Raw genomic sequence first — 49,129 nt, forward strand, 5'->3', positions numbered from 1 at the left:
TTCCAGCTGTTGCGCGGTCACCGTTACGACCATCACAGGCACAGAGCTGGCCAGCCAGCTTGGCATCAGTCTGCGCACCCTCTATCGGGATATAGCGACCCTGCAATCCCAAGGGGCGCATATCGAGGGTGAGCCCGGTATCGGCTATGTGCTGCGCCCCGGCTTCATGCTGCCACCGCTGATGTTCAGCGAAGAGGAGCTGGAAGCCCTGGTGCTGGGTTCACGCTGGGTCGTCGCGCACTGTGATGAAGCCTTGAGTGCATCTGCCAGCAGTGCACTGGCCAAGATAGAGGCCGTGCTGCCCGCCGAATACCGCCAACAGCTCCAGGCCAATGCCCTGCTGATCGGCACCTCCCGCAGCGACACCCCTGTCGATGAGGCTCCGCTGCGCAGCGCCATCCGCCAGCAGCGCAAGGTGACCCTGAGCTATCGCGATCTGAAAGAGGAGCTATCTGAGCGCACCGTCTGGCCATTTGCTCTCGGCTACTTCGAGCAGGTGCGGGTACTGGTCACCTGGTGCGAACTACGGCAGGGCTTTCGCCACTTTCGAGTAGATCGCATCGCCCGGATGCAGCAGGAAGATAACTGCTATCCCAAGAGCAGAGAGACCCTGCTGAAAGAGTGGCGTGCTACCCAGCAGATCCCGCAACCAAAATTCATTGCTGACAGAAACTGACAGCAGGTAGCGCCATGCTGACCGGGTCGGCGCAAATGCGCCCTCCACCGAATCAAGGAGCGTTACCATGTTGTTAGTCCCGCAGTTCACCATTCTCTATGTCGCCAATCCGGCTCGCAGCGCCCTCTTCTATCGCGAGCTGTTTGGCCACCCGCCAGTCGAAGAGTCTCCCACCTTTGTCATGTTCGTGTTCGAGTCAGGCGCCAGGCTGGCGCTCTGGTCCAGTGCCACAGTAGAACCCGCCGTTACCCAGAGTGCAGGCGCCATGGAGCTGGCCTTCCCTCTACCAGATAATGCCAGCGTCGATACCGAGTTTGCGAAATGGCAGGCTCGCGGCCTGACCATACTCCAGCAGCCAACCAAGATGGAGTTTGGCTATACCGGCATGGCGCTCGATCCGGATGGCCACCGCCTGCGCCTCTACTGCCCGGCACCCGAACTGGGCTGATGATAAACAGCCACAAATGTTTAGCTGGCAATGGTCAGCACTGTGTTTCACGTGGAACATCCATGACGAGCCGAAGTAATCCAAGGCTGGTCGTCATCCCACAATGGGGAACGGATAGCGCGATCCCGTTGACTACAGATGTAAAAAAGCCGCTCACAAGGAGCGGCTTTTTGCTGTCTGACTGCGTCGATTAGACGTCGAGGTTAGCCACCCGCAGGGCGTTGTTCTCGATGAATTCACGACGCGGCTCGACAGCATCCCCCATCAGGGTAGAGAAGAGCTGATCGGCACCGACCGCATCTTCGATGGTGACGCGCAACATGCGACGCGCTTCCGGATCCATGGTGGTTTCCCACAACTGCTCCGGGTTCATCTCACCCAGTCCTTTATAGCGCTGGATGTAGATGCCACGCTTGCCTTCGCCCATCAGCCAGTCGACGGCTTCCACGAAGTTGTCGACTGGCTTTATCTTCTCGCCCCGCTTGATGAAACCACCCTCCTCGATCAGATTGGCGATCTCCTTGCCCAGAGAGACCAACTGACGGTACTCATTGGACTGCAGGAAGTCATAGCTGATCGAGTATTCGCGGTCGACACCGTGCTGACGCACGACGGCATGCGGCACGAACAGGCGACGCTCTTCGTCACGACGCACCTGCATCTGGTACTGGATACCGTGGTTGCTCTCGTTGAGCACGAGTTCCATGGTTTGGCACCAAGCCAGCAGATCGCTCTCGCTGGCCAGCAGGGTTTCGTTCAACTCAGGCTGATAGATAAGCTGAGTCAGCACGGCATCCGGAGCGCGACGGGACATGCGAGTGATCAGGTGAGACACGGCGCGGTGCTGGTTGACCAGTCGCTCCAGCGCCTCGCCACCGATGGCCGGTGCAGACTCATTGACGTGCAGGGTAGCACCATCCAGCGCCATGGCAGTCTGGTACTGCAGCAGGGCATTTTCGTCTTTCAGATACTGCTCCTGCTTGCCCTTCTTGACCTTGTAGAGCGGCGGCTGGGCGATATAGACATAGCCACGCTCGATGATCTCCGGCATCTGACGATAGAAGAAGGTCAGCAGCAGGGTACGGATGTGCGCACCATCGACGTCCGCATCCGTCATGATGATGATGTTGTGATAGCGCAGCTTGTCCGGGTTGTACTCGTCGCGACCTATGCCACAGCCCAGGGCCGTGATCAGGGTACCTACCTCTTGGGAGGAGATCATGCGATCGAAACGGGCCCGCTCTACGTTCAGGATCTTGCCCTTGAGCGGCAAAATGGCCTGGTTCTTGCGGTTGCGACCCTGCTTGGCGGAGCCGCCAGCAGAGTCCCCTTCCACTATGTAGAGTTCGGACAGGGCCGGGTCTTTCTCCTGGCAGTCTGCCAGCTTGCCGGGCAGGCCGGCGATATCCAGCGCGCCCTTGCGGCGGGTCATCTCGCGCGCTTTACGGGCCGCTTCACGGGCACGGGCCGCATCGATGATCTTGTTGACCACGATCTTGGCATCGCCCGGGTTCTCCAGCAGGAACTCTCCCAGCTTCTCACCCATCGCCTGCTCAACGGCAGTCTTCACTTCGGAAGAGACCAGCTTGTCCTTGGTCTGGGAGGAGAACTTGGGATCCGGTACCTTGACCGAGATGACGGCAATCAGGCCTTCACGGACGTCATCACCGCTGGCGGCAGACATCTTGGCCTTCTTGCTGTAATCCTCACGATCCATATAGGTGTTGAGGGTACGGGTCAGCGCGGTACGGAAGCCCACCAGGTGGGTACCGCCATCGCGCTGGGGAATGTTGTTGGTGAAGCAGTAAACCCCTTCCTGATAGGCGTCGTTCCACTGCATGGCGACTTCCACGCCAATGCCGTCCTGCTCAGTGGAGAAGTGGAACACCTTCTGGTGGATCGGGGTCTTGTTCTGGTTCAGATATTCGACGAAGGCCTTGATGCCCCCCTCGTAGCAGAAGTGCACCTCACGGCCATCGCGCTCATCTTCGAGGCGAATAGAAACGCCAGAGTTGAGGAAGGAGAGTTCGCGCAGGCGCTTGGCCAGGATATCGTAGTGATACAGGGTATCGGTGAAGATGGTCGCGCTCGGCCAGAAGCGGACTTCAGTCCCAGTGCCGTTGCTGTCACCAATCTGTTTGAGCGGGGCCTGTGGCTCACCCATGTGATAGGTCTGCTCATAGACGTGGCCATTACGACGAATGGTCAGCAGCAGCTTCTCGGACAGGGCATTGACGACTGAGACGCCCACGCCATGCAGACCGCCGGACACCTTGTAGGAGTTGTCATCGAACTTACCGCCGGCGTGCAGCACAGTCATGATGACTTCGGCAGCGGAGCGGCCCTCTTCCTCGTGCATGTCGACCGGAATCCCCCGGCCATTATCACGCACTGAGACGGAACCGTCGGAATGGATCTTGACCTGGATATCGGAACAGTAGCCAGCCAGAGCTTCGTCAATGGAGTTATCGACGACCTCGAACACCATATGGTGCAGACCCGAGCCATCGTCCGTATCGCCGATATACATCCCCGGGCGCTTACGGACTGCATCCAGCCCTTTCAGCACCTTGATATTCGAGGAGTCGTAAGTATTTTCACTCATAGCTTACTCTCTGCCTTCTCTAGCGTTTCGGAGATCTTGCCTTGTTCCACGTGGAACAACTTGCAGTCATTCGCATCCATCATGTCTGCGAGCTGGCTGGTATCGATGGCGGTGATAAACACCTGAGTCGCACACTGCTTCAGCCTTGCGGCCAACAGACGGCGCTTGTCGATGTCCAGTTCAGAGGCAAAATCGTCAATTAAAAAAATACAGCCACGGCTGCTATGTTGATTCAAATAGAGCCCCTGGGCCAGTCGCATGGCACAAACCAGCAACTTCAACTGACCCCGGGACAAAATATCCTGAGCGGGCACCCCGTTCGCCTTGAGGCGCACATCGGCTTTCTGGGGGCCGACACCGGTATAACCCAAGTTTTGATCCCGCTCGAATCCCGCCTCCAGCAGTTCGCCGAGGGGGGTATCCTTCTCCCAGCCGCGATAAAAGCCGAGGCTGATATCGAACTCCGGCAGAAAATCCGCCGTCATCTCCTGGATGAGCGGCGTGATAGCCTGACAATAGCTGGCGCGAAAGCCTGCCAATTCATCACCGAGCCGTGCCAGTTCCTGATCCCAGAATGCCAGCTGGCGATACTGGGTCGCGCTGCGCAGCAGGGCATTGCGCTGCTTGAGCAGCCGCCGCACTCGCCCCCACAAGGAGAAGAATCCAGGTTGCTGGTGAAACACGCCCCAGTCGAGCCAGGCACGTCGTGGCTGGGGACCGCCGGTCAACAGATCGAAGCCATCGGGATGGATCAACTGCACCGGCAACAACTCAGCCAGGTCAGCCAACCGCTGGGCCTGGGCCCCGGCTATCTTGAGCTGGGTATCACCGTTCTTCTCCTTGGCGAGGCCGATGGGCACGGTGCGCCCCTCTAGCTCGCACTGGGCGAACAAGACAAACCCCTTCTCGCCCTGACGGACAACGCGCCCGGTTAGGTGAGTGCGAAAGGAGCGGCCAAGGCCAAGGTAGTGAATAGCCTCCAGCACGCTGGTCTTGCCGCTGCCATTGTTGCCGACCAGAATATTGAGTCCTGGGGACAGCTGGAGACTGGCTTGCTGGATATTGCGAAAGTCATTGAGCTGGAGCTTGACCAGGGACACGACTAGATCCGCATCGGCATGACCACGTATTGAGCGTCCTGACTGTCAAAATCCTCAATAATGGCACTGCTGATGGAGTCACTCAGGCTGACCCGGATCTGGTCACATTTTAACGTATTCAGCACGTCCAGCACATAGGAGACGTTGAAACCGATCTCCAGCTCGCTGGCGTCATATTGTACGTCAAGCAGCTCCTCGGCTTCTTCCTGTTCCGGGTTATTGGCGGTGATCCGCAGCAAATGCTGCTGCAAATTGAGACGCACGCCACGGAATTTTTCGTTGGAGAGGATGGCTGCCCGGGAAAATGCCTGGCGCAAATCCTCTCGCCCGGCGATCAGGGCCTTGTCGCTGCCACGGGGGATGACACGGCGCCAATCGGGGAAGCGGCCATCCACCAGTTTGGAGGTAAAGATGAAACCATCGAGGGCGGCGCGCAGGTTGCTGCGACCGATTTGCAGCCGGACCGGCTTGTCTTCCGCTTCCAGCAGACGCACCAGCTCCAGCACCCCCTTACGGGGCAGAATGACCTGATGATCGGGCAGCGAATCTTCAACCACCTCCCGGCGGCAAGTCGCCAGCCGGTGGCCATCGGTCGCGACGGTGCGCAAACCATGGCCCTCACTCTCGAACAGCATGCCGTTCAGGTAATAACGCACGTCCTGGCTCGCCATGGAGAACTGGGTCGCCTCAATCAGCCTCTTCAGCTCCAACTGGCTGATATCGAACTCGAGAACGGATTCCCAATCTTCGATGTTGGGGTACTCGGTCGCTGGCAGGGTCGACAGGTTGAAGCGGGAGCGACCGGAACGAATGATGAGTCGCTCACCCTCGGTATTGAAACGTATCTCAGCTCCTTCCGGCAGGCCACGGCAGATGTCCAGCAGCTTGCGGGCAGGCACAGTAGTACGACCATCCTGGCTTGCGCCCTCGAGATGGACCTGACCTATCATCTCGACTTCGAGATCGGTGCCGGTCAGCGACAGCAAGCCATGGCTCACATCGAGCAGGACGTTGCCGAGGATGGGCAGTGTCGGTCGGCCACCCAGGGCGCCGGACACCAGTTGCAGGGGACGTAACAGGGCCTCGCGGCTAATTTCGAGCTGCATCTGTGCTCTCCGTTATCAGGACGAAAGGGTACGGATCAGGTTGGAATAGTCTTCCTTGATGTCGTGACTCTCCTCCTTCAGCTGCTCTATCTTGCGACAGGCATGAAGGACGGTAGTGTGGTCACGGCCACCGAAGGCATCCCCTATTTCCGGCAAACTGTGGTTGGTCAGCTCCTTGGCCAGGGCCATGGCGAGCTGACGAGGGCGGGCCACCGAGCGGGAACGCCGCTTGGAGAGCAGGTCAGCCAGCTTGATCTTGTAGTACTCGGCCACCGTCTTCTGGATGTTGTCTATGGTCACCAGCTTCTCTTGCAGCGCCAGCAAGTCGCGCAGCGCTTCGCGCACGAAGTCGATGTTGATGGCCCGGCCGGTGAAGTTGGCGTTGGCGATGACCCGGTTGAGGGCCCCTTCCAGTTCACGGACGTTGGATCTCAACCGCTTGGCAATGAAGAAGGCGACTTCGTCCGGCAGATGAACCTGGTTCTCGTCCGCCTTGCGCATCAGAATGGCGACACGAGTCTCCAGCTCCGGCGGCTCGATAGCCACCGTCAATCCCCAGCCAAAGCGGGATTTGAGACGATCTTCAACGCCGTTGATCTCCTTAGGATAACGATCCGAGGTCAGGATGATCTGTTGATTACCTTCCAGCAACGCATTGAAGGTATGGAAGAACTCCTCCTGGGAGCGCTCCTTGTTGGCGAAGAACTGGATGTCATCGATGAGCAGGGCATCGACGCTACGGTAATAACGCTTGAACTCTTCAATGGCGTTATTCTGCAGCGCCTTCACCATGTCCTGGACGAAACGCTCGGAGTGCATGTAGATGACTTTGGCATCTTTCTTGCGCTCTTTGATGGCATTGCCGACCGCATGCAACAGGTGGGTCTTGCCCAAACCGGTACCGCCATAGAGGAACAGGGGGTTATAGGCCCCGCCCGGGTTATCGGCAACCTGACGGGCTGCCGCACGGGCCAACTGGTTCGACTTACCCTCGACGAAATTCTCGAAGGTGTAGTTTACGTTGGTGTTGCTCTTGTGGTTTGGCTCGGGCTTGGCGGCGTCCTTGCTTTCCCAGCTTTTCTGCAAGTTATTCACAGGCGCGGCGCCGCGCACCGGAGCTCTCGCAACGGCAACCGGGTGGGGACGATTTCCTATATCAAAACGCAGGGTGGGGCCATCAACACCACAGATCTCGGTGATGATGCCATTGACTCTAAGCAGGTACTTGTCACGTACCCAGTCCAGGACGAAGCGATTCGGTGCATACAGGGTCAGAGTATTGTCACTCAACTCCGCTTGAAGCGGCCGGATCCACATGCTGAATTCTGCCGAGGGCAATTCATCTTGCAGCCGGTGAAGGCACTGCTGCCATAGCGAAGCAGTCACTCTGGACTCCCGTTTATTGATTAACTAAAGACCGGCTATTCTACGTTTTTAGCCGCTGGATCTCTAGCCGCCAGCTCGCGGATCCAGCAAATAAGATCCTTGACTTTCAAGGATCCAACGGCTCAGGATCCCATTTCATCCCCAAACTTACCCACAGCATGGATGAGGCAGGATCCGGGGTGATTCAGGGTTATTTGATATAACCAAATATGATTTATTTTTCAGCATTTATTCCAATAACATTCACTCACTTTCAGTCATTACAACTAGAAACACAGAACAACAGAGAGAGGTATACCCATGTCTTCATCTATCAAGCTGGTGTCCGGCGCCGCCATACTGTTGGCCATGCTCTGTGGCCAGGCCGTCGCCCAGGAGACCATCAAGGTCGGCATGTCTGGCAAATATTTCCCCTTCACCTTCGTCAAGCAGGACAAGCTGCAGGGCTTTGAAGTCGACATGTGGAATCAGATCGGTGAGCGTACTGGCTACAAGGTAGAGTTCGTGACCGCCAGCTTCTCCGGCCTGTTTGGCATGCTGGAAACCGGTCGGGTCGATACCATCTCCAACCAGATAACCATCACTGACGAGCGCAAGGCCAAGTACGACTTCTCCCAGCCTTATGTCTATGACGGTGCCCAGATAGTGGTCCGCAAGGGCAACAATACCATCCAGGGTATCAAGGATCTGGAAGGCAAGAAGGTCGCCGTCAACCTGGGCTCCAACTTCGAAGAGCTGCTGCGCAAAAACGATCCGGACCACAAGATGGATATCCGCACCTACGACTCCGCCTTCGAGCAGGATGTCGCCCTGGGTCGGATCGATGCCTTCGTGATGGACCGCGTCTCCACCGCTCAGCTGATCAAAGAGTCCAAGCTGCCGCTGCAACAGGCTGGCAAGCCGTTCGAGACCATCGAAAACGCCCTGCCCTTCCTGAAGACTCCCAAGCAGCAAGCCCTGCTGGCCAAGGTCGATGAAGCGCTGACGGCCATGCGCAAAGAGGGTGCTCTCAAGCAGATCTCCGAGAAGTGGTTCGCGGCGGACATCACCAATAAATAAATGATGGAATTCGATCTCGATTACACGCTAGGGCTGTTTCCTATTCTGCTCAAATACTTGGGCACGACCATGGAAATGGCCCTGTGGGGATTCGTACTGGCACTCGTCCTGTCGCTGATGTTGGCGATAGTGCGGGTGTTTCGCGTTCCCGTCATTCACTGGTTGGCCATGCTCTATATCTCGTTCTTCCGAGGTACCCCGCTGCTGGTTCAACTGTTCCTGCTCTATTACGGCCTGCCGCAACTCTTCCCTGTCTTCGTGGGGATGGATGCCTTTACCGCCGCCATCGTCGGCCTGACCCTGCACTTTGCAGCTTACATGGCAGAGTCGATCCGCGCCGCCATCCTGGGTATCCACAAGAGCCAGATGGAAGCCGCGCTCAGCATCGGCATGAGCAAGTTGCAGGCCATGCAGCGCATCATATTGCCGCAAGCGGCCCGCATCGCCACTCCCTCGCTGATGAACTACTTCATCGACATGATCAAGAGTACCTCCCTGGCCTTCACCCTGGGTGTTGCTGAGATAATGGGCAAGGCACAAATGGAAGCCGCTTCGTCGTTCAAGTTCTTCGAGAGCTTCATGGCGGTGGCCCTGGTCTACTGGGTAGTGGTCATCTTCTTCACTCGCATACAGCATCTGCTGGAAGTGCGCCTCAACCGCGCCTATTAAGGGAGGGACAACTCATGATCACACTGAGCGGCCTCACCAAGGCATTCGATGGCAATGTTGTGCTCAACAACATCGATTTGGAGATAAAGAAGGGCGAGATAGTGGTTGTCATCGGGCCGTCAGGCACAGGCAAGTCGACCCTGCTACGCTGTCTCAATCTGCTGGAAACTCCGGATGCTGGCACCCTGGCCATTGACGACATCCAACTCGATCTGGCCAAGGCAAGCGAGAAGGAAGCGATAGAACTGCGCAAGCGCGCCTCCTTTGTATTCCAGAACTATGCCCTGTTTGCCAACAAGACGGCGCTGGACAACATCGCCGAGGGGCTGGTGACCGTCTGGAAACAGCCCAGGGCGGAGGCTCGTGCCACGGCGCTGGCCATTCTCAAGGAGATAGGCCTCACCGATAAGCAGGATGCCTACCCGGCGTCGCTGTCCGGCGGCCAGCAACAGCGAGTCGGCATCGCACGGGCCATGGCAGCCCACTCCAAGGTCATCCTGTTTGACGAGCCCACCTCGGCCCTCGATCCCGAATGGGTTGATGAGGTGCTGGGTCTGATGAAGCAACTCGCCCGCCGACACCAGACCATGGTGGTGGTGACCCATGAGATAGAGTTTGCCCGGGACGTAGCGGATCGAGTGATCTTCATGGAGGGAGGGCGGATCGTCGAGCAAGGTCCACCGGATCAGATACTGGTCGATCCCAAGGATCCCCGCACCCGGGAATTCTTGCGCAAGGTGCTGAAATAGCGCTTCACTGGCGGCCTGGCCGCCTTTTTTAATGAAGGATCCTTGTTTAACCCCGGGTTGCCAGTATAATTCGGGCCCTTGATCCTTCGGATCCTGTCAACTTTCGCTGCCTCTTCACGAGTTAGAGCAAGATGAGGGGGTACGGCGGATTGACTGGAAGCCGAACTCTGTTTAGAATTCGGCCTCTTTTGCTAGTCGTCACACGCTATAGCTGGCGCGTCGGCTCAGTGTGACAATCAAAACTGTACAGAAATACGGAATCTAATCATGAGTAAACGTACTTTTCAGCCGTCCAACCTGAAGCGCAAGCGCTCTCACGGTTTCCGCGCCCGCATGGCTACTGCCAACGGTCGTAAAGTTTTGGCCGCTCGTCGTGCCAAGGGTCGTGCCCGTCTGGCAGCTTAATGCCTACGCCGCACACCTTCGCTCGGGAGTTACGTCTGTTAACTCCCGAACACTTCAAACGCGTTTTCGCAGAGCCTGTCCGGGCCGCTTCCCCGCAAATAACGCTTCTCGCCTGTCCTAATACTCTCGAACATCCCCGTCTTGGTCTCGCTGTGCCCAAAAAAGCACTCAAGCGCGCCGTGTGGCGTAATCGTGTCAAACGAGTGGTACGGGAAAGCTTTCGTCTCAATCAAACCAACCTGCCCGCTATCGACATCGTCGTGATCGCCAAGGCCGGTGTGAAAGAGATGGATAACGAGGAACTCTTCAAGTTACTGGAAAAGCTATGGCGCACCCTGTCACGCCGTTGCAATGGGTAGCTATCAAACTGATACGCCTGTATCAGCTAATCATTAGTCCCCTGCTGGGGCCGCGCTGCCGTTTTACTCCAACTTGTTCCCAATTTGCGATAGAAGCTCTCCGACTTCACGGTTTCATAAAAGGCGTTTGGTTAGCCAGCAAACGTCTATTAAAATGCCATCCCTTATCCGAGGGTGGTTATGACCCGGTTCCGCAACCAAAGCGAAGAAACTGAAGACTATGCAATCACAACGCAATCTAATTCTGATCGGTTTGCTGTTCGTGAGCTTTCTGCTCTGGCAACAGTGGGAGTCCGACAAGGCTCCGAAGCCGGCCCCTGTGGCCCAAACTGAACATTTCGTGCCTGAAGCCGGTCAGACCGGTGATATTCCTCAGGTTTCCGAGCAAGCCCCCGATGCCAGCGCTGCCCGCAAGCTGATCACCGTCTCCTCTGACGTGCTCAAATTGACCCTGGATACCCAGGGTGGCGATATCGTCTCTGCCCAACTGCTGGCCCACAAGCTGCAAGAAGGCATGGATGAGCCGTTCACACTGCTGACCAGCCAACCCCAGTTCATCTATGTCGCCCAGAGTGGTCTGGTCGGTCGTGATGGTCCGGATAGCCGTACCGAAGGCCGCCCCACCTATGAAGCCGCCCAGACCAGCTTCCAGCTGGCCGAGGGTCAGGATCAGATAGTGGTGCCGATGACCTGGACCGACAGCAAAGGTGTGGTCTTCACCAAGCGCTTCGTGCTCAAGCGTGGTGACTATGCCGTTGGCGTCGATTACCAGATCGACAACAAATCCGCCGAACCGGTGCAGGTGCAGTTCTACGGTCAGCTCAAGCAGACCGTGACCACGCCCAAGGATCAGGAAGGTCATGCTCTGGTGGCAAGTGCCTACCGTGGTGGTGCCTTCTCCAGCGAAGAGAGCCGCTACAAGAAGTACACCTTCGACGAGATGAAGGATGCCGACCTGAACAAGACCACCAAGGGTGGTTGGGTCGCCATGCTGCAGCACTACTTCGTCTCCGCCTGGGCACCGAATGCCAGCGATACCAACAGCTTCTATAGCCGCACCATCCCAGGCAAAGACCAGGCGATCATCGGCTACAAGGCGCCTATGGTTGACGTGGCTGCCGGCCAGCAGACCGAATTGACCAGCAAACTGTGGGTCGGTCCGAAACTGCAGGACAAGATGGCCACGGTCGCCGAGCACCTGGACCTGTCCGTCGATTACGGCTGGCTCTGGTTCATCGCTCAGCCGCTGCACTGGTTGCTGACCGTGTTCCACGGTTTCGTGGGTAACTGGGGTGTTGCGATCATCATGCTGACCCTGCTGGTTCGCGGTATCATGTTCCCGCTGACCAAGGCCCAGTACACCTCCATGGCCAAGATGCGCATGCTGCAGCCCAAGCTGGCCGCGCTCAAGGAACGCTTCGGCGACGATCGCCAGAAGATGTCCCAGGGCATGATGGAGCTGTACAAGAAGGAGAAGGTCAACCCGCTCGGCGGCTGTCTGCCCATCCTGGTCCAGATGCCGATCTTCATCTCCCTTTACTGGGCACTGATGGAATCGGTCGAGCTGCGCCACGCGCCGTTTGCCCTCTGGATCACTGACTTGTCGGTCAAGGATCCCTTCTTCGTACTGCCAATCCTCATGGGCGCCTCCATGTGGTATCTGCAGAAGATGAGCCCGACCACCATCACGGACCCCATGCAGCAGAAGGTGATGCAGTTCATGCCGATCATCTTTACCTTCATGTTCCTCTGGTTCCCGGCTGGCCTGACCCTGTACTGGTTGGTGAGTAACGTCATCTCCATTACCCAGCAGACCATCATCTACCGTCAACTGGAGAAGAAAGGGCTGCACACTCGCAGCTGATCTTCACAGCAATGACAAAAGAGGCGGCCTTCGGGCCGCCTTTTTTATTACAATGTCCGCAATGACAGAACCCATTCCCGGATGAGTGAGCCAAGCAAGATGACAACAGATACGATCGTGGCCCAGGCCACCGCCCCCGGCCGTGGTGGCGTCGGCATAGTACGGGTTTCGGGCCCAGCTGCCGAACAGGTCGCCGAGATAGTGCTCGGCAAGCTACCCCGGGTGCGCTATGCCGAATACCTGCCGTTCAAGGATGAGCAGGATCAGCCGCTCGATCAGGGCATCGCACTGCTGTTCAAGGCACCGAACAGCTTCACCGGTGAAGATGTGCTGGAGCTGCAGGGTCATGGTGGCCCCGTCATCATGGACATGCTGGTGCGCCGCATTCTGCAGATAAAAGGACTGCGCCCCGCTCGTCCCGGCGAGTTCAGCGAGCGCGCCTTCATGAACGACAAGCTGGATCTGGCCCAGGCCGAGGCCATCGCCGATCTGATTGAAGCCTCCAGCGAGCAGGCCGCCCGCAGCGCCATGCACTCCCTGCAGGGTCAGTTCTCCAGCAAGATACAGCATCTGGTCGAAAGCCTGATCCACCTGCGCATCTATGTGGAAGCCGCCATCGACTTCCCGGACGAGGAGATAGACTTCCTCTCCGATGGCAAGGTATCGGGGGACTTGCACGCCATCATGGCCGAGCTGGACGGGGTCCGCGCAGAAGCCAAACAGGGCGCCCTGCTGCGAGAAGGGATGAAGGTAGTGATCGCCGGTCGTCCCAACGCCGGTAAATCCAGCCTGCTCAACGCCCTGGCCGGGCGTGAATCTGCCATCGTCACCGAGATCGCCGGCACCACGCGCGACGTGCTGCGCGAGCACATCCACCTGGATGGTATGCCACTGCACATCATCGACACAGCGGGCCTGCGCGACACCCAAGATCAGGTAGAAAAGATAGGTATAGAGCGAGCCTGGGCCGAGATAGCGCAGGCCGACCGGGTGCTCTTCATGGTGGATGGCACAACGACCGATGCGATAGACCCGCGGGAGATCTGGCCGGACTTCGTCGATCGCCTGCCAAAAAATATCGGTCTTACCGTGGTGCGCAACAAGGCAGACCTGGACCGGCGAAGACTTGGCCCCGAGCCAGGAACTGGGTCACGCCGTCTATCGTATCTCTGCCAAGACAGAGCTGGGGCTGCCCGCCCTGCGGGATCACCTCAAGGCCTGCATGGGCTTTCAAGGTAATACCGAGGGAGGCTTCATGGCTCGCCGTCGCCACCTGGATGCCCTGGAACGCGCCGCCGAGCGGCTGGTGGTGGCCAAGGAGCAACTCGAGATCTATGTCGCCGGCGAGCTGGTGGCCGAAGAGCTGCGCCTGGCACAGGAGTCTCTGTCCGAGATCACCGGCGAGTTCAGCTCCGACGATCTGCTGGGCCGCATCTTCTCCAGCTTCTGCATCGGCAAATAGTTCCATAGGGCAGACAATGAAAAGCCCGGGGTCACCCGGGCTTTTTTTTGTGCATTTTTTTAGCGACCCTAGAGGCGACGCAGGCACCACATGAAGTAAGCACCCCCTAACAAGGTGGATACCAGACCGGCGGGGATCTCCATGGGGAAGAGCAGCTGCTGACCCGCCCAGTCAGCCAGCACCATCAACAGCGCGCCGCACAGGCTGGCACCGAGCAGATGGGCACGCGCGCGTACCAAGCCCATCAGCTTGGCCATGTGGGGGGCGAGCAAGCCGACGAAAGAGAGCGGTCCTATCACCAGGGTGGCACTGGCGGTGAGCAGGGCCACCAGCAGCAGGATCAGCAGCTGGACACGGCGGGTATTCAATCCGAGCGCCCCGGCCGCCGCGCTGCCCAGGGGCAGGATATCGAGCCAGCGCCCCAGAGCCAGGATGCCACTCAACATGATGCCCGCCAACAAGGCGAGTCCCAGTGCCATGGGGCCAGTCACGTAATAGGTGGAGCCCGAGATCCAGGCCAGCAACAGCTGAACCCTGGGATCGCCATTGGCCAGGGCGATGCTCTGCACGGGGTCCAGCATGGCGGTGATGGCGATGCCACACAGCAAGATTCGTTCGGGCTGAAAGCCGCTGCGCCTGTTCAACGCCAGCAGCAGCAAGAGCACCAGCACTGCCCCCGCTACCCCCGCCAACAGCATCAACGGCAGTGGCAAGGCGGGTAGCAGAAAGGCCGCCAGCAGCAGACCCATGACGGTGCCACCACTCACCCCCAGCAGTTCGGGGCTCGCCATGGGATTGCGGCTGACCCGTTGCAGCAGCGTTCCCGCCAGCGCCAACAAGATACCGGCTGCGGCGGCCGCCAGGGTACGGGGTAATCGCCACTCCCATTGCGCCTGCCAGCGCGCCAGCGATGGCCAGCTCCAACCATTGACGCCCTGCCCCAGAGCCAGTGAGCCTATCAGGGCGAGCAGCAACGCCAATCCCAGTCCCCACAACAGTCTGGACGGGTGGCTATGCCGTTGTATGGTCAAGGTGGCAGCCATCTTGGGTTGCTGTTTGTGCAGGGCGAGACGGGGGATGAGCCAGAGCAACAGCGGGGCGCCCAGCAGTGCCGTCATGGCCCCTGTCGGTATCATCAGTGGCCAGAAGCGGCTCGCGCCCTGCAGTAACAGATCGGTGAGACTGAGCAGCAGGGCCCCAAGCAACGGGGCCCACAGCAGACGCTGGCCGAGGGATCTAGCCCCTAGCAATCTGACCATGATGGGAGCAGCCAGACCGATAAAGCCGATGATGCCGACCACGCTCACCACACAGGCGGTGACAAATACCGCGACGCCCAGCCCGGCAAACCGCAGCTTCTTGAGGGCGATCCCCAGACTGCGGGCACTGGCATCGTCCAGCTCCAGCACCGCCAGGGGACGAAGCAAGACGGCGACCAATCCCAGCCCCAGCAGCAGACGGGGCAACAGATAACTCACCCCCTCCCAGCTATCCTGAGCCAGGGCACCACTGCCCCACACCAGCATGCCCTTGAGCTCTTCTTGATGGAACAACAGCAGCGCCAGACTGATGGCTCCCAGATAGAGGTTGATCACCAGGCCCGCAAAAACGATGACCAGGGGATTGAGATCCCGGCGCCAGGTGAGCATGAATACCAGGGCCATGGCTCCCGTGCCACCCGCCATGGCGATCCACTCCCGCGCCACCAGCAGACCCGGTGCCAGCAAGGTCGCCAGCAACAACGCAAGCTGGGCCCCGGAGGCGACTCCCAGGGTGGTGGGCGACGCGAGCGGATTACGCAGCACCTGTTGCATCAAGACGCCGGCCAGCGCCAGTCCGGCCCCCGCCAGCAGTGTGACAACGAGTCGCGGCAGCAGGCTAAAGTGCATCACCGCCTGACGGGCATCCCCGTAATCCGGGGCCAGTATGGCCTGTGCCCAGAGGGAAAGAGGTAACCAATGGCTCAATACCAGCACCGCCACCGCGCAGGTCAACAGCAGCAATATCAGACAGAGCAAGGCCGCTGGTCCTGGCAGGACGCCCCGGTTCGAGGCGCGTTGTGACAGGCTATTCATGGGGAACTCCGGCATCGGCTTGCAAGGCCTGGCTCAGTTGCTGGGCGAAACGGCGAGCCGACAGCACGCCGCCGAAACTCCACACGGGAGGAAGATGCAGCGGCTTGGCGTTTTGCACCAGGGGCAGATGTTGCCACAGACCAGGGGCAGCCAGTTTGGCAGCCACGCCGCTTGGCAAGGGGTCGACGATGACAAGCCGGGCTTCATCCATGGTCGCGAAGCTCTCTATGCTGACCGAGGCGAATCCCCAGTAGTTGGTCGGCGCCTGCCAGGCATTGCGCAGCCCTAGCTTGCCCATCACTGAGTCATACATGCTGTGTTGCCCAAACACCCTCACGTGGCGATCATCGATAAACTGCACCAGCAATAAGGGGGGCAGCCCTTTGGGCAGTCCAGCCTTGAGCTTGCCAAGCTCAGCATCCAGCCCGCTCAGCAGCGTGTCTGCCTCCGCTGACTTGTCGACCAGAGCGGCAATGCCCCGGGTCGCACTGGCGAGCTGAGTCCAGTAGTCCCCGTCGGGAGAGTAGAGGGTGATGGATTTGACCGGCGCTATCTTGCTCAACGCGGGGGCCAGGGGGGCAGCCAGAGGAGAAATGAGGATAAGATCTGGGTTGAGTTCGGCCAGCAGCTCGCGATTCGGCTGAGCCCGCAGACCAAGATCGACTACGGACGGTGGCATCGCTGGCGCCTTTACCCAGGCCCGGTAAGAGCTCATGTCGCCCATGCCAGCCGGGGTCACGCCCAGGGCGAGCAGGGTTTCGGCTATGGTCCAATCCACGGTGGCGATACGCGGCTCGGCCTGAACGGCAACCAACAAGGTCGGCAGACAGATCAGACCTAGCAAGACGGTGCGCAACGATTTTAATCTGTTCACTATGCCCTCACAGTATGGCGATGGAGTGAGTCTGCGCCGGATGACGCATCACGGCCATGGGGATGCCGTAGACAGACTCCAGGGTCTCGCTGGTCATGATGGTGTCAGGCTCCCCCTGCACCAGCACGGACCCCGAGTGCAACGCCACCAGATGATCGCAAAAACGGGCCGCCATGTTGATGTCGTGGATGACGATGATGACCCCCAGACCCAGCTGCTGGCAGAGGGTGCGGATCAGGGTTAACACCTCCACCTGATGGGCCACATCCAGCGCGGCCAAGGGCTCATCCAACAGAATGAAGCGGCTCTCCTGGGCCAGCAGCATGGCGAGCCAGACCCGCCCCCGCTCGCCACCGGAGAGGGTATCCACCAACCGATCGGCAAAGCCCTGGGTATGGGTCAGGGCGATGGCCTGCTCGACCTTGTCCTTGTCCTGCTGGCGATGACGGCCAAAGAGTCCGCGCCAGGGATAACGGCCAAACTCGACCAACTCGCGGCCCAGCAGGTTATCGGTACTCGGCAGGTGCTGGGGCAGATAGGCGACCTGACGGGCAAACGCCTGATGGCCCCAGTCGCCCAGGGGGCGCCCATCAAAGCAGATCTCGCCGCCATGGCAATCCTGCTGGCGAGCCAGCAGCTTGATCAGGGTCGATTTGCCAGAACCGTTATGGCCGATAAGGCCATAAACCTTGCCCTGCTTGAAGCTCAGGCTGGTGGGTTGCAGCAGCGTCTTGCCCTGAATGGCAAAACCTGCGGATTTCATCTCAAACATCAGCAGTCCCGTGGGTGATGGCGCCCCATGGCAGAGGCGCCCTTGGCATGTCGTGGGACAAGCCCGGCTCGGCACGTCCGGCATCCCCGGACACAGCGCGAGCCAGGCGCCCTTCCCTTTAGCTCTCTTGCGGCTCGGCCAGGCGGCCCACTACATCAAGGCTGACACGATCGCGCTCGGCACCGGTCAGTTCGCTGAGCTGGCCATGGCGCATCTCCAACAGACGATCGGCCAGCGGGAAGTAATGATCGTCATGGCTGATGGCGATCACCGTCTTGCCCATGGCGTTGAGACGCGGCAGCAGCTCGCGGTAGAAAATGCGTCTGAATTCCGGATCCTGATCCGCCGCCCACTCATCGAACAGCATGATGTCGCGCTGTTCGGCGACCGCCAGCAGCAGGGCAACCCGTTTGCGCTGGCCCTGGGATAGCTGGATATTGGTAATCCGGGCTCCATCGAGCACCAGCTTGCTCTCCATCTGCAGCAGGTGCAGCCATTGCTGGACCCGCTCGGGATCCGGCGCTTGGCCATCAGGCCCCAGCAGGCGATCGAACAGGTGATAATCGGTAAAGATGGCGGAGAAGAGTCCGAGATAGGCTTCCCTGTCGGTGACAGGCTCGCCATCAAGCAAGATCTCGCCGCTGACCGGCCGATAGAGCCCGGTCAGCAGCATGGCCAGGGTCGACTTGCCCGAACCATTGCCGCCGATGACAAACAGCTGCTCGCCACGGCGGACCTCGAGGTCGATGGGGCCGACGCTGAAACCGGCCCGATCGCCCTGACCATCATGATGGAACACCACCTGCCTCAGGCTGAGGATCTGCCACTGCACCAGCCCATCCGTCGGCGAGGCTGAACGGGCCGCGAACTCGGGTTCATGGTCGGCCAGCGCCAGGGCCCTGAGTTTGTTGAAGGCAACCTGAGCCGCCAGCAGGGTTGGCAGGGCGCCGATCGCCTGCAACAGAGGGGTACGCAGGAACAGCAGGGTCAGGGCATAGGTGGCGGCCACATTGGTATTGGCCCAGCCCAGCCCGTTGGCGAGGAAGAAGGCGAGGCCGATGGCACCCAGCATCATGATATTCGACCAGTTCACCGCACTGAGGTGGAAGGTGTCGGCCCTGATGATGTGATGGCGATAGTCGAGGGCATTGGGTTGGTATTGCTGCTGATAGAGGTCACGGGCTCGGTCCCGGTTCAGGGCCAGCTCCTTGTTGCCCTCTATCATGGCCTGGTAATCCTGATAGAGGCGATCCTCTGCGGCGCGCATCAAGCCCAGATGGCTATAAACCCGCTTGACCAGCAACCAGCCGATCACCATGGTGGCACCGACCCAGAGCGCGGTCCACAGCAGCATGCCGGGAGAGAGCCAGCCGAGATAAATGGCCGATCCCAGAGTCAGAATGGTGCCCTGGATAAGCTCGGGCAGGCGCACGAAGGCGATGGTGATACTGCCGATGTCACTGGAAAGGGAGGCGAGCAGCGGCCCCTGGCCGATGCGTTTGACCTGGGCGACATCGGTGTCGAGCAGTTGCTTGAGCAGCTTGCCACGCAGGTGGTAAACAAAATGGTGCCCTAGGGTGGTCAGCGCCAGTTGTGAACTGAGCGTGACGACCATGAGCGCCAGAATAAGCCCGATCAGCTGGAAGATGACGGAAACAGGATCGCCAACTGATTCGATCAGATAGCTGTTGATGAAGGCGATAACCCCGATGCCGAGCAGGGCGGAACCCATACTGAGCAGGGTGATGGCGATGAATGGCCAGCGATAGTGGCGATAGACGAGGTACAACAGCTCCATGGAAATCTCTGTCGGGGTATGAAAGGAAAACGGGTTGCCCAGCGGGCAACCCGTGTCTGATTACCAGCGGTAGTTGACGCTACCTACCACACTGCGGGGTTCACCGTAGTAGCAGTAGTAGTCACAGCTGGCGACATAGGTGTCATCCAGCAGGTTGTTGACGTTGAGCTGGGCACGCCAGTTCTTGGCAAAGTCATACCCGATCATCGCATCCCACACCGTCTGGGCTGGCACCTTGGCCGAACCATAGACGGGGTTGTAATTGGCATCCACGGCACCTATGCCGACGCTGGAGCCGATATAGCGCACACCAGTACCGACTTCCAGTCCGGAGACAGGGCCTTGCTGCACCTGGTAGTTACCCCAGAAGGAGGCCTGGTGGCGCGGGATCAGGCTGGCGCGACGATCGCCATCACCGGTGTCATTGGTCTTGGCATCGGTATAGGTATAAGCCCCGGTCAGGCGCAGAGCCGCTGTCGCTTGCACGCTGCCTTCCAGCTCTATGCCCTGGGAGGTCACCTCACCGGCCTGGGTCTGCTGGCCGGAACCGGTGGAGACCAGCGAGTTGGTCTGTTCCAGGTTGAACAGCGCCAGGTTGATGTAACCATCGAGGAAGCCGGGGGCATACTTGATACCGGTCTCGTACAACTTGCCTTCCAGCGGCTTATAGGCGTTTTTGGTATTGGGGTCGATGCCCGGCAGCACTTCAAACGACTCGGCATAAGTGAAGTAGGGTGAGAGCCCGTTATCGGCCAGGTACATCAGGCTGCCGGAGAGCGAGAGGTTGTCATCGTACTGTCTCTCGTTCTTGCTGGTCGCTTCGCTGATATTGTGGGTCTCCACATAGTCGAAGCGGCCACCTGCGGTCAGCAACCAGCGATCATCCCAGCGGATCTGATGCTGGGCATAGAGGCCGCTCTGGCCCTTGGTGCTCTTCTGGTAGGTGGCCGTTGACTCATCAAAGCCCGGGAAGTTGCCGTGATCCGGGTGCATGGTATCGATGGATCCCATGCCGTAGTTGTCAGCCTCATTCCCTTCATTGACGTGGCGCTGCAGATCGACCCCCAGCAGCAGGGTCTGCTCGGTGCGCTCACTACTCCAGTAACCCACCATCTGGTTGTCCATGTTGACACTCTTGGTGTCGCCATCACGGTAGATCAGACCACGGTAAGCGGTCGTGCTGTCGTAGGTTGGGAAAATATAGGTCTGACGCAGCAGCAGATCGTTGTAGTTGAAGCGGACGTTCTGCTTGAACTCCCAGGTCTGGTTGATCTGGTGGGAGAGCTCATAACCGGCGGAAATCTGGGTGTTGCGGTTGCGATCGTAATCCGGCTGGCTCAGGTTGGTGCTGGGATCTATCTGGCCCGGCGCAGTGTTGAGGGTGCCATAGACCGGGAAGAAACCGTTGGTAGGCACCCCTTCGTCATGCTGAAAACTGGCCAGCAGAGTGAGACTGGTGCTATCGGAGATATCCAGAGTCACGCTTGGCGCCACATAGGCTCGCTCATTGTAGGTACCATCCAGCACGCCATCACGCTCGTTGTAGAGCGCGACGAAACGATAGCGGCTGTCATCGCTCAGCTGATCGGAGACATCCACCCCGACCTGACGATGATCCCGGTCACCCAGTTGCAGATTCACCAGCCCCTGAGGCGTAGCGGTAGGACGCTTGCTGAGCGCATTGACCACGCCGCCAGGAGGCGCCTCACCATAAAGAATGGAAGCGGGTCCTTTCAATAACTCCACGTTTTCCAGACCGAAGGGCTCCGGCGTCCACACATAGTAGCCGGTGCTGAACAAGCGGTTGCCATCCAGATAAGAGGCGGCATCGAAGCCGCGTACCTTGAACCAGTTGGTGTTGTTATCTGAACCATAGAGGCCGGAGAGGACGCCAGATCGATAACGCAGGGATTCGTCGAGCTGCAGCACGGCATGCTGATCCAGCTCCTCGCGATTGACCACGGAAACGGCGCGAGGCGTCTCGGCCATCGGCACCTCAATCTTCATGGCGGTACCGGTCACGACCATGGTCTCACTCGCCTTGGGCAGAGCATCTTCAGCAACGGCTGGCACTGCCCCGAACAAGCAGGCAAGGGGGATCAAGCGACCGAAAATGGATCGTTGAGGAGTAAAAGGAACGGCTGGTAGTGTCATGTTTAAGTCTCAAATTTAATATGAGTCAGGCTTTGTTTTTATGGGTCGAGTCTGGGCTCGCTCTGCCGCCAAAGCGGCGAATAATGCGGCGTCATGCTACTACATGAAGATTGTTGAATCGATTTAATAATTGCCAATCATTTGCATCCGCATTGAGATTAAACAAAGAGATCTTCCCAATTATTGATAAACAGGACACATAAGGGTCTAGGTGAGTTCTCCCTATATAAAGGAAGAAGTCGTGATGAGCCGTCTTTGATGATCCGGATCCGGATCCCGCCAAAAAATAAATCCCACCAATATCGCCAGTTCTTATCCATTTTTATCCACATGCTTTGGCGGTAGAATCCGGATCCTTAATGCATCCAGGAGGCATATCCCCATGGCCAAATTCAACCTCATTGTCGGCTCGATGTTAGGTGCTGCCGAGTACGTCGCCGACCATGTCGCCGATCTGCTCAATCAGGCCGGTCACCAAAGCGAGATCCATAATCCCGCCCGGCTTGCCAAGATAGTCGCCGAGCCAGACGCCATAGTGCTGGTGGTCACCTCCACCCATGGCGCCGGGGAGGTACCGGACAACCTCCAGCCCTTCGTTAAAGATCTTTATGAACAAAAACCGGATCTTGGCGCATTTCGCTATGGTGTGATCGCACTGGGCGACCGTAGTTACGACACCTTTTGTGCCGGCGGCAAGACCCTGGATCAACGGCTGGCCGAGTGCGGTGCCAGCCGGATCGGTGAGCGGCTCGAGATAGACGTGACCCAGTACGAGATACCGGAAGATGCCGCCGAAGCCTGGATCCAGCCCTGGATGGCTTCGATCTCCTGATCAACCAGGGAGATCCCTTTCCAGAGCAAGATCTCCCCTGCCCCGCCTTGATTTACTATCCACCAGGTTATTCACAATCCGATCCCATTGACTTGTTCTACATGGTTACCCACAAGAACTGGGGGTAATGTGGATAACTATGCTTAAAACCTATGTAAAACCTATAGTTATCCTATGTATCAGATCCGGTCGGTTTAGGGCCTGTGTATAAAAGCACTGGTTGTCCCCCGGTTCACCGGGCCAGGATCCAAGCTTTTCCACAGGCTGAGATCGTCTTTAAGGTAATGATCTTTATGATCAAAAAGTGCTTATCAACAGAAACCCTGGATCCTAATAAAAGATCTAATAAGAGATCGATCTAAAGATCCTTAAGATCTACTAACGGATCCGGATCCCAGAAAGGCCGTTAACTAGACGTTTCACTGATCACGGGAAACAGATAGAATGTTTGCCCCCTTAACTCGGGGATGAAGACGGCAAACAAAACGATCTCAGGCGTGCAGATCAAGGTGATCCCAATGCAATACCATGAACAATTTGATGTGATCGTCGTCGGTGGCGGTCATGCAGGAACCGAGGCCGCAGCAGCGTCTGCCCGTATGGGTATGAATACGTTGTTGCTGACTCACAACATCGATACCCTGGGCCACATGTCGTGCAACCCGGCAATCGGTGGGATCGGTAAGGGACACCTGGTCAAGGAAATTGACGCCCTCGGTGGGATCATGGCGAGAGCCATCGATCTTGGCGGGATCCAGTTTAGAACGCTCAACTCTTCCAAAGGCCCAGCCGTACGAGCCACCCGTGCTCAAGCGGATCGTCTGCTCTACAAAGCAGCCGTACGAGAGATGTTGGAGAACCAACCGAATCTTAAGATCTTCCAGCAGGCTTGCGATGATCTGATCATGGACGGGGATCGTGTCGCCGGGGTCGTGACTCAGAGCGGGATCCGTTTCAGTGGCAAGACGGTGGTACTGACCGTCGGAACTTTCCTCAACGGCTTGATCCACATCGGCATGGATAATTACAAGGGCGGACGGGCAGGTGATCCTCCCTCGATCGCCCTGGCGCAACGTCTGCGTGAAATGCCGCTTCGCATCGACAGACTCAAGACCGGCACGCCGCCGCGTATCGATGCCCGCAGTGTCGATCTGTCCGTGATGCAGGAACAGGCGGGTGACACCCCGACTCCGGTGTTCTCCTTCATCGGCGAGGCGAGCCAGCATCCGCGCCAGATCTCCTGCTACATGACTCATACCAACGAGCGTACTCATGAGGTGATCCGCAATAATCTGGATCGCAGCCCCATGTACGCCGGGGTAATCGAGGGGATAGGGCCACGCTACTGCCCGTCGATCGAGGACAAGATCACCCGCTTTGCCGATAAGACGGCGCACCAGATCTTCGTCGAGCCTGAGGGCTTGACCACCCACGAACTCTATCCGAACGGCATCTCGACCAGCCTGCCATTCGATGTGCAGATCCAGATCGTGCGTTCGATCCGGGGCTTTGAGAATGCCCATATCACTCGACCCGGCTACGCCATCGAATATGACTTTTTCGATCCCCGGGATCTCAAGGCGAACATGGAGAGCAAGTGCATCCCCAATCTGTTCTTCGCCGGCCAGATCAACGGCACCACTGGCTACGAAGAGGCCGGAGCGCAAGGTTTGCTGGCCGGCCTGAACGCGGCTCTGCGCGCTCAGGGCAAGGATGCCTGGCATCCCCGTCGTGATCAGGCTTACCTCGGCGTCATGATGGACGATCTCTCCACCCTGGGTACCCGCGAGCCGTACCGTATGTTCACCAGTCGTGCCGAATATCGCTTGCTGCTGCGTGAAGACAATGCGGATCTGCGTCTGACCTCGGCCGGTCGCGAACTGGGTCTGGTCGATGACGAGCGCTGGGCCAAATTCAATACCAAGCTGGAGCAGGTGGAGCTGGAGCGCCAACGACTGCGTTCGACCTGGATCCATCCCCAGCATGCCGCCGTACCCGGCATCAATGCCCTGGTTAATACCCCGATCAGCCGTGAGCATAGTCTGGAAGAGCTGATGCGTCGCCCCGAGGTGACCTACGATGCGCTGATGGCGATCGAAGGGGTTGGACCTGCCCTCGAGGATCCGGCTGCCGCCGATCAGGTTGAGATCCAGATCAAGTACGCCGGTTACATCGATCGTCAGCAGGACGAAGTGGAGAAACAGCTTCGCAACGAGAGCACCCTGCTGCCGCTCGACATGAATTACCGCGATGTGAACGGCCTCTCCAACGAGGTGATCGCCAAGCTGAGCGATGCCAAGCCGCAGACCATAGGTCAGGCCTCCCGCATCTCCGGCATCACACCGGCGGCCATCTCCATCCTGCTGGTCCATCTCAAGAAAAACGGCCTGCTGCGTAAAACCGCCTAGAGGATCCCCATGCTGGAAAGATTGAACGGCCTGCTCACGCAGGCCGATATCGTTATAACAGAGACTCAAAAGACCCAGATTATCAAGCTGGTTGAGTTGCTGCACAAGTGGAACAAGGCTTACAATCTCACCTCGGTGCGTGATCCCGATGCGATGCTGGTCAAGCATATCCTCGATAGTCTGGTGGTTAGCGAGCACTTGCACGGTGAGCGGTTCATCGATGTCGGCACAGGCCCGGGCCTGCCAGGCTTGCCGCTGGCCATCATCAACCCGGACAAGCAGTTCGTGTTGCTCGACAGCCTTGGCAAACGGATCAACTTCATCCGCCAGGTGATCCAGGAGCTTGGCCTCACCAATGTGACCCCTGTACTGAGCCGGGTGGAAGAGTTTCGACCCGAACAAGGCTTCGATGGCGTGTTGAGCCGGGCATTTGCCTCGCTGGAAGACATGCTGCGCTGGTGTCATCATCTGCCTGCTGAACAGGGCAGCTTCCTGGCACTCAAGGGACAGTATCCCGAGCAGGAGCTGGCCCAGTTGCCGGCCAATATCCGTCTGGTGGCCTCCCATCAACTGGTGGTGCCTGAGCTGGAAGGTGAGCGTCACCTGCTGGAGTTTAAAACTATCTAGGCCCGCTTGGGCTGCCGTTTCATTGAGGGGATCTTGTGGGAAAAGTCATTGCCATCGCCAACCAGAAGGGGGGGGTCGGAAAAACCACCACCTGCGTGAACCTGGCGGCTTCCATGGCAGCCACCCGCCGCAAGGTGCTGGTGATCGATCTGGATCCCCAGGGTAATGCCACCATGGGCAGCGGCGTTGACAAGTACGATGTCGAGCGCACCGCCTATGAGCTGCTCATCGAAGATACCCCGGTGCGGGACGTCATCGTCACCGAGACCTCGGGGGGCTATCACCTTATCGCCGCCAACGCCGACGTGACGGCGGCGGAGATCCGGCTGATGGAATTCTTCGCCCGCGAGCTCCGCTTGCGCAACGCCATCGCCTCGGTGCGCGACCAATACGATTACATCTTCATCGACTGCCCCCCCTCACTCAACATGCTGACCGTCAATGCCATGGCTGCCGCCGATTCGGTGCTGGTGCCCATGCAGTGCGAGTACTATGCCCTTGAGGGGTTGACGGCGCTGGTTGATACCATCAGCAAGCTGGCGGCCGTGGTCAATCCGGAGCTCAAGATCGAAGGGGTGCTGCGCACTATGTTCGATCACCGTAACCGATTGGCCAATGATGTGTCCGATCAGCTGAAACAGCACTTCGGGGACAAGGTCTATCGCACCATCATCCCCCGCAACGTGAGATTGGCGGAGGCGCCCAGCTTTGGCGCTCCGGCCATGCACTATGACAAATCATCGGTGGGCGCCAAGGCCTATCTGGCGCTGGCAGGCGAGATACTGCGCCGCCAGGAGCAGGAAGCCCAACTGACCACCGCAGATCGAGAGAGCATATGACCCTGAAAAAACGTGGACTGGGCAAGGGGTTGGACGCCCTGCTCAGCACCAGCACGGCTGCGCGCCAGAAACAGGTGATGAGCGATCAGCGCACCGAACAGGCCATGGCTCCCGCCCCCCAGGGCGAGCTACGCAAGCTGCCGCTGGAGTGGCTGCGCTCCGGCAAGTACCAGCCGCGCAAGGACATGTCGCAGGACGCACTGGAAGACCTGGCCAACTCCATTCGTGCCCAGGGGGTGATCCAGCCCATAGTGGTCCGCCCCCTCGGTGAGCAATCCTTTGAAATCATCGCCGGTGAACGACGCTGGCGCGCCTCCCAGCTGGCCCGTCTCGAGGTGGTGCCCTGCATCATCAAGGACGTGCCCGACGAAGCAGCGGTCGCCATCGCTCTGATTGAGAACATCCAGCGCGAAGACCTCAATGCCATCGAGGAGGCGGTCGCCCTGCAGCGATTGCTGACCGAATTTGAACTCACCCACCAGCAGGTGGCCGAGGCGGTGGGCAAGTCGCGCACCACTGTCACCAACTTGCTGCGTCTTAACCAGCTCAACGACGACGTGAAGCGTTTCGTGGAGCATGGCGACCTCGACATGGGCCATGCCCGAGCCCTGCTGGCCCTGAGTGGCCCGGCCCAGTCCGAACTGGCCAAGCAGGTGGCGCAAAAAGGGCTGACCGTGCGCGATACCGAGCGCTTGGTGCAAAAATCACTGGAACCGGCAAAAACCAAAGCCGAACCGGTTCGCGATCCACAATTTGCTTACATTGAACGCCAGATTGCAGAAAAAATTGGCAACAAGGTACAACTGCAGCAAGGCAAGCAGAATAGTGGCAAGTTAGTAATAAGTTACGAGAACTTGGCGGAATTGGACCGAGTATTGGGCTATTTTGGCCTATCAGAATAGTAATTTTTACGCTTTTTGTAGTAATAAAACATCCATTCCTTTCGATATGAACATAACCTTAATTTTGTGCGGAAAGCCGCAAAAATTAAGGGTTTTTGCCATGTTGCAATAGCCGTCTTCACGGGTATAATTTGACCGGCTTTTAGAGCTGTGAATTCGGGGTCTTCGGAACCCGATTTTTTACAGTTCTGTAATGTTCAGAGGTGAGTTGGTGAAACAGAAAATAGCCTTGGAAGGTTTAACACTGGCCTTGGCGATGCTCGTTTGTCAGCTCGTCCTGATCCTGGCGATAGCGTCAGTCTGGTTTTATCAGGCGGGGGCTAACGCCGGATATTCCTCCCTCTACGGGGGGGGAATGTATTGGGTTCCTCAGGCCTTGTTCACACTCTGGGTTCTGCGCCGCAAGGTGACGAAAGAGAGTGTGGGACTGGTGTTGCGGGACTTTTATGGTGGGGCAGGGATTAAGCTCATTGCTACAACAGGACTCTTCGCCCTGATGTTTGGTGCAGGGATCGAGATAAACACCATCTCCTTCTTCGCCACTTATATCCTCGCCCTCGTTGTACAGTGGATAGTCTCATTCACGCTTAACAACCACTATTAGGAAAACTCATGGCTGCAACCGGAGAAGTCCTGACTCCTCAGGAATATATCTCCCACCATCTGACCCATCTGCAAGTAGGGTCTGGGTTCTGGACAGTGAATATCGACTCTATGATATTTTCTGTTCTGTTGGGCACCCTGTTTATCTGGTCGTTCCGTCGAGTCGCCGTCAAGGCCACCAGCGGCGTACCGGGCAAACTTCAGTGCTTCGTGGAGATGCTGGTCGAGTTTGTGAATAGTAACGTCAAGGACATCTTTCACGGTCGCAACAAGGTCATCGCACCTTTGGGGCTGACGGTGTTTGTGTGGATCTTCCTGATGAACTTCATGGATCTGATCCCCGTTGACTTTATCCCTCACGCTGCACAATTGATGGGTGTTCCCTATCTGCGTGTGGTTCCCTCTGCTGACGTTAACATCACCATGTCCATGGCTTTGGGCGTGTTCTTCTTGATCCTGTATTACAGCATCAAGGTCAAGGGTATCAAAGGGTTTGTGAAGGAGCTGACACTTCAGCCTTTCAATCATCCTGCGGCCATCCCTGTTAACTTCATCCTTGAAACCGTCACGTTGATTTCCAAGCCGGTCTCTCTGGGTCTGCGACTGTTCGGCAACATGTATGCTGGCGAACTGATCTTTATCCTGATTGCGGGTTTGTTACCCTGGTGGTCACAGTGGATCCTGTCCGTGCCTTGGGCAATTTTCCACATACTGATCATCACCTTGCAGGCATTCATCTTCATGGTTCTGACCATCGTCTATCTGTCGATGGCGCAGGAAGACCATTGATGATGCAACTCAAATAACACCTTTTTAAACAACCAATTACCAAAAATAAATGGAGATCCTCATGGAAAACTTGAACATGGACCTGCTGTACATGGCTGCTGCTTTGATGATGGGCCTGGCCGCGATCGGCGCCTCCATCGGTATCGGTATCCTGGGTGGTAAATTCTTGGAAGGCGCTGCTCGTCAGCCGGATCTGATCCCTGTGCTGCGTACCCAGTTCTTCATCGTGATGGGTCTGGTTGATGCGATCCCGATGATCGCCGTTGGTCTGGGTCTGTATGTGATGTTTGCGGTTGCATAAGTCGTTACGACTCACGCAGAACCCATTAACTAACTTAAGAGGAAATCGGCTGTGAATATCAACGCCACCCTCCTCGGCCAAGCAATCGCTTTTTTCTTCTTCGTAGTATTTTGCATGAAGTACGTATGGCCGCCGCTGATTGCAGCCATTGAAGCCCGCCAGAAAGAAATTGCTGACGGCTTGTCTTCCGCAGAACGCGCCAAGAAAGATCTGGATTTGGCCAAGGCCAATGCCACCGATCAGCTGAAAGAAGCCAAGCGCCAGGCTGCTGAAATCGTTGAACAGGCTAACAAACGTAAAGCCCAGATCATCGATGAAGCGGCAGTTGGTGCCCAGGCAGAGCGGGAAAAAATCCTGGCTCAAGGCCGTGCCGAGCTTGAAGCTGAACGTCATCGTGCCACAGAAGAACTGCGCAAGCAGGTTGCTGCTCTTGCCGTCGCCGGCGCAGAGAAGATCCTGGCACGTCACATCGACCAGGCTGCCAACAGCGACATCGTCGACAAACTGGTAGCAGAACTGTAACGGGAACGGGGCTATGTCTGAACTGACTACAATCGCTCGCCCCTACGCCAAGGCTGCTTTCGAGTTTGCCGTTGAGCACAAGGCGGTTGACCAGTGGCTCGGGATGCTCGGTTTCGCGGCGCAAGTCGTGGAGAACGAGACAATCCACTCCCTGGTAAACGGCTCTGTGGCTGCCGAAGAACTCGCAAATCTGTTTGTGAGTGTCTGTGGTGAGCAACTCGACGAGCATGGCCAGAACCTGATGCGGGTGATGGCTGAGAATGGTCGCTTGGGTGTGCTGCCGGCGGTCGTGACCGAATATGTATTGCTCAAGGCTGAACTCGACAAAGAGATTCAGGCTGACGTCATTTCGGCCCATGTACTGACCGACCAGCAGAAGGCCGCTATTCAGGCTTCTCTGGAGCAACGTCTCGCACGCAAAGTGAAGCTGAATTGCAGCATGGATGCGTCCTTGATGGCCGGAGTGCTCATCAAGGCCGGAGATCTGGTTATCGACGGTACTGTCCGCGGTAAGCTGGATCGCATGGCCGACGCGCTGCAATCTTGATTGGGGTATTAGAGCATGCAACTGAATTCCACTGAAATCGCCGAGCTTATCAAGCAGCGCATCGCGCAGTTTGATGTTAAGAGCGAAGCGCGCAACGAAGGTACCATCGTCTCTGTGAGCGACGGTATCATTCGTATCCACGGTCTGGCCGATGCCATGCAGGGTGAAATGATCGAGCTGCCGGGCAACCGCTTCGCTCTGGCATTGAACCTGGAGCGTGACTCCGTTGGTGCCGTGGTCATGGGTCCCTACGCCGATCTGGCCGAAGGGATGAAAGTAAAAGGGACTGGCCGCATTCTGGAAGTGCCGGTTGGTCGTGGTCTGTTGGGCCGGGTGGTCAACACCCTGGGTCAGCCTATCGACGGTAAGGGTCCCATCGACAACGACGGCTTCTCGCCGATCGAAGTTATCGCACCGGGCGTTATCGAGCGTAAGTCTGTTGACCAGCCTGTCCAGACCGGTCTGAAAGCCATCGATGCCATGATCCCTATCGGTCGCGGCCAGCGTGAGCTGATCATCGGTGACCGCCAGGTAGGTAAGACCGCCATCGCCATCGACACCATCATCAACCAGAAAGACTCTGGTATTAAATGTGTGTACGTCGCGATTGGCCAGAAGGCCTCCACCATTGCCAACGTGGTGCGCAAGCTGGAAGAGCACGGTGCTCTGGCCAACACCATAGTGGTGGTTGCCTCTGCCTCCGAAGCTGCCGCCCTGCAATACCTGGCGCCTTATGCCGGTTGCTCCATGGGTGAATACTTCCGTGACCGCGGTGAAGACGCGCTCATCATTTATGATGACCTGTCCAAGCAAGCGGTGGCCTACCGTCAGATCTCCCTGCTGCTGCGCCGTCCGCCAGGACGCGAAGCTTACCCAGGCGACGTCTTCTATCTGCACTCCCGTCTGCTCGAGCGCGCTTCCCGCGTCAACGTCGAGTACGTCGAGAAGTTCACCAAGGGTGCCGTGACTGGCCGGACCGGTTCTTTGACCGCGTTGCCGATCATCGAAACCCAGGCCGGTGACGTGTCAGCCTTCGTTCCGACCAACGTGATCTCCATCACCGATGGTCAGATCTTCCTGACCACTCAGCTGTTCAACTCCGGTATTCGTCCGGCGGTTGACCCGGGTATCTCCGTATCCCGAGTGGGTGGCGCGGCTCAGACCAAGATCGTCAAGAAATTGTCCGGTGGTATCCGTACCGCGCTGGCCCAGTACCGCGAGCTGGCGGCCTTCGCCCAGTTCTCTTCCGATCTGGATGAGGCGACCCGCAAGCAGCTGGACCACGGCCAGAAGGTAACTGAGCTGATGAAGCAGCAGCAATACTCCCCGATGAGTGTGGCTGCCCAGGCTCTGGTGCTGTTCGCCGCCGAGAAGGGCTATCTCTCCGACGTCGAAATCGCCAAGATCGTCGATTTCGAAGCCGCTCTGCTCTCCTACGCCAATAACCAGCATGCTGAGCTGATGGCAGACATCAACGCCACAGCCGACTACAACGACGCGATCGTTGGCAAGCTGACTGCGTTGCTGGATGACTTCAAAGCAACCCAGACCTGGTAAGCGAGTGTGGCAGCGCAAGCTGCCACCTGAAGGAGAGTAAGAGATGGCCGGCGCAAAAGAGATACGTACCAAGATCGGGAGTGTGAAGAACACTCAGAAGATCACCGGCGCTATGGAAATGGTGGCAGCAAGCAAGATGCGCCGTGCGCAGGAACGCATGTCTGCCAGCCGTCCGTACGCTGAAACCATGCGCAAGGTGATCGGCCATATCGCCCAGGGGAACTTGGAATACAAGCACCCCTACCTCATGGAACGTGAGGTCAAGCGAGTGGGTTACATCGTCGTCTCCACCGACCGTGGCCTGTGTGGGGGTCTGAACATCAACCTGTTCAAGGCTGCCCTCAATGAGATGAAGGATTGGAGCGCGAAAGGTGCCAAGGTTGACCTGGCACTGATCGGTAACAAAGCTTCCGGCTTCTTCCAGCGGCATGGTGCCAAGGTGCAAGCCCACGTCTCCGGACTGGGTGACAACCCGAGCGTCAATGACCTGATTGGTTCAGTCAAGGTCATGCTGAAGGCTTACGACAACGGTGAGATTGACCGTCTGTACCTGGTGTACAACAAGTTTGTAAACACCATGGTGCAACAACCCCGAGTCGATCAATTGCTGCCTTTGCCCGTAACAGAAGACAGCAAGCTCGCCAAGAAACACCATTGGGATTACCTCTATGAGCCGGATCCCAAGCAGCTGCTGAACACCTTGTTGATTCGCTATGTCGAATCCCAGGTGTACCAGGGCGTGGTGGAAAACTTGGCCAGCGAACAGGCGGCCCGAATGGTTGCCATGCAAGCCGCGACTGACAACGCCGGTAACCTGATTAACGATCTGCAACTGGTGTATAACAAGGCCCGTCAGGCCAGTATTACCCAAGAGCTGACAGAGATCGTATCAGGCGCTGCTGCGGTGTAAGGCAAGGGTTATCAAAGGTTTAGAGGATTTGACATGAGTAATGGTTTCATCGTCCAAATCATCGGCGCTGTGGTGGACATCGAGTTCCCGCAGAATGCCGTACCCAAGGTGTACGACGCAGTTAAAGTCGTCAGCGAAGGTCAAGGCCAGGGTCTGGTGCTGGAAGTTCAGCAGCAGATCGGTGGCGGTGTCGTACGCTGCATCACCATGGGTTCCTCCGACGGTCTGCGTCGTGGGTTGGAAGTAGTTAATACCGGCAAGGCAATCCAGGTACCGGTTGGTACCTCGACCCTGGGCCGCATCATGAACGTACTGGGCGAACCCATCGATGAGAAGGGTCCGATCGGCGAAGAAGAGCGTTGGTCCATCCACCGCGAAGCCCCCAGCTACGAAGAACAGTCCAACAGCAACGATCTGCTGGAGACCGGCATCAAGGTTATCGACCTGGTTTGCCCGTTCGCCAAGGGTGGTAAAGTGGGTCTGTTCGGCGGCGCCGGTGTCGGCAAGACCGTCAACATGATGGAACTGATCCGTAACATCGCGATCGAGCACAGCGGCTACTCAGTATTTGCCGGTGTGGGCGAGCGTACCCGTGAGGGTAATGACTTCTACCACGAGATGATGGAGTCCAACGTACTGGACAAAGTCTCCCTGGTTTACGGTCAGATGAACGAGCCGCCCGGAAACCGTCTGCGCGTGGCGCTGACCGGTCTGACCATGGCCGAGAAGTTCCGTGACGAAGGTCGTGACGTGTTGTTCTTCGTGGATAACATCTACCGTTACACCTTGGCCGGTACCGAAGTATCCGCACTGCTGGGCCGTATGCCGTCCGCAGTAGGCTACCAGCCGACCCTAGCCGAGGAGATGGGTGTTCTGCAAGAACGTATCACCTCCACCCGGACTGGTTCCATCACCTCCGTACAGGCCGTTTACGTCCCTGCGGATGACTTGACTGACCCGTCTCCGGCGACCACCTTCGCCCACTTGGATGCGACCGTCGTTCTGTCCCGTCAGATCGCGGCGCTGGGTATCTACCCGGCCGTTGACCCGCTGGACTCCACCTCCCGTCAGCTGGATCCGCTGGTGGTTGGCAAGGAGCACTACGACACCGCTCGTGGCGTTCAGACCGTACTGCAGCGCTACAAAGAGCTGAAGGACATCATCGCCATCCTGGGTATGGATGAACTGTCAGAAGAAGACAAACTGACTGTATCCCGTGCCCGTAAGATCGAGCGTTACTTGTCCCAGCCGTTCTTCGTGGCAGAAGTATTTACCGGTTCCCCGGGCAAATACGTGCCGCTGAAAGAGACCATTCGTGGTTTCCAGGGCATCCTGAAAGGCGAGTATGACGATCTGCCTGAGCAGGCGTTCTACATGGTTGGCGGTATCGACGAAGTCGTCGAGAAAGCCAAGAAACTGTAAGCCTCGATAGGAGGACCCATGGCTGAGATATCCTTTCACCTGGATGTGGTGAGCGCAGAGGGCAAACTGTTTGCCGGCCGTGTTCAGACCGTACAGGTTTCAGGCTCCGAAGGTGAGCTGGGTATCCACCACGGTCACGCGCCGCTGCTGACTGCTATCAAGCCGGGCCTGGTCCGCTTGATCAAGCAAAATGGTGGCGAAGAGGTGATGTACGTCTCCGGCGGCATGCTGGAAGTACAACCCGAAGCCGTGACTGTGCTGGCCGATACCGCAATTCGTGCCGACGACCTGGATGAGGCGAAAGCCCAGGAAGCCAAGCGTCGTGCCGAGGAGCGGATCAACAGCTCCCATGGTGACATCGATTACGCCCAGGCCGCTACCGAGCTGGCCAAGGCGATGGCCCAACTGCGGGTTATCGATATCGTCAAAAAGAATTACCGTTAATAGCGGTGATGCAAAAAGCGACCTTCGGGTCGCTTTTTTTTATCCGTTCGATAGACTCCGCCGAGTATTTTCTCAAGTTTCAAAGGCTAGCTATGTCCCTCAATGTCGTGATCCTGGCTGCGGGTAAAGGCACCCGCATGCGCTCCGTACTGCCCAAGGTGTTGCACCCTGTCGCCAACAAACCCATGGTGTCCCATGTCATCGAGACCGCCCGCCAGATAGGTGCCGAGCAGTTGCATCTGGTCTATGGCCACGGCGCCGAGTTGTTGAAGGAGCGGATTGCCGCCCCGGACTTGAATTGGGTGCTTCAGGCCCAGCAGCTGGGTACCGGCCACGCCGTCGCCCAGGCCATCCCGTTCTGGCAGGATGAAGACGACGTGCTGGTGCTCTACGGCGATACCCCGCTGATCCAGCCAGAGACCCTGCAACGGCTGCTGGCCGCCAAGGCCGATGACGGTATGGCGCTGCTGACCGTGGTGCTGGACAACCCGACCGGCTACGGCCGCATCGTGCGCGAGCAGGGTCAGGTAGTCGGTATCGTCGAGCAGAAGGATGCCAACGCCGAGCAGCTCGCCATCCGCGAGGTGAACACCGGCGTACTGGTGGCCAATGGCGCCGACCTGCGCGGCTGGCTGTCGCGTCTGGACAACAAGAATGCCCAGGGGGAGTTCTACCTCACCGATGTCATTGCCATGGCTCATGGAGATGGCTGTCCCATCGCCGCCGTTCATCCGGACAGCGCCATGGAAGTAGAAGGGGCCAACAACAGGGTGCAGCTGGCGGCATTGGAGCGCAGCTATCAGCAGATGCAGGCCGAGAAGCTGATGATCGCGGGCGTCACCCTGATCGATCCGGCTCGCTTCGATCTGCGCGGCACGCTGGAGATCGGCGAAGAGGTGGTGATCGATGTGAACGTCATCATCGAGGGCAAGGTGAAGCTCGGCAACCATGTGCGCATCGGGGCCGGCTGCGTGCTGAAAGATTGCGAGATTGGCGATCATACCGAAGTGAAGCCCTACTCCGTTATCGAGGGTGCCCAGGTGGCGGATCAGTGTTCGGTCGGCCCCTTTGCCCGTCTGCGACCAGGTGCCGTGCTGGAGCAAGATGCCCATGTCGGCAACTTCGTCGAGATGAAGAAGTCCCGGCTCGGCGTTGGTTCCAAGTGTGGTCATTTGACCTATCTGGGAGATGCCGACGTGGGGGCCAGGGTGAACATTGGCGCTGGCACCATTACTTGTAATTATGATGGGGTGAACAAGTTCCAGACCATCATAGAGGATGATGTCTTCGTCGGCTCCGATACCCAGCTGGTGGCGCCGGTGCGCATCGGCAAGGGCGCGACCCTGGGTGCTGGCTCCACCATCACCAAGAATGTGGCCGAGCACGAGCTGGTGATCACCCGGGTGCCCCAGCGCCATATTCAGAACTGGGCGCGCCCGGTCAAGAAGAAGTGATGCCCAATCAATCCCTATCTATGAAATTAAGGAAACCGGCGCTTTGTGGCGCCGGTTTTTTTATGGCTCGCGCCCGGAGTTGTCCATGACGCTATACCAATCCAGTTTGCGAGTGAGCACCATGAGCAGCGCCAATACGGCGAACAGCAACAGGGCACCGAGTAGTAACGCGCTCTGCTGTGCCTGCAACAGGCCATAGAGGGTGGCATAGACCATTCCCAGCAGGGCCGCGAAGCCGAGCCCTTGCTTCAGGCCCCTCAGTACATGGCTCAGGTAAAAGCCATTGAGCGCCACACTGGCCAGGCTCGCCAGCAGGTAAGCCAGGGCGAAGCCCAGGTGTTCGGTCAGTGCCAGCAGCAGCAGATAGAAGATGACCAGTCCCATGCCGACCAGGGCGTACTGGATCGGGTGCACCCGCAGCCCCTTGAGCAGCTCGAACATAAAGAAGCTGATGAAGGTGAGTCCGATGAACAGCAGGGCATATTTGGCGGCCCGCTCATTGAGCCGGTATTGATCCACTGATTGCACCAGATTGACACTGAAGGCGGGCAGGGTGTCTTCCCTGCCACTCATGCTGCGCAAGAAACGGGTCTCCATGTCGGTCGCGAACCAGCTCGTCTGCCAGCTGGCATTGAAGCCAGCCTCATCCAGTTTGCGACTGTCCGGCAGGAAGTCACCGACGAAGTTGGGATGCGGCCAGTTGCCGCTCAGTTGCAGTCTGCTCTCCCGACCGAGGGGCACCAGCTCCAGGCTGTTCATGCCCTGCAAGTGCAGCTCGATATGGAAGTTGCCCTGTTCGCCCGGCAAGGCGTCGAGCGGCGCGTGAATGCCAGCCTGACCCTCTGTGAGCAAGGCGCCGGGAACGAAGGGGATGCGGCGTTCTCCCAGTTGCAACACGGGGACGCTGTTGATGCCACGGGCGTCGGACAGCACCAGGCTCAGATAGGGTTTACCCGCCACCAGCGCCGGATCTGCGCCGTCAAAGAGCAGGTCCGGGTTGCTGGCCAGCAACGGCTTGTCCGTCAGGGTATCGGGCAGATGGCCGGAGAGGGTGAGCTTGGTGTGATAGAGCTGCGCCTGATAGATGCCGAGTTTGCGCGGGGTGACCACCATGCTGGCGCGCATCTCCAGCTGTTCCGGTAACAGATAGCGGTAGAGCCGCTCTTGGCGCACGAAGCGCTTGCCATCCTGCTCCACGGTGACGGCGCGGCTATAGGGTTGTACCAGAACAGGCCCCAGCAGCCGCTGCGGACCGCTGCTGCTGGCCATCATGCTGTCGATGGCTTGATGCTGATAGCGCTGGCGTTCGTGATTGAGATCCAGAATCGACTGCACCGGCAGCATCAACAGCAGGCCGAGCAGCAGTAGCAGGAAGAGCTTGTGGGTGATTATCTGTTTGACCATGACGGGCTCCTTGTTATCGGAGGTCAGTGTGTCCTGGCTGGGTGAAGGGGAGGTGAGCCTCTGTGAAGTGAGGGTGAAGGGCGATAAAAAAACCGGCGCCCTGGCGCCGGCTGGAGTGAATGAGGCCGCGCTCAAGTGGACTGGGACAACCCCATTTGCCCGCCGCGAACCGCGCTTGTCATTGCTTGAGCTTGTCCGGCAGGGCGGCAAAGAGCTCCTCTTTGGCGCGGACTGAGGCGAACTGCTTGCCTGGTTTGTCCAGTACGGTATGGACGAAGATGCGGGTCTGATCTCCCTTGCTGGCCCAGCCGACGAACCAGCCAATGGGACGCTGTCGGTCCAGGCTCCCATCGGCCTGCTTGAAGTAACCCATACCGGTCTTGCCGTATACTTGCCAGCCGTCGATGTCGGGCTGACGCATGATGGCGCTGGTGTGGCGTACCGCGTCGGCGGCGACGGGCAGTTTGCCGCTCACCAGCTTGCCGAGGAAACTGGCCTGCTCGAGCGGGCTGATCCCCAGCGATGAACTGAGCCAAGCCTGGGTCAAACCATCCTGCTTGCCCGGATTGCCGGCGAGATCCCGGTTGCCGTAGTCGAAGTGGTCGACGTACTGCTGGAAGCGGGCTTCTCCCAGCCACTCGGTGAGACGCTGGGAGTACCAGATCACCGAATGGTCCATCCAGCGGCTCGGAGTGGTGGTCTCGCGCCAGGCGGGCAGGAAGTCTGCATCTCCGGCCTTGAACGGCAGGGCTGGCAGTTGTTCATCGACCAGAAAGCCACTGTCATAACCCATCAGTGCCAGCGGGATTTTGAAGGTGGAGGCGGGGGGCAGGCGCTGGCTGCACTCTCCCTGCTGGGACAAGGGCTGGCCGGTGCCATCGGCAAACAGCCAGCAGCCAGCCGCACTGGCGGGCACACTGAACAACAGGCTGGCGGCAATCAGGCCGGGCAACAGGATTCGGGACATTCGGGTCTCCTTGATTCGACAGGGCATGGCCCCATGTGCCCGGAATGGCGGCATGGGGGGCACCAGCTTAGCGACGCTCTGTGTGGTCAGTGTGAAGTCCATATGAATCATGTTGTGCCGCTGGTGGGCAGCCAGAGTTCGGCCAGCACTCCGCCTTGTTTCCCGTTGTGCAGCGTCAGGCTGCCCCCATGTTGGCGCGCTACCTCGGCGGCGAAGCTGAGCCCTATGCCACTGCTCTTGGCGCCGTTTGGCCTGGGCAGAGAGTAGAAGCGCTCGAAGATGCGCGGCAGGGCGAAATCCGGGATACCCGGGCCCTGATCCTTGACCCGGAAACGGTAGCCATCCGGTGTCGGCTCTCCCTCTATCGCCAGCAGGCCAGCGGTTGGGCTGAAGTCGAGGGCATTGTCGATCAGGTTGCCCAGGGCCTGTCCCACCAGCAAGGGATCCCAGTGCTGTGGCCGGGCCGGTTTCAGGCTGCGGCTGAGAGTGATGTTCCGTCGATCGGCCACTATCTGGCGCGCCGCCGCGACCCCTTCGCCGAGTGATGATGGTTCCACCGCCTGCCGTTCACGATCCTGACCCGATTCGAGGCGAGCGAGCTGCAACATACGCTCGATCAGCTGCTGCATGCGGGTCGTCTCCTGATTGATGTTGCCAATGAAACGGGTCGCGACTTGCGGAGGGGGGGCCTCCGCCAGCAGCTCCCCCGCCCCACGAATGGCCGCCAGGGGGGCTCTTGAGCTCATGGGTCAGGCTGTGGACGTATTGCTCTATGTAACTCTTGCCATCGAGCTGGCGGCGCATTGTCTCGAGGGAGCGCCCCAACCTGTCCAGCTCCAGGCTGTATAAATGGGGCAACTGGGCAGGCTCGCCCTGGCTGACGGCCTGGGCATAGGTTTCCAGCTTGCGGATTGACCTGTTTAGCCACCACACCAGCAAGCCGCCAATGAGCAGGGCGATGAGCAACATGAGGGCGGCAGCCTGCAAGAGCTGGCGCTCCCCACGCTCTATCATCGGCAGCAGGGTATGGTTGGGTTTGGCAACCGTAAGGGAACCGAGAATCTCATCCCCTTCGCGCAGCGGCGCCGCCACATGCATGACTGAGCTGGCGGGATCGTCCGGGTTGCTGCGGGTGCTGCGGGCGCCATATTGACCGCGCAGGGTCAGATGGACATCATTCCAGCGGGAGTAATCTTTGCCCAGATCCCGCCCCGAGGAGTCGTAGAGCACTTTTCCTTTTGCATCAACAACATAGATACGGTACTCGGTCTGCTGCTTGAGGTGGCCATCGATCAGGGCATTGATGGGCCTCTGATTGAGGCGGGCGAAGGCATGAGCCAGTCGCCCATTGGCCATCTTGCCCTCCTGCAAATCAGCCAGCGCCAGGGGGGCCAGTATCTGTGCCATGTCGACCAGCGTATCTTCGGCGGCGCTGCGCACCCCCGGCTTGATCTCTTCGACGAAGATCTCCAGTACAAACCAGGCGGCCAGGGCGAAGATGAGCAGCAATCCGGCCAGCAGTTGCAATCCAATTCTCATGCCGGTTTCCGATGATCGGGTGCTATCCAATTAGGTCTCATATTTGTCCCAGATTGCACCGCGGTTGCTGTTCAATGGATCATGTTTCATGCCAGCTCCAGGCTGTAGCCCAGCCCCCTGTGCGTCAGGATCAGATTGGCATCGGGGTCCCGCTCCCTCAGCTTGGCTCTCAGGGTCTTGATGTGGGTATCGACGGTGCGATCCAGGCTCTCTTCGGCCCCGCTCCACACCAAGTCCATCAGCTGCTGGCGGGAGTAGACCCGGCCCGGCGCCTGCATCAGAGTCTTGAGCAGCAGGTATTCGTAGCGGGTGAGCGCCAGCGCCTGACCCTGAAAGCTGATGCGGGCCCTATCCTCGTCCAGTTGCAAGCCGCTGGTCTGTGAGGGGGGCTGTCGCCCGCTGCGGCGCAATATGGTGCGAACCCTGGCACAGACTTCCCGTGGCGAGAAGGGCTTGGCCACATAGTCATCGGCGCCTATTTCCAGTCCAATCAGCCGGTCAATCTCCTCACTGCGAGCGGTGAGGAACATCAGCGGGGTATCGCAGTTGGCCCGGACCCGCTTGCACAGCTCGAAGCCGTTGATGTCGGGCAGGCCCACATCCAGGATCAGAAAGTCAGGTTGGGTCTGTGCCAATCTCGCCAACATGGTCTCGCCCAGGTTGAACCAGGTCACTTCGAACCCCTCGGTCTGCAACGCATAGATCAGGGTGTCTGCTATGTTGGCCTCGTCTTCTACCAACCATATCAATCTCTTGTGCATGGGATCCTCTCACTCTCTGCCGGTCTATTTTGGCAGCTAAGTGATGGGGATCCTATGTTGCCCGCTTGTTTTTCCCGCAAAGCTTGTTAATATTCCGCCATTCTTTCGAATCGAAACTTGCCAATGACAAAACGAAACACACAGCAGCGCCGCCACACCATAGTGACTCTGGTGCAAGAACAGGGTGAAGTGAGCGTTGATGCCTTGGCCAAGCACTTTGCCACCTCGGAAGTGACCATCCGCAAGGATCTGGCCGTGCTGGAGACCGGCGGTCTGTTGCTGCGTCGCTACGGGGGGGCGGTGCCACTACCGAGCGAGATGGTAGTGACGGATAACCCGGAGCAAGTTTCGAAACGAAAGCTGGCCATCGCCCGCGCGGCCGCCGAACGGATCCGCGATCACAACCGCATCATCATCGACAGCGGCAGCACCACCAGTGCCATGATCCCCATGCTGAGCAACAAGCGCGGCCTGATCGTGATGACCAACTCCCTCAATGTGGCCGGTGCCCTGCGCGAGCTGGAAAACGAACCTACCCTGCTGATGACGGGCGGCACCTGGGATCCCCACTCCGAGTCCTTTCAGGGCCAGGTGGCGGAACAGGTGCTGCGCTCCTATGACTTCGACCAGCTGTTCATTGGTGCCGATGGCATAGATCCCGAGCGGGGTACCACCACCTTCAACGAGCTGGTGGGCCTGTCCCGGGTCATGGCCGAGGTCTCTCGGGAAGTCATCGTCATGGTCGAATCAGAAAAAATAGGCCGCAAGATCCCCAATCTGGAGTTGCCCTGGGCACAAATTCATACCCTGGTGACTGACGAAGACTTGGCCGATGAAACCCGGCAACTACTCGAATCCAAAGGGGTGACGCTGATCTGCGCTCCCCTCGCAGGCTGATGTTCGCCTGCCCACCCCATTGTTAACAATTCAAGTGTAAGGAGAAGTCTATGTGTGGCATCGTCGGGGCCGTGGCCCAACGTGATGTAGCGGAAATTCTGGTCGAGGGACTGCGTCGTCTCGAGTATCGCGGCTACGACTCCGCCGGTGTGGCTGTGTTCAGCAGCGAGCATCCGCTGCAGCGGGTGCGTCGTCTGGGCAAGGTCGCCGAGCTGGCCAAGGCGCTGGACGAACAGTCCGTGCATGGCGGAACCGGCATAGCACACACCCGCTGGGCGACTCATGGGGAGCCTTCCGAGCGCAATGCCCACCCCCACGTCTCCGAGCATATCGTGGTGGTGCACAACGGCATCATCGAGAACCACGAAGAGCTGCGCGCCGAGCTGCAGGGGCTGGGCTATGAGTTCAGCTCAGATACCGACACCGAAGTGATCGCCCACCTGGTACACCACGAACTGAAATCCGCCCCCAGTCTGCTGGTGGCCATGCAGGTGGCGGTGAAGCAGCTGCGCGGCGCCTACGGCACCGTGGTGATGGATAGCCGTGACGACAGCCGCGTGGTGGTGGCCCGCTCCGGCTCCCCCCTGGTTATCGGTCGCGGCATCGGCGAGAACTTTATCGCTTCCGATCAGATGGCGCTGCTGCCGGTGACCCGTCGTTTCATCTTCCTGGAAGAGGGCGATGTGGCCGAGGTGACCCGCCGTGACGTGCACATCTTCGATGCCAACGGCAATGCGGTGGTGCGCGAAGAGCTGGAATCCGAGCTCTCCCATGATGCCGGTGACAAGGGTGAGTATCGCCACTACATGCTCAAAGAGATTTATGAGCAGCCCAAGGCCATCACCAACACCCTCGAAGGCCGTCTTGGCAGCGATCATGTGGTGGTCGAGTCGTTCGGCAATGGTGCCCGTGCCATCTTCGATCGGGTCGAGCACATCCAGATCATTGCCTGCGGTACTTCCTACAACTCCGGCATGGTCGCTCGCTACTGGTTTGAAGAGATCGCTGGCGTGTCGTGCGATGTGGAGATCGCCTCCGAGTTCCGCTATCGCAAGTCGGTCGTGCGTCCCAACAGCCTGCTGGTGACCCTGTCCCAGAGCGGCGAGACCGCCGATACCCTGGCCGCCCTGCGTCTGGCCAAGGAGTCTGGCTACATGAGCTCGCTGGCCATCTGCAATGTGCCTGGTTCCTCCCTGGTGCGTGAATCGGATCTGGCTTTCATGACCCGGGCCGGTACCGAGATCGGGGTGGCTTCCACCAAGGCATTCACTACCCAACTGGCCGGTCTGCTGATGCTGGTGACCGCCATCGGTCATTGCCGTGGCAACCTGAGCGCCGCCGCCGAGGCCGAGCTGGTCAATGCGCTGAAAACCCTGCCGCAGCGTATCAATGAGAGTCTGGCGCTGGCCAAGGAGATTGAAGTTCTGGCCGAAGAGTTTGCCGACAAGCACCACAGTCTGTTCCTGGGCCGTGGCAGCCAGTACCCCATCGCCATGGAAGGGGCGCTCAAGCTCAAGGAGATCTCCTACATCCATGCCGAAGCCTATGCCGCCGGTGAGCTGAAACATGGCCCGCTGGCATTGGTCGATGCCGAGATGCCCATCATAGTGGTGGCACCGAACAACGATCTGCTGGAGAAGCTCAAGTCCAACGTTGAAGAAGTGCGCGCCCGCGGCGGCATTCTCTATGTGTTCGCCGATGCGGCTGCCGGTTTCAAGAGCGATGAGACCATGCGGGTGATGAACCTCAGCCATGTCGAGGAGGCTATCGCCCCCATCGTCTACACTGTGCCGTTGCAGCTGCTCTCCTACCATGTCGCCCTCATCAAGGGCACGGACGTGGATCAGCCTCGCAACCTGGCGAAATCTGTGACAGTGGAATAAGTCATGGTCTGGAATGAAAAAGAGCCGCATTGCGGCTCTTTTTGTTTTCCTGTCTGGCTAGGAGAGCCGCAGGTTGGTGATAGTCACATCGGTCAGGGAGGGCACTATGATGCCGCTGGAAATCCCCTTGGCGATGGCCTGGCTGCGGTTCTTGGAATCCGTCTTGTTGGTCACCTGGTTGAGGTGAAAATTGACGGTCCGTTCACTGATGCCGAGTATGGTGGCGATCTCCCAGGACGTTTTACCCTCGCTGGCCCAAAACAGGCACTCCTTCTCCCGATCCGACAGCTCGGTCAGATACTTCATCAGATCCGGTCTGGCCTTGATGAGGGTCAGGGCTGAATTGAAGATATAGCTGGCACAAAAGGAGAGCATGGGCACGTTGTCGAACATCAGCTCGGAGTCGGATTTTTCCTTGGTAATAAAGGAGAGGATGCCGTGTTCGCCCTGCGGGGTGTGCAATGGAAAGGAGACACCGTTGCGAACGCCGAAGTCGGCGGCCAGGTTCATCACCTCCTGGCTGGCGCTGGGCAGCCAGGGCGAGGTGCAATCGAGCTGGTTCCAGAAGATGGGTTGGGTCTGCTTCAGGCCCAGATGCACCACCGGATCCTGAGTCAGGAACTGCTTTTCCGTATAGGCATTGAACCAGCTGGTGGGACAGTTGTTGAACAAGGCGACGTGGGACTTTTGCATGCTGATGGGAAAAATAATCAGCAAACGAAAATAATCGAAGCCCATCTGGTGGCTGAACCGTTCCAGAAGCTGCTGGATGTCGCTTGTTTTCTTGGCCTTGGTGAACCTGTCTATGTGTTCCCATATGGCGTCGTTAAACATGTTCTTCTCCTTTTTCGACCTCTATCTTGCTGATCGAAAAGATATTTTTTAGTTATAAATTTGGTGTTGCTTCTACCAACGCCAGTAGATCCCGTGTTTGTCTAAAAATTATCCTGTTTTTTTCCCCCTAGGCCAAGGACTGATGTCGATTGCTACTGCTCCCATGATTTGAAATAATGAGAATAGTTATCATTGATAAGATTCATGTCATGAACAAGTTATGGTGTCTGGCCCTGTTGCCATTATCGATCTCCTTGTCAGTTTCAGCCGATGAACTGGTCAAGCCTGCCCTCAAGGCAAGCATTGCCGCCGGGCAAGCGTCCCAGCAGCGGGTTGAGAAAGCGGCCGATGCCGCCCTCGCCGCCCGCCAGGAGTTGCAGAGTGCCGAGCTGCAACTGCGCGATCTCGAGGCTTACAACAGCTATATGCACACTCTGGTCGCCGATCAGCGCAAGGAACTGGCTCGCCTCAATACCCAGCTTGGTACGGTGGAAAAGACTCGTAAGGGTCTTATCCCCTTGGTACTGCAGATGCAGAGCGATCTGGCGGCGCTGGTAGCAGATGACATTCCGCTGCGTATCGATGAGCGGTTGTCACGGATACAGGGGTTGAAAGCGACCCTGGCCCGCAGTGACGTGAGCGAGGCGGAGAAGTTTCGCCAACTATTGCAGGCCTATCAGATAGAGGCTGAATACGGTAATCGGCTCGATGCCTATACGGCAGAGCTGACACTGGACGGTATGCCCCGTCGGGTTGAGGTGCTGGCGGTTGGCCGAGTGGCACTGCTCGCCATGACGGCAGATCAGAGTTTGGCCTGGCGCTGGTCGGCGCAACAAAAAGCATGGCTGGCACTGGATGAGCGGTGGCTGAGCCCGCTCGGCGATGCCTTTGCCATGGCGAAAGACAAAGGCATCCCCCAGTTGTTGCAACTGCCGCTCTCCGTGGCCCTGCAGGAGACCCAATCATGAAACAGCTTCCCCTTCTTGTGGTTCTGGTGCTGGGCATGACGCAGCCGGCTCTGGCCAATGAAGATTGGCAGGCTCAGGAGCAGGCCCGTGAACAACAGGCGAGTCAGGCTCTGGGTGAGGTCAGCAAGACCCTGGCGAGCGCCCGTGCCCGGTTGAGTGCCGCCCAGCAGCAGAGCAAGCAACTGGCGGGCGAGTTTGCCGACAATGAGAAAAAACTGGGGGAATTGAAATCCCAGTGGCAGCAAGCGGCCAGCGACATGGACGAGGTCTTTGCCGTAGCCCGCCAAGGTGCCAAGGACGCGACCAGGCTGCTTGGTGGCTCGGCGCTTCAGGGTCAATATGGCGATCGTTTACAACCCTTGCAGCAGATGAGCAAGGAGCAGGATGTGCCGGATCGCACCGCCCTGGCACAGCTGCCGGCCCTGCTGATGCAAGAGATTCAGGGATCTGGCCAGATTGCGCGCTTCGAGACCAATGTGCTGGACAGTCAGGGCGCCGCGAGTCGCCAGCCGGTGACCCGCATCGGCAGCTTCATGCTGCTGGGGCAAGCCGGTTTGCTACAGGTGGAGGCCGGTGGCCTGACACCTGTGCTCGGCCTGCCCGTCAATCTTAATAGTGCCGCCAATGCTTATCAGGGGCAGGAGGGCGAGGCCGTACCGCTCGATCCCTCCCACGGTGTCTTGCTTGCCATGCAGGCCCAGGCACCCAGCTTCTGGCAGCAGTTGCAGCAGGGGGGCAAGGTGGGTGCCATCATAGTGCTGCTGGCGCTGATCGGCCTGGGTATCGCCGCGGTGCGGCTATGGAGCCTCTCTCGCGAGCTGGGCCGGGTGCGCCGTCAGTTGGCCAGCGGTGATTATCATGCGGACAATGCCCTCGGCCGGGTACTGCTGGTCGCGGACAAACACCCGGAGATCGCCATGGAGACCCTGGAACTGAGGTTGGATGAGGCCATATTACAGGAGACGCCGCGCCTCGAACGGGGTCTGGGCATGGTCAAGGTGATTGCCGCCCTGGCCCCCATGCTGGGTCTGCTCGGTACTGTGACCGGCATGATAGGCACCTTCCAGGCCATCACCCAGTTCGGTACCGGCGATCCCAAGATCATGGCGGGTGGCATCTCGATGGCCCTGATCACCACCGTCATGGGGCTGGTAGCCGCCATACCGCTCATCCTCTCCCATAGTCTGCTGCAGTCGCGCTTCGTCGAGCTCTCCAATGTGTTGGAGCAGCAAGTGGCCGGCATCTTGGCCGAGCGTGCCGAAGGAGAGATGCGGGAAGGGCGCGCGGCATGATGCTTGACATCTGGCATCAGTTGCAGAGCTTCATGGGCCGAGGTGGCCCAGTGCTCTGGGTCATACTGGCCATGCTGGCGCTGATGTGGGTCCTGATCATCGAACGGCTGCTTTACTTCAATCTGGGCTACGGCGTATTGCAGCGCCGCCTGCAAGCCGACTGGCAGGCCAGGGTGGAGCAAAGCAGCTGGCACGCCCGCGCCATCCGTGGTCGCTGGCTGGCTCAGGCCGAGCTGGAACTTGGCCGTCATCTGATCCTCATCCGCACCCTGGTCGTGCTCTGCCCCATGTTGGGGTTGCTTGGCACAGTGACCGGCATGATAGGGGTGTTCGACACCCTGGCGGCGGCCAACCGCTTTAATCCAGAGAGCATGGCGGGCGGCATCTCCCGCGCCACCATACCCACCATGGCGGGTATGGTGGTTGCCTTGCTCGGCGTATTGTTACTCAGTCGTCTCGACAGCAAGGCCAAGCGTGCCTTGGCACAAACCCGGGACGGACTGCGCGAAGAGAAGGTATTACCATGAGACGCCAATCCAAGCGCGTGCGTGATGAAGTGCAGATCGACATGACCCCCATGCTCGACATCGTCTTCATCATGCTGATCTTCTTTATAGTGACCACCTCCTTCGTGCGTGAAGCCGGGCTTGAGGTCAATCGCCCCCAGGCGAGTCATGCCAAGGCCCAGAAGTCCTCCAGCATCATGCTGGCCATCGGCGAGCAGGGTCAGATCTATCTCGATCGCAAGGCGGTTGATATAGAGCGGGTGCAAGCCAGTCTGGCACGGATGCTGGCCGAACAGCCCGAGGCGAGCCTGGTGATCCAGGCTGACGAGCGTGTGCCTCACGGCAAGGTGGTGAGGGTGATGGATGAGGCCAAGGCTGCCGGCATCGCCAACATAGCGGTGGCGGTGTCTGCCCCATGAAGTTGAAGCTTGTTAGTCTGGGGCTGGGTCTGTTGCTCAGCTTGGGGATATTGCTGTTCATGGCTGCACTGGTCGAGCCTCCCAAGGAGCGAAGCCTCCATCCTGAACAGGATCCTATCGTCATCCGCATGCAGACGGAGCAGAGCGAAGTCGCGCAGCGGGAACGGCCGGTGCCACCCAAACCAGATCCCCTGCCCGAACCACCGGCTGCCCTTTCCCTGAGTCCCATGCCTACCCCGGCAACGCCGCCTCTGCCTTCGGTACAACCCAGCCTGGATCTGGTGGCTGATCTGAGCCCGGTGCAGGTTGCCGCGCCCGGTGTGCTGGCCGCGCCAGCACCGGCCGCCGTGGCGGAGGGTAATCCCCATGGTCAGCTCAACGGCATTGGCAGCAGCGATATCTTGACCCCGTTGCAGCGCATCGAACCTGCCTACCCCTACCGGGCGCAACAGGCAGGCATAGAAGGTTTCGTGACCCTGAGCTTCGCAGTCGATGCCCAGGGGCGGGTACAGGATGTGACTGTGGTCGAGGCCAAACCCAGACGTCAGTTCGAACGAGCCGCCATCCAGGCGGTGAGCAAGTGGCGTTATCAGCCGAGACCGGGGGCGAGTGACAAATTGCCCCAGACCATCACCCTCAAGTTCAAGTTGGAGTCATGACTATGTTGCGGATCTGGATCTGCCTGTTGGCCCTGGTGAGCGCTGGCAGTTGGGCCATGGAGGTGAGCCCGCTCTTCTCCCGCCAGTTGGCCCCCGTGCTGAAACTCTATCAGTCCGGCCAGTTCCAACAGGCCCAGAGCCGGGCACGGGAACTCAAGCCTGGCTCTGAGGCTGAACAGGCCTGGTTGGCTCAGCTCAATGCATCCCTGGCTGCCAACCTGCAGCAGACGGCCCAGGCAAGTCGCTATGTGGAGCAGGCGCTGACCTATCAAGAGTGGCCGGTTCAACAACAACTCCAGTTGCTGCGCCTGCGTGGCGATATCCAGGCTCAGCAATCCAACTGGCGCGGCGCCATTGCCAGCTACCAGGCCGTACTTGCCAAGCAACCAAGTGACGAGCTCAGGTTGCGCCTGGCGGGTCTCTATTACCACAACAAGCAATATGCCGAGGCGATCAGCCAGAGCGATCAACTGCTCAAGCAGGGTTGGCAGAAACCGGTGGCACTGATCCGGCTCTCGGCCCTGACCGCCTTGCAACGCTATCCCCAGGCGGCCGATCAAGCCGGCGAACTTCTTCGCCGTGAACCGACCGAGCGACGTTGGTGGCAACAGGCTGTGGCCCTCAATCTTTCCGCGAAGCGGGGAGAGCAGGCCCTGGCTTTATTGCAAACTGCCATAGACCGCAAGCTGATGGGTGATGTGGATACCCGGGGTCAACTCATCCGCTTGTATGCCTATCAAGGATTGCCCTATCGCGGTGCCCGTTTGCTGGAAAATGCCATGACGCAAGGACAGCTCAAGCAGAGCCCGGAAAACCTGCGTTTGCTTGCCCAGCTTTGGGAGGGGGCAAGAGAGTGGCCCAAGGCTATCGACAGCTGGCAGACCCTGGCTCGGCAACACACCAAGAGTGAGGCCGGTTTGCGCGCTGCCGAATTGCTTCTGTTAGGTGGAAAAACTGAGGCGGCCATGAGTCAGTTGGCTGCAGCAGGGCAAAACCGGAGCGAACAGGGGCGTAGGGTCAAGGCGCAGCTGGTACAGGCACTGCTGAATCAAGAGCAGTATTCAAAAGCCATGGTGTTGGCTCAGGAGTTGAAAGCAGAAGGCGGCACGGCCTGGCAGGTGCGCGCCGAGCGCTGGCTTAGCTATATAGAGGCACGTCAGCATGAATCGAATAAAGATTCGGCATAATGCCGTCTAATTCGACTCTTTTGATGGCTTGAGGCGAAAAAATGCGCGGTCGAGTTGTTTTGATGAGAAAAACCTTGCCTGAGCGGGCACTGTCT

Annotated in this window: 44 protein-coding genes and 3 pseudogenes; 33 read left to right on the top strand and 14 right to left on the bottom strand. The window is 58.6% G+C overall.

Annotated features, from left to right (window positions below; genetic code table 11):
- Both G113_RS02715 and G113_RS02720 read left to right on the top strand, forming a co-directional pair.
- A pseudogene (locus G113_RS02715) lies at positions 1-676 on the top strand (helix-turn-helix transcriptional regulator); the annotation flags it as partial.
- Between the two features lie 70 nt (positions 677-746).
- On the top strand, positions 747-1,124 hold the full coding sequence (locus tag G113_RS02720; protein ID WP_040318848.1) for a VOC family protein: 378 nt from the start codon (positions 747-749) through the stop codon (positions 1,122-1,124).
- Positions 1,125-1,314: 190 nt separating this feature from the next.
- Here G113_RS02720 and gyrB read toward each other — a convergent pair whose 3' ends face one another.
- The 4 genes from gyrB to dnaA are packed head-to-tail and all read right to left on the bottom strand — an operon-like array spanning position 1,315 to position 7,321.
- On the bottom strand, positions 1,315-3,729 hold the full coding sequence (gyrB, locus tag G113_RS02725) for a DNA topoisomerase (ATP-hydrolyzing) subunit B (RefSeq protein ID WP_005893126.1): 2,415 nt from the start codon (positions 3,727-3,729) through the stop codon (positions 1,315-1,317).
- Positions 3,726-4,829, bottom strand: coding sequence for a DNA replication/repair protein RecF (recF, locus tag G113_RS02730; protein ID WP_005893129.1), 1,104 nt, complete (start codon positions 4,827-4,829; stop codon positions 3,726-3,728). Before recF ends, gyrB begins: the two co-directional genes overlap by 4 nt.
- A 2-nt stretch (positions 4,830-4,831) precedes the next feature.
- On the bottom strand, positions 4,832-5,935 hold the full coding sequence (gene dnaN, locus G113_RS02735) for a DNA polymerase III subunit beta (protein ID WP_005893132.1): 1,104 nt from the start codon (positions 5,933-5,935) through the stop codon (positions 4,832-4,834).
- Positions 5,936-5,950: 15 nt separating this feature from the next.
- Complete coding sequence (gene dnaA, locus G113_RS02740; protein WP_005893135.1) at positions 5,951-7,321, bottom strand: chromosomal replication initiator protein DnaA; 1,371 nt, start codon at positions 7,319-7,321, stop codon at positions 5,951-5,953.
- Positions 7,322-7,621: 300 nt separating this feature from the next.
- Between dnaA and G113_RS02745 the strand changes: the two genes are divergently transcribed.
- The 8 genes and pseudogenes from G113_RS02745 (at position 7,622) to mnmE (ending at position 13,888) form a co-directional block, all read left to right on the top strand.
- Complete coding sequence (locus G113_RS02745) at positions 7,622-8,380, top strand: amino acid ABC transporter substrate-binding protein (protein WP_005893137.1); 759 nt, start codon at positions 7,622-7,624, stop codon at positions 8,378-8,380.
- Positions 8,381-9,049, top strand: coding sequence for an amino acid ABC transporter permease (locus G113_RS02750; protein WP_152435930.1), 669 nt, complete (start codon positions 8,381-8,383; stop codon positions 9,047-9,049).
- A gap of 14 nt (positions 9,050-9,063) precedes the next feature.
- Positions 9,064-9,798: an amino acid ABC transporter ATP-binding protein gene (locus G113_RS02755; protein WP_005893141.1), complete on the top strand. Its 735-nt coding sequence runs from the start codon at positions 9,064-9,066 to the stop codon at positions 9,796-9,798.
- 267 nt (positions 9,799-10,065) lie between these two features.
- On the top strand, positions 10,066-10,203 hold the full coding sequence (rpmH, locus tag G113_RS02760; protein WP_005893143.1) for a 50S ribosomal protein L34: 138 nt from the start codon (positions 10,066-10,068) through the stop codon (positions 10,201-10,203).
- Complete coding sequence (gene rnpA / locus G113_RS02765; RefSeq protein WP_005893145.1) at positions 10,203-10,562, top strand: ribonuclease P protein component; 360 nt, start codon at positions 10,203-10,205, stop codon at positions 10,560-10,562. Before rpmH ends, rnpA begins: the two co-directional genes overlap by 1 nt.
- A complete protein-coding gene (gene yidD / locus G113_RS20370; RefSeq protein ID WP_005893148.1) occupies positions 10,529-10,777 on the top strand; it encodes a membrane protein insertion efficiency factor YidD in 249 nt (82 codons plus the stop codon). The genes rnpA and yidD overlap by 34 nt, the downstream gene beginning before the upstream one ends.
- Before the next feature lie 5 nt (positions 10,778-10,782).
- The gene (yidC, locus tag G113_RS02770) at positions 10,783-12,426 is read left to right on the top strand and encodes a membrane protein insertase YidC (protein ID WP_005893151.1); all 1,644 of its coding nucleotides are present in this window, start codon (positions 10,783-10,785) and stop codon (positions 12,424-12,426) included.
- Between the two features lie 99 nt (positions 12,427-12,525).
- Positions 12,526-13,888, top strand: a pseudogene (gene mnmE / locus G113_RS02775) (tRNA uridine-5-carboxymethylaminomethyl(34) synthesis GTPase MnmE).
- A gap of 68 nt (positions 13,889-13,956) precedes the next feature.
- Here the strand turns inward: mnmE and fhuB are convergent.
- From fhuB to G113_RS02800, 5 genes are all read right to left on the bottom strand, one after another.
- Positions 13,957-15,963 carry a Fe(3+)-hydroxamate ABC transporter permease FhuB gene (gene fhuB, locus G113_RS02780; protein WP_152435931.1) on the bottom strand — a complete coding sequence of 669 codons (2,007 nt, stop codon included), beginning with the start codon at positions 15,961-15,963 and terminating at the stop codon, positions 13,957-13,959.
- The gene (locus tag G113_RS02785; protein ID WP_236611703.1) at positions 15,956-16,807 is read right to left on the bottom strand and encodes an ABC transporter substrate-binding protein; all 852 of its coding nucleotides are present in this window, start codon (positions 16,805-16,807) and stop codon (positions 15,956-15,958) included. Before G113_RS02785 ends, fhuB begins: the two co-directional genes overlap by 8 nt.
- Positions 16,808-16,844: 37 nt before the next feature.
- Positions 16,845-17,609 (bottom strand): ATP-binding cassette domain-containing protein, encoded by a 765-nt coding sequence (locus G113_RS02790; protein ID WP_005893158.1) that lies wholly within the window; start codon positions 17,607-17,609, stop codon positions 16,845-16,847.
- A 118-nt stretch (positions 17,610-17,727) separates the two neighbouring features.
- Complete coding sequence (locus G113_RS02795; RefSeq protein ID WP_005893160.1) at positions 17,728-19,407, bottom strand: multidrug ABC transporter permease/ATP-binding protein; 1,680 nt, start codon at positions 19,405-19,407, stop codon at positions 17,728-17,730.
- A 60-nt stretch (positions 19,408-19,467) separates the two neighbouring features.
- Positions 19,468-21,561 carry a TonB-dependent siderophore receptor gene (locus G113_RS02800; RefSeq protein ID WP_040318847.1) on the bottom strand — a complete coding sequence of 698 codons (2,094 nt, stop codon included), beginning with the start codon at positions 21,559-21,561 and terminating at the stop codon, positions 19,468-19,470.
- Between the two features lie 382 nt (positions 21,562-21,943).
- On the opposite strand from G113_RS02800, the gene mioC reads away from it, so the two are divergent.
- From mioC to glmU, 15 genes are all read left to right on the top strand, one after another.
- On the top strand, positions 21,944-22,393 hold the full coding sequence (gene mioC / locus G113_RS02805) for an FMN-binding protein MioC (protein WP_005893164.1): 450 nt from the start codon (positions 21,944-21,946) through the stop codon (positions 22,391-22,393).
- Positions 22,394-22,911: 518 nt separating this feature from the next.
- Entirely contained in the window at positions 22,912-24,801 is a 1,890-nt protein-coding gene (gene mnmG / locus G113_RS02810) for a tRNA uridine-5-carboxymethylaminomethyl(34) synthesis enzyme MnmG (protein ID WP_005893167.1), read from the top strand.
- Between the two features lie 9 nt (positions 24,802-24,810).
- Complete coding sequence (gene rsmG, locus G113_RS02815; RefSeq protein ID WP_005893169.1) at positions 24,811-25,428, top strand: 16S rRNA (guanine(527)-N(7))-methyltransferase RsmG; 618 nt, start codon at positions 24,811-24,813, stop codon at positions 25,426-25,428.
- A gap of 35 nt (positions 25,429-25,463) precedes the next feature.
- Positions 25,464-26,267 (top strand): ParA family protein, encoded by an 804-nt coding sequence (locus G113_RS02820; RefSeq protein ID WP_005893172.1) that lies wholly within the window; start codon positions 25,464-25,466, stop codon positions 26,265-26,267.
- Positions 26,264-27,169, top strand: a complete 906-nt coding sequence (locus G113_RS02825; protein ID WP_005893174.1) for a ParB/RepB/Spo0J family partition protein — start codon at positions 26,264-26,266, stop codon at positions 27,167-27,169. Before G113_RS02820 ends, G113_RS02825 begins: the two co-directional genes overlap by 4 nt.
- A 193-nt stretch (positions 27,170-27,362) precedes the next feature.
- Positions 27,363-27,773 (top strand): ATP synthase subunit I, encoded by a 411-nt coding sequence (locus G113_RS02830; RefSeq protein WP_005893175.1) that lies wholly within the window; start codon positions 27,363-27,365, stop codon positions 27,771-27,773.
- A gap of 8 nt (positions 27,774-27,781) precedes the next feature.
- Positions 27,782-28,561, top strand: a complete 780-nt coding sequence (gene atpB, locus G113_RS02835) for a F0F1 ATP synthase subunit A (protein WP_005893177.1) — start codon at positions 27,782-27,784, stop codon at positions 28,559-28,561.
- A gap of 61 nt (positions 28,562-28,622) precedes the next feature.
- Positions 28,623-28,862 (top strand): F0F1 ATP synthase subunit C, encoded by a 240-nt coding sequence (gene atpE / locus G113_RS02840; protein ID WP_005893179.1) that lies wholly within the window; start codon positions 28,623-28,625, stop codon positions 28,860-28,862.
- A gap of 51 nt (positions 28,863-28,913) precedes the next feature.
- Positions 28,914-29,384, top strand: coding sequence for a F0F1 ATP synthase subunit B (gene atpF / locus G113_RS02845; RefSeq protein WP_005893182.1), 471 nt, complete (start codon positions 28,914-28,916; stop codon positions 29,382-29,384).
- Positions 29,385-29,397: 13 nt separating this feature from the next.
- Entirely contained in the window at positions 29,398-29,931 is a 534-nt protein-coding gene (atpH, locus tag G113_RS02850; RefSeq protein WP_005893184.1) for a F0F1 ATP synthase subunit delta, read from the top strand.
- 15 nt (positions 29,932-29,946) lie between these two features.
- A complete protein-coding gene (atpA, locus tag G113_RS02855) occupies positions 29,947-31,488 on the top strand; it encodes a F0F1 ATP synthase subunit alpha (RefSeq protein ID WP_005893188.1) in 1,542 nt (513 codons plus the stop codon).
- Between the two features lie 43 nt (positions 31,489-31,531).
- The gene (gene atpG, locus G113_RS02860; protein ID WP_005893190.1) at positions 31,532-32,398 is read left to right on the top strand and encodes a F0F1 ATP synthase subunit gamma; all 867 of its coding nucleotides are present in this window, start codon (positions 31,532-31,534) and stop codon (positions 32,396-32,398) included.
- 33 nt (positions 32,399-32,431) lie between these two features.
- Positions 32,432-33,820, top strand: coding sequence for a F0F1 ATP synthase subunit beta (gene atpD, locus G113_RS02865; RefSeq protein WP_005893192.1), 1,389 nt, complete (start codon positions 32,432-32,434; stop codon positions 33,818-33,820).
- A gap of 18 nt (positions 33,821-33,838) precedes the next feature.
- Complete coding sequence (locus G113_RS02870) at positions 33,839-34,264, top strand: F0F1 ATP synthase subunit epsilon (RefSeq protein ID WP_005893194.1); 426 nt, start codon at positions 33,839-33,841, stop codon at positions 34,262-34,264.
- A gap of 92 nt (positions 34,265-34,356) precedes the next feature.
- On the top strand, positions 34,357-35,718 hold the full coding sequence (gene glmU / locus G113_RS02875) for a bifunctional UDP-N-acetylglucosamine diphosphorylase/glucosamine-1-phosphate N-acetyltransferase GlmU (RefSeq protein ID WP_005893196.1): 1,362 nt from the start codon (positions 34,357-34,359) through the stop codon (positions 35,716-35,718).
- A gap of 60 nt (positions 35,719-35,778) precedes the next feature.
- On the opposite strand, the gene creD is transcribed toward glmU, so the two are convergent.
- The 4 genes and pseudogenes from creD to blrA all read right to left on the bottom strand — a co-directional run bounded on the left by creD (position 35,779) and on the right by blrA (position 40,389).
- Entirely contained in the window at positions 35,779-37,122 is a 1,344-nt protein-coding gene (gene creD, locus G113_RS02880; protein ID WP_005893198.1) for a cell envelope integrity protein CreD, read from the bottom strand.
- A 178-nt stretch (positions 37,123-37,300) separates the two neighbouring features.
- Positions 37,301-38,089: a class D beta-lactamase gene (gene blaOXA, locus G113_RS02885; protein WP_005893202.1), complete on the bottom strand. Its 789-nt coding sequence runs from the start codon at positions 38,087-38,089 to the stop codon at positions 37,301-37,303.
- Between the two features lie 107 nt (positions 38,090-38,196).
- Positions 38,197-39,628: pseudogene (gene blrB, locus G113_RS02890) on the bottom strand (beta-lactam sensor histidine kinase BlrB).
- A gap of 86 nt (positions 39,629-39,714) precedes the next feature.
- A complete protein-coding gene (gene blrA, locus G113_RS02895) occupies positions 39,715-40,389 on the bottom strand; it encodes a beta-lactam response regulator transcription factor BlrA (RefSeq protein WP_005893205.1) in 675 nt (224 codons plus the stop codon).
- A gap of 123 nt (positions 40,390-40,512) precedes the next feature.
- Here blrA and G113_RS02900 point away from each other — a divergent pair, with 123 nt between their 5' ends.
- Together G113_RS02900 and glmS are read left to right on the top strand one after the other, a co-directional pair.
- Positions 40,513-41,286, top strand: coding sequence for a DeoR/GlpR family DNA-binding transcription regulator (locus G113_RS02900; protein WP_005893207.1), 774 nt, complete (start codon positions 40,513-40,515; stop codon positions 41,284-41,286).
- Between the two features lie 50 nt (positions 41,287-41,336).
- Entirely contained in the window at positions 41,337-43,169 is a 1,833-nt protein-coding gene (glmS, locus tag G113_RS02905; protein WP_005893209.1) for a glutamine--fructose-6-phosphate transaminase (isomerizing), read from the top strand.
- A gap of 57 nt (positions 43,170-43,226) precedes the next feature.
- On the opposite strand, the gene G113_RS02910 is transcribed toward glmS, so the two are convergent.
- On the bottom strand, positions 43,227-44,003 hold the full coding sequence (locus G113_RS02910; RefSeq protein ID WP_005893211.1) for a helix-turn-helix transcriptional regulator: 777 nt from the start codon (positions 44,001-44,003) through the stop codon (positions 43,227-43,229).
- Positions 44,004-44,212: 209 nt separating this feature from the next.
- Between G113_RS02910 and G113_RS02915 the strand changes: the two genes are divergently transcribed.
- Genes G113_RS02915 through G113_RS02940 form a run of 6 tightly spaced genes read left to right on the top strand, consistent with a single transcriptional unit; the run spans position 44,213 to position 49,034 of the window.
- Entirely contained in the window at positions 44,213-44,971 is a 759-nt protein-coding gene (locus G113_RS02915; RefSeq protein ID WP_005893214.1) for a DUF3450 domain-containing protein, read from the top strand.
- Positions 44,968-46,263: a MotA/TolQ/ExbB proton channel family protein gene (locus tag G113_RS02920; protein ID WP_005893218.1), complete on the top strand. Its 1,296-nt coding sequence runs from the start codon at positions 44,968-44,970 to the stop codon at positions 46,261-46,263. The genes G113_RS02915 and G113_RS02920 overlap by 4 nt, the downstream gene beginning before the upstream one ends.
- On the top strand, positions 46,260-46,790 hold the full coding sequence (locus tag G113_RS02925; protein WP_005893220.1) for a MotA/TolQ/ExbB proton channel family protein: 531 nt from the start codon (positions 46,260-46,262) through the stop codon (positions 46,788-46,790). Before G113_RS02920 ends, G113_RS02925 begins: the two co-directional genes overlap by 4 nt.
- Positions 46,787-47,188: an ExbD/TolR family protein gene (locus G113_RS02930; RefSeq protein WP_005893222.1), complete on the top strand. Its 402-nt coding sequence runs from the start codon at positions 46,787-46,789 to the stop codon at positions 47,186-47,188. Before G113_RS02925 ends, G113_RS02930 begins: the two co-directional genes overlap by 4 nt.
- Entirely contained in the window at positions 47,185-47,847 is a 663-nt protein-coding gene (locus G113_RS02935) for an energy transducer TonB (RefSeq protein WP_005893224.1), read from the top strand. Before G113_RS02930 ends, G113_RS02935 begins: the two co-directional genes overlap by 4 nt.
- 2 nt (positions 47,848-47,849) lie before the next feature.
- On the top strand, positions 47,850-49,034 hold the full coding sequence (locus tag G113_RS02940; RefSeq protein ID WP_005893226.1) for a tetratricopeptide repeat protein: 1,185 nt from the start codon (positions 47,850-47,852) through the stop codon (positions 49,032-49,034).
- Positions 49,035-49,129: the final 95 nt, after the last annotated feature.

The sequence above is a fragment of the Aeromonas molluscorum 848 genome (assembly GCF_000388115.1).
Lineage (GTDB): Bacteria > Pseudomonadota > Gammaproteobacteria > Enterobacterales > Aeromonadaceae > Aeromonas > Aeromonas molluscorum.

Coding starts and splice junctions, on each gene's coding strand:
- G113_RS02930 (WP_005893222.1), top strand. CDS start 46,787: ATGAGACGCCAATCCAAGCGCGTGCGTGATGAAGTGCAGATCGACATG.
- atpD (WP_005893192.1), top strand. CDS start 32,432: ATGAGTAATGGTTTCATCGTCCAAATCATCGGCGCTGTGGTGGACATC.
- G113_RS02830 (WP_005893175.1), top strand. CDS start 27,363: ATGTTCAGAGGTGAGTTGGTGAAACAGAAAATAGCCTTGGAAGGTTTA.
- blrA (WP_005893205.1), bottom strand. CDS start 40,389: ATGCACAAGAGATTGATATGGTTGGTAGAAGACGAGGCCAACATAGCA.
- dnaN (WP_005893132.1), bottom strand. CDS start 5,935: ATGCAGCTCGAAATTAGCCGCGAGGCCCTGTTACGTCCCCTGCAACTG.
- gyrB (WP_005893126.1), bottom strand. CDS start 3,729: ATGAGTGAAAATACTTACGACTCCTCGAATATCAAGGTGCTGAAAGGG.
- G113_RS02790 (WP_005893158.1), bottom strand. CDS start 17,609: ATGTTTGAGATGAAATCCGCAGGTTTTGCCATTCAGGGCAAGACGCTG.
- rsmG (WP_005893169.1), top strand. CDS start 24,811: ATGCTGGAAAGATTGAACGGCCTGCTCACGCAGGCCGATATCGTTATA.
- G113_RS02900 (WP_005893207.1), top strand. CDS start 40,513: ATGACAAAACGAAACACACAGCAGCGCCGCCACACCATAGTGACTCTG.
- G113_RS02940 (WP_005893226.1), top strand. CDS start 47,850: ATGTTGCGGATCTGGATCTGCCTGTTGGCCCTGGTGAGCGCTGGCAGT.
- G113_RS02920 (WP_005893218.1), top strand. CDS start 44,968: ATGAAACAGCTTCCCCTTCTTGTGGTTCTGGTGCTGGGCATGACGCAG.
- mnmG (WP_005893167.1), top strand. CDS start 22,912: ATGCAATACCATGAACAATTTGATGTGATCGTCGTCGGTGGCGGTCAT.
- atpE (WP_005893179.1), top strand. CDS start 28,623: ATGGAAAACTTGAACATGGACCTGCTGTACATGGCTGCTGCTTTGATG.
- G113_RS02825 (WP_005893174.1), top strand. CDS start 26,264: ATGACCCTGAAAAAACGTGGACTGGGCAAGGGGTTGGACGCCCTGCTC.
- G113_RS02750 (WP_152435930.1), top strand. CDS start 8,381: ATGATGGAATTCGATCTCGATTACACGCTAGGGCTGTTTCCTATTCTG.
- yidD (WP_005893148.1), top strand. CDS start 10,529: ATGGCGCACCCTGTCACGCCGTTGCAATGGGTAGCTATCAAACTGATA.
- fhuB (WP_152435931.1), bottom strand. CDS start 15,963: ATGAATAGCCTGTCACAACGCGCCTCGAACCGGGGCGTCCTGCCAGGA.
- rpmH (WP_005893143.1), top strand. CDS start 10,066: ATGAGTAAACGTACTTTTCAGCCGTCCAACCTGAAGCGCAAGCGCTCT.
- atpH (WP_005893184.1), top strand. CDS start 29,398: ATGTCTGAACTGACTACAATCGCTCGCCCCTACGCCAAGGCTGCTTTC.
- G113_RS02755 (WP_005893141.1), top strand. CDS start 9,064: ATGATCACACTGAGCGGCCTCACCAAGGCATTCGATGGCAATGTTGTG.
- G113_RS02910 (WP_005893211.1), bottom strand. CDS start 44,003: ATGTTTAACGACGCCATATGGGAACACATAGACAGGTTCACCAAGGCC.
- G113_RS02915 (WP_005893214.1), top strand. CDS start 44,213: ATGAACAAGTTATGGTGTCTGGCCCTGTTGCCATTATCGATCTCCTTG.
- G113_RS02870 (WP_005893194.1), top strand. CDS start 33,839: ATGGCTGAGATATCCTTTCACCTGGATGTGGTGAGCGCAGAGGGCAAA.
- glmS (WP_005893209.1), top strand. CDS start 41,337: ATGTGTGGCATCGTCGGGGCCGTGGCCCAACGTGATGTAGCGGAAATT.
- G113_RS02745 (WP_005893137.1), top strand. CDS start 7,622: ATGTCTTCATCTATCAAGCTGGTGTCCGGCGCCGCCATACTGTTGGCC.
- yidC (WP_005893151.1), top strand. CDS start 10,783: ATGCAATCACAACGCAATCTAATTCTGATCGGTTTGCTGTTCGTGAGC.
- blaOXA (WP_005893202.1), bottom strand. CDS start 38,089: ATGTCCCGAATCCTGTTGCCCGGCCTGATTGCCGCCAGCCTGTTGTTC.
- G113_RS02800 (WP_040318847.1), bottom strand. CDS start 21,561: ATGACACTACCAGCCGTTCCTTTTACTCCTCAACGATCCATTTTCGGT.
- mioC (WP_005893164.1), top strand. CDS start 21,944: ATGGCCAAATTCAACCTCATTGTCGGCTCGATGTTAGGTGCTGCCGAG.
- creD (WP_005893198.1), bottom strand. CDS start 37,122: ATGGTCAAACAGATAATCACCCACAAGCTCTTCCTGCTACTGCTGCTC.
- G113_RS02795 (WP_005893160.1), bottom strand. CDS start 19,407: ATGGAGCTGTTGTACCTCGTCTATCGCCACTATCGCTGGCCATTCATC.
- atpG (WP_005893190.1), top strand. CDS start 31,532: ATGGCCGGCGCAAAAGAGATACGTACCAAGATCGGGAGTGTGAAGAAC.
- rnpA (WP_005893145.1), top strand. CDS start 10,203: ATGCCTACGCCGCACACCTTCGCTCGGGAGTTACGTCTGTTAACTCCC.
- G113_RS02935 (WP_005893224.1), top strand. CDS start 47,185: ATGAAGTTGAAGCTTGTTAGTCTGGGGCTGGGTCTGTTGCTCAGCTTG.
- glmU (WP_005893196.1), top strand. CDS start 34,357: ATGTCCCTCAATGTCGTGATCCTGGCTGCGGGTAAAGGCACCCGCATG.
- atpB (WP_005893177.1), top strand. CDS start 27,782: ATGGCTGCAACCGGAGAAGTCCTGACTCCTCAGGAATATATCTCCCAC.
- G113_RS02925 (WP_005893220.1), top strand. CDS start 46,260: ATGATGCTTGACATCTGGCATCAGTTGCAGAGCTTCATGGGCCGAGGT.
- atpA (WP_005893188.1), top strand. CDS start 29,947: ATGCAACTGAATTCCACTGAAATCGCCGAGCTTATCAAGCAGCGCATC.